Genomic DNA, 41,994 nt, shown 5'->3' with positions numbered 1-41,994 from the left:
GGTTCGGGGAAGACGCGGTTGACGGCGGCGGACATGCCCTGGATGGCGAAAATCAGCACAAACAGAAACGCCAGCACAAACCCCATGCCGAGAAACATCAGGGTGAAGCCTTCACCTAATAGCAGTGCTGCATCAGTCATAAAATAGCCTTCGAGCAGGAGGCACGATAATGATGTTATTTATAACGAAAATAATAAGGGTGGATTTCCCTGAACCGCCCCGGCCAGAGTCCCTGTTTATTATCGCAATAAACGTATCGCCATCATTATCGTGCAATTCATATAACCCAGATTATTTGATAAAGCTTACGTGCTGGCATATTTCATCAGCGACGATCTCTTTACGCTGGTTAAAAATAATTTTGTTCTGTTCGAACAGGTTATTTCCATGGGTATCAATGGAAACGATTAACGGGCCAAACTCTTTTACCCGACATACCCATAGCGTTTCCGGCATTCCCAGATCGCGCCACTGCGCATCTTCGATCTCTTCCACGCACACCGCGGCCACTACCGCGCAGCCGGCCGGGAATACGCAGTGCAGCGCTTTATGCTCCGCGCAGCCCTCTTCGGTGCCTTTCCCCATGCCGCCTTTCCCAACGATTAATTTCACGCCGGTATGCGCAATAAATTCTTTTTCGAATTTTTCCATGCGCATGCTGGTGGTTGGCCCAACGGAGACCATTTCAAATTTATCGTCTTCGCCTTTAATTGGGCGGACAATTGGGCCAGCGTGTAAAATAGCGCCGCCGCGAACATCTACAGGTAATTCGCGCCCACCTTCAATTAATCGACGATGCGCCACATCACGACAGGTAACAATATGACCGTTGAGATAAATAATATCGCCCGCTTTAATATCGGCTAAATCTTCATCTTTAATTGGCGTAGTCAGGATTTTTTTCGTCATCAGAAATTCACTCCGCTGTGAGACGTAATGGTGTAGTTCAGGTCTTTATCAAAAACGATATGTCCTTTCCGGTGCGACCAGCAGCCGACGTTCACCGCCACACCGATGGTGGAGGGATGGCGCGCGGTGTTTTCAATATTCACGCCCATGACGGAGGTATTACCGGACATCCCCTGCGGCCCAAGGCCAATTTTGTTAATGCCGTCCTCCAGCATTTTCTCCAGCGAAGCCGCACGCTCATTCTCATTGTGCGAACCGATCGGACGCATCAGCGCTTTTTTCGATAGCAGCGCCGCCGTTTCAACAGAGGTCGCCACGCCCACGCCAACCAGTAGCGGCGGACAGGCGTTAAGGCCGTAGCTGGTCATCACATCCAGCACAAAGCGGGTTACGCCTTCATAACCTGCGCCCGGCATCAGCACCATCGCTTTCCCCGGCAGAGAACAGCCGCCGCCCGCCATATAGGTGTAAATGCTGCACTGGTCAGAATTGGGAACGATCTCCCAGAATACCGTCGGCGTACCTTTACCCACGTTTTTACCGGTATTGTATTCATCAAAAGTCTCAACGCTGTTGTGGCGCAGCGGGGAATCCACGGTCGCTTTGATCACCGCTTCACGCAGCAGCGCTTCCAGTTCGCCGATCAGCGGGAAGTTGGCCCCGCACTCCACCAGAAACTGAATCACGCCGGTATCCTGGCAGGAAGGGCGATCCAGTTCTTTTGCCAGACGCTGGTTCTCAATCATGGTCGTAAAGATGACGTCGGCCAGTTTACTGGTCTCTTTTTTATGCAAATCTTCCAGTTTTGCGGTGACGTCATCAGGCAAGACTTTGCCGGTGTACCCCACAAATTTGGCCATAATATTGGTCATATGGGATATCTGTTCACTTTTGCTCATAAAGGCTCCTTAGTCAGGACAGCTTCCGTTCATTACGGATGAAAAGGGAAAAGGATTGGCAGCAGAATCAGGCTGACAATGGTGGAAACGATAATCAGTGGGATGCCGGATTTGGCGTAGTCAACAAACTTATAGCCGCCTGCCGACAGCACCATCATGTTGGCAGGCATACCGATTGGCGTGGCGTAGGCGCAAGAGCTGCCGATCACCGTCGCCATCAGCACCGCGCGAGGGTCGGCGCCCATGCCCGCCGCAATCGACAGGCTCACCGGTACCAGCAGCGCGACGGTGGCGGTGTTGGACATGAAGTTAGTCATAACGACGGACAGCGCAAAGACCACCACCAGCAGCATAAAAGGCGAAGAGTTTTGCCCCAGCAGGCCAATCACGTGATCCGCCACCAGTTTTCCCGCCCCGGTCATTTCCAGCGCTTTCGCCAGCGCCAGAGTGCCGCCGAAGATAAAAATAGTTTGTGAATCAATGGCTTTATAAGCCTGCTTTTCTGTAAGCACGCCGGTAACCACCAGCACCAGCGCGCCGATACAGCCCGCTACCGCAAGACTCACACCGGTCTGCTTTTCGAAAATCATGCCGAGGATCGTGGCGATCAGAACAAGCAAAGAGAGGATCTGCTTCCAGCGCGGAACGTGGCTGTAATCGCGCTGTTGGCCGATGCTGCCAACTTCCCCACTATTCGGGTGGTTGGGCAGGAATTTATAGCCGATGGTCAGAAAGTAAATCATGCCACAAACCAGCATCGGTAAACCCACTTTGGCATATTCAAAAAAGCCAAAACCGCTGCCAATGTTCTGCAAGGCTGATTGCGCAATCAGGTTGCCCGGCGCACCAATCAACGACAGGTTACCGCCGAGCGCGGCGGCGAAAACCAGCGGCATCAGCAGTCGGGAACGGGCAAAGCCTGATTTCGCCGCCACGCCGATAACGACCGGGATCAGGACGGCTGCGGTACCGGTATTGGAGAGGAAACCGGACATCACGCCAACCACGACCATAATGGTAAAAATCAGCTGCTTTTCCGTTTTAGCGAAGCGCGTAATCACGCCCCCCACTTTATTCGCCATCCCGGTTTCAAATAGCGCCCCGCCGACGATAAACATGGCGACGAAGAGAATGACGTTGGTGTCGATAAAGCCGGCGAAAGCCTGCTTGAGATTGAGGACGCCGGTGAGAACCAGCGCGACGCAAACCACCATAGACGTGACCGCGAGCGGTATTTTTTCCCACACAAACATGGCGATAGCAAACGCCAGCAAACATAGAGTAATGGTAATCGGTTCCATATTTATAATTATCCCATCAATGATATATGATATTGTATCCAATATTGACGAGAGGGAAATTATTCCCACGCAAAGAGTAAGTCAATGCGTTTTTCACGAAAGCGTCAGGATTGAGATCTTTATCAAAATCTCGCAAAAGCAGTAACTTAGAGGAATTAATTTATGGAGTGAATAGGTAAGACGCCTGCAACGATCGTGCAGGCGGTGAGGTCAGGCCGAGGGCTCGCCGACGTAGCGCGTCAGCATATTCTCCATCGAACGGATGATATGCTCGCGCATTCGCTGACGGGCCAGCGCTTCATTATGCTGCTCCAGGGCCTGTAAAATCCCTTTATGCTCGCGTATGGAAATGATCGCATACTCCTCCTCGGTGACCTTATGCCCCATCGAGAGCCCGTTCCACATATTGCTGAGCAGCAGCTTCATTTTGCCGTTTCCGGCCGCATTCCATATCTCCATATGAAAAGCCTGATTGAGGTCAGAATATTCAGCTGAGTTATTTTCCGCCAGCGCTTTTTCCGCAGCGTAATGGACTTCGGCAATGCGCGAAATGTCCGTCCCAGGGCGAGAAGCTTTAGCGACCGCTTCACTCTCCAGCAGCGCGCGAATCTCGTAATGCTCGCGAATCGTTTGTTCGTTAATCCCCAGCACAACCGCCCCTTTATTGGGGCGGACTTTAATCAGCCCATCCGCAGCCAGTATCTGAAATGCTTCACGCACGGGCATACTGGATACGCCAACCATGCTGGCGATCCCTTCAAGGGTAATTTCTTGCCCTTCAACTAAATCTCGCGACAGTATCGCTTTACGTAATACTGCCGCGACCTGCTCTTTCGCTGAAAGAAGCTTAATTTTCCCTAATCGAGGCTTCTGCACTTTCCCAATCCTTCATGTGTTGACGCATTATTTCTGCCAGAGAGAGGAAATAACGCTGCGTTTCCTGCGCGATCTCGGCGCGATCGCCTTGTTGGATAGCATCCATCAGAGAACTGAGTATTTGCGCCGACTCCTGATTATCCTCTTTCAGATACAGAATGACATAGCCGATATAACCATCTAAAAACTGCTGATAAATCTTTTCCAGATAGCGGTTATCAATATAAGAAATGAGCGCCTGATGAAACGCCAGCTCCCGTATCCTCTCACCGGGATGCCCCAGCTCTCGCGCTCTGGTAGCCAGCGACTCGCCTGCTGCCGCGGGCACCAGTGAAAAAAGCGCTGTTGCCATCGCCGCAATGGCCTGGAAAATGTGGCTGACGTGGTCAGGCTCCAGCCGTGAGACCTGCATATGGCGGTTTGGCAAGCGCACCAGAAACCCTTCCTGCTCCAGGGCCTGTAACGCTTCACGAACCGGCATACGAGAAAGCCCCAGCTGTTCCGCAATACTCTCCTGCGCGAGCTCATCCCCCGGTTTCATACTGCCGGAAAGGATCTCGTAACGGATCATTTGAGTAATGTGGTCCCTGGTCTGCTTTCTTTCAATTTTTTTCACGACGTCCTCGTTTGTTGCCGCTCAAGACGCGGGGAGTTTAGCAGATTTACCAGCAGGTTGAGTCATTCCGGGGCGGGAGAAAGGCATAAAAAAGCCGGAACCCAGGCTCCGGCTTCTCTTTTTATGAAACGTTATTTATTCACAAAATCTTCGCCAAGGGCGATATCTTTCTTCAACGTATCCAGCATCCCCTCCAGCGCCTGCTGCTCAAACGCGCTCAGTTTACCGATAGACTGACGCTGCTCTACGCCATTTTTACCTAACAGCAGCGGCTGCGAGAAGAAGCGGGCATATTGGCCATCACCTTCAACATAGGCGCATTCCACCACGCCTTTCTCTCCCTGCATGGCGCGAACTAAAGAGAGACCGAACCGCGCGGCGGCCTGCCCCATTGATAGCGTTGCTGAGCCGCCACCGGCTTTTGCTTCAACAACTTCAGTACCGGCGTTTTGAATGCGTTTAGTCAAATCCGCCACTTCCTGCTCGCTGAAGCTGACGCCCGGAATTTGTGACAATAAAGGAAGAATAGTCACACCGGAGTGGCCGCCAATCACCGGAACCTCAACGTCTGACGAAGATTTGCCTTTCAGTTCAGCGACAAAGGTATTCGAGCGGATAATATCCAGCGTCGTAACGCCAAACAGCTTGTTCTTATCGTAAACACCGGCTTTTTTCAGCACTTCTGCGGCAATCGCCACGGTGGTGTTCACCGGGTTGGTGATAACCCCGACGCAGGCCTGCGGGCAGGTTTTGGCGATTTGCTGTACCAGATTTTTCACAATACCGGCATTAACGTTGAATAAATCGGAGCGATCCATACCGGGCTTACGCGCTACGCCCGCGGATATCAGCACCACATCAGCTCCTTCCAGCGCAGGGGTGGCGTCTTCGCCGGAAAAACCTTTGATTTTTACATCGGTAGGGATATGGCTAAGATCAACCGCCACGCCCGGCGTTACCGGAGCGATGTCGTACAACGAGAGTTCTGAACCTGAAGGCAGTTGGGTCTTAAGTAGTAGGGCAAGCGCCTGGCCAATTCCACCAGCGGCGCCGAGGACTGCAACTTTCATCCTAAACTCCTTATTATGGTTAAAATAGTCTTTCGTTACTCCGTCGCCTGGACCTTAATTCACAAGATGAACAATTACAATAATTATGGCTGAAGAATGCGTGGTCGTGCGCAGCGATGCAGCAGCTTCGCATTTTCCTCCCTGAGACTGACCATCCAGCAAAGCGTAGTACCGGATCGACTGTTGGTTACAATACACCCAGCGCGGTGAGCAGAACAACATCATTTAATAACATTTCATTTACTTTTGTAGCAATTTGCGCCCCGTGACGAAAGCATGTTCCTTATTAGGGTTTTTTGCTAAAATATGCGCCCTTCATAACATTATTTACGCTTCTCCCCGCGGATTATTTGCATAAAAATGCATGTTTATGCATAATGATGTTGTTTTTACCACCATAATTGGGTGACTTATGCGTAGTTCGGCAAAACAAGAAGAACTGGTTAAGGCGTTTAAAGCGCTGCTTAAAGAAGAAAAATTCAGCTCTCAAGGTGAAATCGTACAGGCCCTGCAAGAGGAAGGCTTCGATAATATCAACCAATCGAAAGTCTCACGTATGCTCACCAAGTTTGGCGCCGTACGCACGCGTAACGCCAAAATGGAAATGGTTTACTGCCTGCCCGCCGAGCTTGGCGTCCCGACGACCTCCAGCCCGCTAAAAAACCTGGTGCTGGATATCGACTATAACGATTCGGTCGTGGTTATTCATACCAGCCCGGGCGCAGCACAGCTGATCGCCCGGCTTCTGGACTCCCTGGGCAAAGCCGAGGGTATTCTCGGCAGCATTGCCGGTGATGATACTATCTTTACCACTCCGGCCAGGGGTTTTACCGTTAAAGAGCTGCATGACGCTATCCTCGTCCTGTTTGAACAGGAACTCTGATGCCCTTCCCTCTGGTTAACGCCAGAGGGTATCTCTTCAAAAAATTATCATTTCTTTAACATTTTGTGTGTTTTTCCGCTTCTATACATTCATTTACGTGATGAAACCGGCTTAAGCGCACAAAAGATCAAACCCATATAAAGTAATGATTTTATTAATCAATATTGCCTATCCTGGCGAAATTGTGACATTTCTAATTCTTATACGTTATAAAAAAGACATTTCTTTGTGATTATTTACATGAAAAACAATTAGCAAGGTATTAATATTTTCAGTGATTAGTGTATACTTGATTTTGTGATGAGGGTCACGAAACAAAGACCCCCAACAAAAAGATTCGACGAGGTGAACATCATGAAAATCAAAACCACTGTAGCAGCATTAAGCATCCTTTCCGTTCTGTCTTTCGGCGCCTTCGCCGCTGACTCCATTAACAGCGAACAGGCTCAAGGCCGTCAGGCAATCGGCACCGTTTCCGTCGGCGCGGTAAGTTCTTCCCCGATGGATATGCACGAAATGCTGAACAAGAAAGCGCAAGAAGAAGGTGCTTCCTCTTATCGCATTATCGAAGCACGTACCGGTGACCACTGGCACGCTACGGCTGAACTGTATAAATAAGATTTAACGATTGTCGGTCATTAACTGAAACAGAATCTCTCCAGCGGCCTCAGGTTCATTAAAACCTTCCGCCGCTGCAAATAATAAGGTTGGAGAAAAAATTATGAAAAGCGCAATTATCATCGCATCCCTGGGTCTGGCTTCCGTTCTCTCTTTCGGCGCAAACGCCGCCGTTAATCAAGTGAACGCTGAACAGGCGCAAAATCTGCAGTCCATGGGCACCGTTTCCGTTTCTCAGGTAGGCAGCGCGCCGATGGATATGCGCCAGGAACTGGCGGCTAAAGCTGAAAAAGAAGGCGCCAGCAGCTACCGTATTATTGAAGCCCGTACCGGCGATAACTGGCACGCTACGGCTGAGCTGTACAAATAAACCCTCGTCGTCTTATCCGACGACTTGCCCCCGCTCTGTCGGGGGCTTTTTTATGGCTGCCGCACATTAAAACGAAGCTCCCCTTCCAGCTCTTCTTCCGCCTCATCAAATAGCAATATTATCGCGCCAAAGCGCCGTCGCTGATTATCGCTTAAATGAATAAACTCAATCTCCAGCGGCAGAGGCAGTAGCCCGGCGGTCACCGCTTCCCACAGCGAATCAAGGTTGTTCACCTTCTCACGCGTTAAGCCAAAGGTACGTGAAAACTCACGATAAAAATCCTGCTGTTCAGCTATTTCATCAAAATCAAAGGTATAGGTAGCCATTGCCCGCATCCTGTCCACACCTGCAACTTTTCATAGCCCGGTCATCCCGGCGTGTAGTTCCACTCTGACGGTGGAATTCATACTCAGACAATTAAGTATAGCGATAAAAAAACCGACGCTTCAGGCGTCGGTTCTGGCGGCTAGCTATTGGTTAATACATGCTGGTACTTATGCAGCATCTCCACCAGCCTTCGCACCGGCTCGGTCACCTGCGGAGAGGCTTCCCAGAGCTGTAATTTTTGCTGGTAGATATCCAGCTCATCAAGCAGGCGGGCAAAATAGTAGCGGCGCTTATCATCGCTGCTGGCGGAAATGACGCGATCCGCCGTACGACGCAGCTGCCGGTGAAATACCGACAGGTCGTCATTTATCGGTACTGGCGCGTCGCGCAGGCGCTGATGGGCAATAATCAGGGTCAGCGCCAAACGAAAGCGCGCGATATCGCCGGGGAATTTATTCAGCAACAAAAAGAGCTGACGATACAGGGCCGGCAAATGGTTTTCTTTGCGTCGCGCCGTATTGGTGGTCAGCGATGATACCGCCGCCGAGACAAACTGGTTGAGCAACACGCGACCGGTGCGAGCCTGAGAGTTATCGCGAACCAGTAAGATCACCATCAGCGCGAGGAAACACCCCACGATCTGGCCTAAGGCGCTATCCAAAAATTGGTTGAATTGAAACTTCATCGGATTATCCAGCACCAGAATATTAATGGTGCTGGCCAGCGCCCCCAGCGAACCCAACCGCCGCTTTTGCACCTCAATACCGATAAAAAATGCCATCACCGCCAGGCTGATGCACAGCAGCAGCATACTTTGCTGAGTGGCGGGCATAATCACGAGGAAAAACAGCGCCCCCAGCGGTAATGCCGCCAGCGTGCCGTAGAGGAAATCGATAGCCACCATTCGCGGATTAGGTAAACGCATCGCTAAGGCCGTAACAACCGCGATCATCACCATCGCCCCGCTCCCTGAAGTCCAGCCGGTCCACAGCCAGAACAGCGTACCGAGGATACAGGAGATAGACGTACGCCAAAAGTTGACCATCGCATGGTGTCGCTCGGCGGATTCCGCCTTCACCACCACTTCGCCTTGCAGCACTTCCGCTTCAATACGGCTGATTTTGGTATTGCCGACCACGCCCCGCTTCAAAAGCAGATAGCGCGTCGCGGCCCCGACCCAGCTGTAGATCGTCACCGGCGTATTGTGCTCTCCCTTCCAGGTCAAAAAGCGGCGCATCCGCTTTAACTGGCGGTGCACGTCCTGCACGGTCTCAACCGGTTCAGCGAACAGCTCGCGGTAGTCATCGGTGACCATCTCAGGCCGGGTATTCTGAATCAAATAGGTTTCACAGGCTTGGGTAATTAAGGTCAGAGAGAGGGTATTGATCGCCTTCAGCCGCTGGTTCACTTTTGCCCAGCGCGAAGACTCCATAATTAAGTTTCCGCGCATCCCTTCCAGTCCGTTGGTGCGGCGAACCAGCGCGCTCCAGGCCTTATCGACTTCATCTTTATCGGCATACGCCACGCAAAGCTGCATCAGGCGGTATTGATCGATCAGCAGGTTATCCAGCTCAAGGTCGATCTCTTTTTTAATCGAACGCGGCGAAAATAGCAGGTCGGCCACGATGGCGCTGACGATACCAACAACAATTTCACTGCACCGTTCGACGGCGAACTGCGGCGCCAGCATCGGCTCTTCGTGGATAGTGATAATAATGATAAGCGCGGTATAGCCCGCCAGGCCCCAGGCATAGGAGTTCTCAACCCGCACCAGCGAGGAGATCCAGGTACAGAACCCTGCCCACAGGCAGCAGACCAGCACCATCAGCAGCGGGGCGCGAATCATCAGGATGATAATCGCCAGCGCGGCGATACAGCCGATAAAGGTACCGACAATACGCAGCATCCCGCGATAGCGGATAGCCCCGGAGTAAGGCTCTCCGCCGGCGGCAAACGCCGGGCCGGCGGCCACGATGGCTGCGGTAAGCACCGCCCAGCGCGGTGTTTCCAGCTGAAAGTGAAAACCGACGAATAACGCCAGCACTACCGCACAGGCTAATTTAACGGCAAAGCGGAGATGCCGGGGTTCGATGGTGAAAATCCCCATGGCGATTAACCGAACTCACGCAGGCGCATCGCCAGTTTCTGGAAGAAACTTGTCCGGCTGGAATCGCGGTCGTCTTTACCGGTGATCACCACCGTCGCGGTCGTCCCCGCCGGCCAGAGGTTGCCCTGCTGCTGGTCAAGGTGAATACGTACCGGCACCCGCTGCGCCAGGCGTACCCATTCAAGATTAGAGTCAATAGAGGCCAGCCCTTTCGTATCGCTGCTGCTGCTGGCATTGGTGACCCCAGCAGCGATGCTGTCGACGGTGCCTTTAAGAGTTTGCACGCTTCCCAGCGGGGTAATTTCGGCGCGGAAGCCGGGGCGCACGCCCTCAAGCTTGGTCTCTTCCAGGTAGGCCATCACATAGAAGGTATTCTGCTTGACCAGCGCAACCGCGGTAGAACCGCGGGTGATAAACTCGCCGCTGTAGACGTTCAGGTTCGTCACCCAGCCGTCAGCCGGGGCGCGAATGACCGTGCGTTCAAGATCAAGCTTCGCCAGATCGCGACTCGCGGTCGCTTTTGCCAACTGATGCTCAACGGTTTGCAGAACGTTATTCGCCTGGTCAATCTCCTCCCGGGACATGGCCTGGACGCCAAGGCGGTTACGACGGCCGGCTTCAACGCGCTTCTCCTGCGCCAGAGTCTGGTAATAGGAGACATCGGCTTCAGCCTCAGCTAAGGCTTTCTGGTAACGCGGCTGGTCAATGACGAACAAAACCTGGTCTTTCTTAACCAGTTGGTTATCCTTGATATTCACCTGCGAAATCAGGCCGGAAACATCGGGAGCGATGGCCACAATATCCGCACTAAAGCGCGCATCGCGCGTCCAGGGCGAGGCGGTGTAATACACCCATGCGCGAAAAATCGCCACAAATGCCAGGATAACCAGTATCACAGTGATTGCGGTACGGAGGATATTTCTTGTTAGTGTTTTCACATCTACCTCAAACGAACAAACGCGATATCAGATAAAACAGGCAGCAATAGAGCGCGGTATTAAACAGTGCCGGATGCCAGACAAAATCATAGATGCCGGTCGGAACCAGCAGGCGGTGCACCAGCCAAAAGATGGCTAGCGACAATAGCAACTCAAAGAAGATCGGCGGAAACGACAAGCCGAAAATCACAATGACAGGAAACAGACTCATGATGACCTTGATAAGAAGCGTACAGGTGATATGCGCGATGCGTTTATTATTAAGCTAACTATATAGTAACGTAACAATTGCGGTCTTATCTATAATGTGTGATCTAAATCACTTTTAAGCCAGAGTGAATAATGGAACGATTAAAACGCATGTCCGTATTTGCCAGAGTGGTGGAATTAGGTTCCTTTACCGCCGCGGCCCGCCAGCTCCAGATGAGCGTTTCTTCCATCAGCCAGACGGTAGCTAAACTGGAAGATGAGCTGCAGGTTAAGCTACTCAACCGCAGTACGCGCAGTCTTGGCTTAACCGAAGCGGGAAAAATATATTATCAAGGCTGTCGGCGGATGCTGTTCGAAGTCCAGGATGTCCATGAACAGCTATACGCGTTTAACAATACGCCCATCGGTACGCTGCGCATCGGCTGTTCTTCAACTATGGCACAGAATGTCCTGGCTCGCATAACGGCCGATATGCTCAAAGAGCACCCGGGGCTCTCCATCAACCTGGTCACCGGCATCCCGGCGCCGGACCTAATCGCGGACGGTCTGGACGTGGTGATTCGCGTGGGAGCGCTGCAGGACTCCAGCCTCTTTTCCCGCCGTCTGGGCTCTATGCCAATGGTGCTCTGCGCGGCGAAAAGCTATCTCCAGCACGCCGGATGTCCGGAAAAGCCGGCGGATCTCGCCAGCCACTCCTGGCTGGAATACAGCGTCCGGCCGGATAACGAATTTGAAATCATCGCCCCGGAAGGCATTTCAACCAAGCTGATCCCTCAGGGCAGATTCGTCACTAACGATCCGATGACGCTGGTGCGCTGGCTAACGGCAGGCGTCGGCGTGGCTTACGTTCCGCTGATGTGGGCGATCGAAGAGATCAACCGCGGCGAACTGGAGATTCTGTTGCCGAGCTACCAGTCCGATCCGCGCCCGGTGTACGCGCTATATACCGAGAAAGATAAGCTGCCCCTGAAGGTACAGGTATGCATTAATTATCTGACTGAGTATTTCGTCGGGGTGGCAAATATTTACCAGGGTATGCGCGGTCGGGGGATAGCCCGCTAGCGGCCAGAGCCTGCGAAAAAGGGTAATAACGTATTATCAGGCCCGGCATCGGAAATGATCTGCGTCACGTCGCGGAGATTGCCGATGCGCACCTCGCCGGAGCGATGAAATTTGCTTTTGTCGATTAACAATAGCGACTGTGCCGCCCGTTTCAGCAGCAGCGATTTGTAAGCGGCATTATTGGCGCTGGAATCCCAGAGCACGCCGTCGTTATCGATCCCCTCGCAGGAAAAAATGAATAGATCGATCTCCAGCGATTTGACCTGCGATAACAGCGCAGGGTTAACGTAATAGCCATATTGACGCTGAAGCTGACCACCGGCGCTGATCAGTTGGATCCGCTCACGGCGGCCCAGCTCTACGCAGACCGGATGGCTGTTGGTAAACACCGTCAGGTTACTATTCGGTAGCTGACGCGCCAGAAACCAGCAGGTTGAGCTGGCATCCAGCGCGATCGTCATGCCTTCATCAATCCACGCCAGCGCGGTACGGGCAATATCAGATTTATGGGCATAATGGCTTTTCACGCGGCGATGAAACGGCTTCTCGCCGTTGTGATTATCGCCCAGGAGAACGCGCGCCTGTCCGTGGCTACGCTGGATACTCCCCTGTTTCTGCAGCTCGCTCAAATCGCGACGAACGGTCTCGATGCTGACCTGCAGAAGCTGAGATAACGCTTCAGTAGTTAGGGTGTGGTGCTGACTGAGTAACTCGACTATCTGCTGCTGACGCGCGGCTTTCATCGCGACCCCGCGGAGGTGATGTGCGCTTTCGCCGCGAGCGAAAGCGCATTGAGAGGTATCAGGCAGTACCGCCGACGGTGAGTTTATCCACTTTGAGCGTTGGCTGACCGACGCCAACCGGTACGCTCTGGCCCTCTTTGCCGCAAACGCCGACGCCGCTGTCCAGCTTCAGATCGTTCCCCACCATCGAAATCTGCTGCATCGCTTCGATACCTGAACCGATAAGCGTCGCCCCCTTCACCGCTTTGGTCACTTTGCCTTTTTCAATCAGGTAGGCTTCAGACGTGGAGAAGACAAATTTGCCGGAGGTGATATCCACCTGACCGCCGCCAAAGTTCGGCGCGTAGATGCCGTAATCGACCGATTCGATAATCTCCTGCGGCGTGGATTTTCCCGCCAGCATGTAGGTGTTGGTCATACGCGGCATAGGCAGATGCGCGTAGGATTCGCGACGACCGTTGCCGGTTGGCGCCACACCCATCAGCCGGGCATTGAGCTTGTCCTGCATATAGCCTTTGAGAATGCCGTTTTCAATCAAAACGTTATACTGACCCGGGGTACCTTCGTCATCAATGGCAACGGAGCCGCGACGGTTGGCAATGGTGCCATCATCCACTACGGTGCACAGCTCTGAGGCCACCAGCTCACCCATATGGCCGCTGAATACCGACGTCCCCCGACGGTTAAAATCGCCTTCCAGTCCGTGACCGACGGCTTCATGAAGCAGCACGCCAGGCCAGCCTGCGCCCAGTACGACCGGCAGCATTCCGGCGGGCGCGGCGACGGCGGTCAGATTGACCAGCGCCATACGCACGGCTTCTCTCGCCCAAACATCCGCGCGCACATCGCCATCCTGGGAGGCCAGGAAATAGTCGTAGCCAAAGCGACCGCCGCCGCCGCTGGCGCCGCGTTCGCGTTTGCCATCCTCTTCCACCAGCACGCTGACGGAAAGACGAACCAGCGGGCGCACGTCCGCCGCCAGCGTGCCGTCGGTGGCGGCCACAAGAATTAACTCATAGACGCCGGTCAGGCTGGCGGAAACTTCCTGCACCCGTTTATCGGCCGCGCGAGCGGTTTTATCTACCCGGCGCAGAATATCCAGCTTCTCTTCCCGACTCATGCTTTGCAGCGGGTCGATGCTGGTATAGAGGGAGCTGTACTCCACTCCGCCGAGGGTATGAACTTTACCATCGCCGTGGTCGCGTACAATGGTACGCGCCGCCTGCGCGCTCTGTTCCAGCGCCAGTCGGCTAATCTGGTCCGCATAGGCAAAGCCGGTTTTTTCCCCGCTCACCGCACGGACGCCGACGCCCTGGTCGATATTGTACGAACCATCTTTAATGATGCTGTCTTCAAGAACCCAGGACTCGTGATAGCTCGACTGAAAATAGAGATCGCCGTAATCCAGACGGCGCTCGGCCAGCTGGCCAAGAATGGTAAACAGATCCTGATGATTCAGGCCGTTTGCCGACAGTAATTGTTCACTTACCAGGTTCAGACTCATCGTTTTGCTACTCGTTTGTTGCCGCCTCTCGGGCGGAAATAAAATAGGCTCTCTATTGAGAGTGCGGTAATTACGCACAATCGTCAAATCATTGCTTTTTGTCGCTCCGCGCCTGGCGCAGCACTTCGTTAATTTGCGGCTGATCGATAGGACCGGTGATGCGATAGCGCAGAATTGAAACCTTATTCCACAGCGGCCCCAGCACCTTACTGGCGGCAAAGACCGCGGCGCCGATTATCGGGTTAACGGCAAAGGCCGCGGCGACGCCCACGGTCGCGGAAATTTCCGGCGCGACCACGGCCTGCATATCCAGCTGACGGCGGACAAGATCCACCGACCCCTTCATGGCGATATCCGCTTCCAGACCATCAACCAGCGTATCGTCGGTATGCAGAACGCCGTCTTTAATCCACGCCGTACTGCGAATGGAATCAAAGTAGAAACCTTCGCTGAAGGTATCGCTAAAGTCGAAACGCAGCTTGCGAAGCAGCGCGTCAACGCTCAACAAACGCAGCAGCTGGCCGGCGTGGCCGGTGCTGAGATCGGTAAACTCGCCTTTCCCAAGACGGCTTTTCAGGATCCCGTTCAGCGAGGCAACATCGGGCTGCCACGGCGGCGCACGCCAGTGAAGGTCATAATCAATATCAAACGAAGAACCTTTTACCGGCGTGGACACGCCGAAGAAGTTGACGAAATCATCGGTTTTATTACCGTGCAGTTTACCTTTTAAAGAGGTTCGTACGCCCGTCGGCGCGCTTACCCATACGCCATCGGTCGTCAGGCGGCCAAACCCGGTATCCACCAGGCCATTTGCCAGCGTCAGGGTATCGCCGCGGATATCAAAATCGCCTTCGATGCGACCATATTTTTGCCCCCACAGCCAGCACTCGGCGCAGCGAAGCTGAAGGTCCGGCCAGCCGTGGAAATCAATTTTGGCGTCAGCCAGAGGGCCGCTGCTTTTTTCCGTCCCGCCGCTTTTCGCTGCAGTGGGGTTGTAGTAGAGATAGCGAATGGCTGCCAGCCACGGCGCGTTTTTGCGCATCGTCAGGGTGGCGTTAACTTCACGCCCCTGGGCTTCAATCTTCGTCCCTCCGGCGCCGGGTTGGGAAACAAGGCTGACGTTATTCCAGCTCTGGCCCGCCATCGTTAACACCGGCGTACGCAGCGTGACCTGCTCGGGGAAAACCATATTGCTGCTGACGTCATTGGCCGCGCCGCCCTGGAACAGCGCAAGCCACTGCGCGCCATCCATCGGCGGCATATTCAGCTCCACGCCAGGCTGCTCGGGAAGCGGCGACACGGCTTTACTGTCAGTGGTTAAAATAGCGCGGTCCAGAGTCAGCTTATGACCCAGCAGCCAGCGGCTATTGATATGATTTTTCGCCCCCACGGAGCCAGCCAGAGTAAAGCTGCTTAGGCCGCCATCAACCTTAATGTTTACCGGCAAAGGCTCACCGGCCTGTTTATCGACCGGCGCAGGTAAGTGACTACTTACATTCTTCAGGTCAGCGTTAACATCCACCTTATAGCTCGCGCTACCGCGATACGGAAGTTCAATCGCGACTTTACCGTCCCAGGGCACGCTGCCGCTCAGGGTGCCTTCCAGGGCTTTCGGCAGTAAACCGGTACGCGCGGGCTGCCAGCTGGCGTTCATCCCGACGTCTACCAGGAATGCTTTCGCGCCTTCGGTGGTCGAGAAATCGATATTCAGCGGCTGATTAAACCAGGTCGCGCTCATCGGTTCGCTTTTCAGGTCGCCGTTTACGAAGCTGAATTTACCGCTCAGGTTCTGCAATGTAGTATCAATAGGCTTGATAAATAAGCTGTTATTGTTCAGCCGGACATCACCCTTAGCGGTGGTCATCTCGCCATCCAGGGGGATATCAAGATGTAAGCGAGCGCTCACACCACCGTCCAACTGAAGCTCACCCAGCGCCGCCCCCAGCGTCTCTTTCAGCGGCGTCTCGTTAAAATAAGGGCCAACTTCTTTACCCGGACCGTTAACATCGGCATCAATTAATAACTTTTCACGCGAATAGTCGGGAATTACCGCGTCGAGATTGCTGGCGGTCACTTTGCCGAGCATCGCCTTATCGGCCTTCATCCATAGTCCGTCATTGATAAAGTTAAGGTCGATATTCAGGCCGGTTAGCGCAGGCCAGTCAGGCTGAAAGGCAAAGGTGGCGTTCTTGAGCGGCACCGTAACCTGGAATTGCCCCTCATTATGCTTATACGGGAAAAGGTGCGGGTTGCCGCCATAAGCCAGCGTGGCATCGGTGGCCTGGCCGCCTTTAATCGCTCCGCTGAGGTAATCCACCAGCGCTTTGCCCATCAGATTTTCCGGGAAGTAGCGCCATGCCTGACCGCCGTCGTTGGTACTGATACCGGCCAGAATACCGAGCCAGGGTTCATCACCCTGCGGCTGTAGATAGCGGAACCCGCCGCGGGCGCGAACGCCGGTTGCCTGTACGTCGATGTCGCGACCATCGAGCATAAAACCTTTGTCATTCTTCACCCAACTGAGGGTCGCATCGCCCCGGGCGATCTCCAGCGGCGCGCGAAAGACCGTTTCATAGGGCATTCTCGCCTGCGTCATGCGGGCATGCAGGGTACCGTTTTCCACGCTACCGGCAATGTTGCCGGAGAAATGCTCAGCTCCTGGCAGCAGCTTCCACTGCTTCCAGGACATGTCGCTCCAGTCCGCCTGAAAGCGCGTTTTTTCCGCCATCTGCAGCGGAATATCCAGCGCCAGAAGGTTAATTTTGCCGTCCGGCTGCGTCGTACGCCAGATTTCGCCCAGCGACGGCGCCAGTTTATCCGCCATCGGCTGCAGCCCGGTCAGGCCGCTAAGGTTAAGATTGCTGGCGCGAATGCGCAGCTCATCGCTGCGTTGACCATTTTTTCCACCCACATCCTGAGCCGGGATCCACGCCATCGACAGCGCGCCGCGCGGCCAGGGTTTATTATCCATCGAAATGCGCGTATCAGGGATGTCAAAGCCCCAGCTTTGATTATCGCGATAGATGTGCGCCGTCAGATTATCAACCGAGAGATGATGCTTATCTTTGTCGCCCTGCCAGCTGGCGCCGCCTTTTTTCAGCCATACATCCCCGCTGGCGACGTCGCCTTTATCGATAGTCATCCAGCCTTCGAGGCTAAACCGCGCGCTTTGCAGGGCGATGTTGTCCTGCATCCAGCGACCAAGCCATGGCTTAACGTCGATATCATCGGCCTGAAGCCAGACGCGCCCCTTATTGAGCAAGCCGTCTTCATCGCGCAGGTCCATGCGCACCTGCATCACGCCATGCTGGCCGGTCAGGCTGCTAAGGCTAAGCTGCCCCTCAGCGCGATGGCGATTTTTACCGTTCAGCCAGGTAAGCTGCGGGATCGAGAGTTCTGCCCGCTGACCCGAGATCGTCAGGAAGCTCAGATGGCTATCGCGAAGGATAAAGTGGTCGAACTGGCGGAGAAAAAGATCGCTGATACGGTCGGTTTTCAGCCCTTCACCGCCGTTATTGGTTTGAATAGGAGTATTGGTATGAATCTGCAGCTGCCAGAAGGTTAGATCGCGAAACTGCCAGCGCATATGCAGCAGGCTTTGCCAGACGTCGAGTGCCAGAGTGACGCGTTTGACGGAAAGCTCACCGCCGTCATTCAGGCCGGCCTTAACATCACGGACATCAAGCGTCGGGCCAAACGTCTGCCAGCTGGCGACAATGTTTGAGGCATCGACCGGCACGCCGGCCATCGCGGAGACTTTTTCCAGCACCTGTGGACGCCAGCTGTTCAACTGCGGCAGAACGAGACGCAGACCGCTCACCAGCAGTGCGACGACAACAATCAATGTTGCCGCGGTGAGCAGTAATATCCCGGGCAGTCGCCTCACGCATCTCTCCTTGTCAGCCTGTTACGCGTCATCCTTTCGCCCGCCTCTTTATCCCGACATCAGCAAGCAAACGGATGATTACATCATTACGACATCAAACTGCTCTTGATTATAGAGCGGTTCAATTTGTACTTTGACCTGCTTACCGACAAAGATCTCGACTTCTGCCAGCGCGTGCGACTCTTCCCCTTTCAGCGTTTCCGCTACCGCAGGAGAAGCATAGACCAGGAATCGGTCGGAATCGTAGGCGTGATGCACGCGCACGATTTCGCGCATGATTTCATAGCACACCGTTTCCACCGTTTTCACCGTACCGCGCCCGTGGCAGGTAGGACACTCATTACACAGCACGTGCTCCACGCTTTCACGAGTGCGCTTGCGGGTCATCTCTACCAGTCCAAGCTGGGAAAAGCCGTTAATGCTGGTTTTAACCCGGTCTTTGCTCAGCGCCTGCTCAAGAGAGTGCAGCACCCGGCGACGGTGATCTTCATTGTTCATATCAATGAAATCAATGATGATAATCCCGCCGAGATTGCGCAGCCGTAGCTGACGAGCAATCGCCTGGGTCGCCTCAATATTGGTATTAAAGATAGTATCGTCAAGATTACGGTGACCGACGAATGCGCCGGTGTTGATATCAACGGTGGTCATCGCTTCCGTTTGATCAATGATCAGATAACCGCCTGATTTCAGCTCAACTTTACGCTCCAGCGCGCGCTGAATTTCGTTTTCCACGTCGAAAAGATCGAAAATCGGCTGGCGGCCGCTGTAATGCTCCAGCTTGCTGGTCATCTCAGGAATATATTCGGCGGTAAACTCAAGCAGCGATTCGTAGGTCAGACGGGAGTCCACGCGAATACGGTCAAGATGCGCATCGGCGAAATCACGCAGCACGCGCTGCGCCAGCGCCAGCTCACCGTACATTTGATAACGCGTCTGCTGGCGCTTTTTGCGCTCCATCACTTTTGTCCAGACGCGCTTGAGATAGGCGGCATCTGCGGCCATCTCCTGCTCATGAACGCCTTCCGCCGCGGTACGGATAATGAATCCGCCCTGTTCGTCACAGTATTCAGAGACCACTTTTTTCAGGCGTTCGCGTTCCGCTTCGCTTTCAATACGCTGAGAGACGCCGACGTGCGAAGCCCCGGGCATAAAGACCAGATAGCGAGAAGGAATGGTGATATCGGTGGTCAGGCGAGCGCCTTTGGTGCCGAGAGGATCTTTCACCACCTGCACCATTAAATCCTGCCCCTGACGCACCAGCTCGGAGATATCGCGGACGGCGAACTGCTTTTGCTCTTCGCCCGCCACGCACTCGGTATGCGGCATAATATCGGAAGCGTGCAGAAACGCGGCCTTATCCAGGCCAATATCTACAAAAGCCGCCTGCATTCCCGGCAGCACCCGACTGACACGACCCTTGTAGATATTGCCTACTATTCCGCGTCGCGCTTCACGCTCAATATGAATTTCCTGAAGAATACCGCCATCAATGTAAGCGACGCGCGTTTCTGATGGCGTTACGTTAACTAATAGTTCAGCAGTCATCTTTATCCCTTTTCTTCACGCAGTGAGTTAAAGTTACTTAGCAACTCATACGTTTCCACTAGCGGTAAGCCAACTACGGCGTGATAGCTGCCATTTATCTTCCTGACGAAACAGCCACCCAACCCCTGAATACCGTATGCACCTGCTTTATCTAACGGTTCGCCGCTGGCGACATAATCGGCGATATCCTGTACTGAGAGCACGCGGAAAGTAACCTCCGTGACCACCAGGCAATCCAGCGTCTGCTGCTTATCGGCCAGCGCCACGGCGGTCATCACCTGATGGGTTTTCCCGGAAAGCATGCGCAACATTTCTGCGGCGTGCCCGGCATCGCGCGGTTTTTCCAGCACTTCACCGTTCAGGATGACAATGGTATCCGCGCCCAAAACGGGCAGATCGCGCGGTGCCAGCGCGACGCCAGCCTGCGCCTTTTCGCGCGCCAGACGGACCACATACTGCTGAGCGCTCTCCTGCGGGCGGCGCAGTTCCTCAATACCGGGAACCACGCGCTCAAAAGCGAGGCCAAGCTGAGTCAGCAGTTCCTGCCGACGCGGAGAACCTGAAGCAAGATACAGAGTCGTCATATCAACCTTATTGCACCGCAAACTGCTGGCGCACTTTACGCATCAGCAGGAAAATCCATGGCCAGAGCACACCGTTTACTACACTACTCCAGAACACTTCCGGACGGAAAGAGACGTTGATCACTAAAAACTCTGCCCAGAAAACAATGATATCCACGGAGAGGGATAACATGACGACTACCAGAGCCTGTTGCCAGAGCGCCAGATTGCGGAACAGCTGATATTTCAGCGCGACCAGATAAGCCACAATACTTAATGATAGTGCGCGAACGCCAAGCGTCGAGCCGCTGATGAGATCGAGGATCGCCCCCATCACAAAGCCTGTGCCGACATTAACCCGGTGGGGCAGCGCGAGGATCCAGTACAACAGGATAAGCAATACCCAGTTTGGCCGGTAAACGCTAATGTCCGCCGGCCAGGGCATTATTTGCAGCAATAGTGCGATAAGAAACGAGAGCCAGATAACCCAGCGTCCCTGGCTACGGTAACTTGCCACTATTGCCCCCCCGCTGGCTGAGACTGCTGTGGCATACCGGTTGCCGGAGCCGGCATCTGCGGCCCCATCGCATCTGGCGCAGGCAGAACCTGCGGCATCATCTGCATCAGGCGTTCATTCGCTACGCGATGAACCTCTTCCGGCGTCATCGGATTCGCGCCGTTGCGATCGGCTCCCCATAGCAGCAGCAGGTAACGCAGGCGCTGCAGACCGGCTGTCGGACGCGCCTGAATCACCGTATACGCGCGCTGCGTATCCAGCTTAACGGACGAAACCACCCCTACCGGATACCCTTCAGGGAAGCGGCCGCCGAGGCCCGAAGTCACCAGGACGTCGCCGACGCGAATATCGGTATTGGCCGGCAGATGTTCCAGCTGCAAATCGTCGGTACAGCCGTTGCCTGCGGCAATCACGCGAATATCGTTACGCAGTACCTGAATCGGTAACGCATGCGTGGCATCGCAAATCAGCAGCACGCGGCTGGTCAGTTTCGCCACCGCCACCACCTGACCCACAACGCCTTTATCGCTGATCACCGGCTGGCCTTCATAAACGCCGTTAACGCTGCCTTTATCGATAACGACCTGATCGCTATAGGGGTCGTTAACCGTTGAGATGACCTGGGTCACCATTTTTTGCTCGTCCTGACGCAGCGGAGAGCCCAGCAGTTCCCGCAGACGCGCGTTCTCCTGCTTGTACTGGCCCAGCATCAACAGATCGCTGTTCTTCAGCAACAGTTCCTGGCGCAACGCGCGGTTTTCCAGTTCGAGCTGGTCGCGGGTGGCCAGCGTTTGCGAAACGCTATCCAGCAATTCCCGTGGACCATTAGAAACAAAGTAGAAAGGGCTGACGGCAGTATCCATGTACGTTCGAATTTGGCTGAACGTACCCAGGCGGCTGTCGGCGATTATCACGCCAAGCGCCACCAAAACCGCCAGAATAAGGCGAATCTGTAGCGACGGGCCACGGCTAAAAATTGGCTTCATAGGCTATGCGTATTCTCGTGTCAGTTAAGATCGGGGCAGCCGTAGGCCAGCTACCCGGATCTCAGGCTGACTACTCTTCGCTGAACAAGTCGCCGCCGTGCATATCGATCATTTCCAGTGCCTTGCCGCCGCCACGAGCGACGCAGGTCAGTGGATCTTCTGCAACTACGACAGGTATTCCTGTCTCTTCCATTAACAGACGGTCAAGGTTGCGCAACAGTGCGCCACCGCCGGTCAGAACCATTCCGCGTTCGGAGATATCGGAAGCCAGTTCCGGCGGGCACTGTTCCAGCGCGACCATCACCGCGCTGACGATGCCGGTCAACGGCTCCTGCAGCGCTTCGAGGATTTCGTTAGAGTTCAGCGTAAAGCCGCGCGGCACGCCTTCAGCAAGGTTACGCCCGCGAACTTCGATTTCGCGAACTTCATCACCCGGATAAGCGGAACCGATCTCGTGCTTAATACGTTCTGCAGTCGCTTCGCCGATCAGGGAACCATAGTTACGACGGACATAATTAATGACGGCTTCGTCAAAACGGTCGCCGCCGATACGGACGGAGGAGGAGTAAACCACACCGTTCAGAGAGATAACCGCCACTTCAGTGGTACCGCCGCCGATATCCACAACCATCGAACCCGTTGCTTCGGAGACCGGCAGACCGGCGCCGATCGCAGCCGCCATCGGCTCTTCAATCAGGAAGACTTCACGGGCGCCAGCGCCCTGTGCGGATTCGCGAATCGCGCGACGCTCAACCTGGGTCGCGCCAACCGGTACGCAGACCAGCACGCGCGGGCTCGGACGCATAAAGCTGTTGCTGTGCACCTGTTTAATAAAGTGCTGGAGCATTTTTTCGGTAACGAAGAAGTCGGCGATAACGCCGTCTTTCATTGGGCGAATAGCTGCAATGTTGCCCGGTGTACGCCCAAGCATCTGCTTCGCTTCATGACCCACAGCGGCGACGCTTTTCGGCGATCCGGCACGATCCTGACGAATGGCCACAACGGAAGGCTCATTCAATACGATGCCTTGTCCTTTTACATAAATCAGGGTATTCGCGGTACCCAGGTCAATGGACAGGTCATTGGAAAACATGCCACGAAATTTTTTTAACATACTAAGGGATAATCCTGAAAGCTGGGGCGGAAAACAAAATCCGCTTACTTTACCAACCACGCGCAGCAGCGACAAGGCGCAAAAATCATCTGCTGCGGTGAAAATTAGTGCAGTTCGTTACCTTTGTTACAAATTTGACTGAGTCCGTCCGACGCAGAAATCTTCAGCAGCGCTCCGCGCTTGAATCTGCAACCTGTCAAAGGTCATTCACTGGCATTTACATTGCGACAATCCGGCAGGTAGACAAGCACACCCCCATCACTATGGCGCGCATTATTCTACGTGAAATCACGCTAAACGGCAGATCAAACAGAGTATCTTTGCGAATATTTTTTCACATTTGTGTCAAGTGGCTGTGAGGCGGCAAAAAATTCCCCCTGACCGCCGGTAACACCGCATTGAGACAGCACCTGCCACTCGCTTCGGCTGAGCACGCCGGTTGCGAAAACCTGAACCGGCATTCCTTTACAGGCCTCAACCAGGCTCTGGACCAGCAGCTGATTTTCACTGCGTTTTTCTATATTGCGCGATAACCCCGAATGCAGCTTAATCACTTCAACGTCGAGCTGCTTGATCCAGCTAGTTCCAACCAGCGTCAGACCGGCCTGAACAACGGCGATCCGAATACCTAAAGCGTTAACCAACCGCATAACCGGCTGCAGGCGGCCGATATATTGACAAACATCCGCCTCTGCAAGTTCAAAAATAATACGTCGACGGTGCGATTTTTCGCATTGCATCAAAGTATCGCGCAGCCAGCGCTGGAATCGGGGGCGGATTAAAGACTCAACCGTCACTTGCAGCGCGAGGTTTTCTTCCGGCCAGAAGCCTAAAAACGGCAGCAGTCGCGTAATTTGCAGGCGGTCATACTCTTCCGCCAGGCCAAACTGCAGCACCATCGGCATATATTCCGCCGCAATCACCTCTTCCTTGCCATCATACAGACGGCACATTAGCTCGCGATGATGTACGCGACCGTCGCGAGTCACCGCCGGTTTCTGGTAAAGTCGCGGCCCGCCTCGGCTGAGCATCTGCTCGATAAGGGTACGCCAGCGCACGTTGCCACGCCCTTTCTCCGGCAGAGAGTCATCATAGACAGCCCAGCTATTGCTGCCCTGCAGCACCGCATTGCGCGTAGCCGCTTCCGCATGTTCCATCACCTGAGCCGCCGTTTGCCCGCTACGGAAAGCACAGATCCCGATATGCATCATATCGTCGCGATCGAGAATGCGCGTCGGCGGCAGAGCGTCCATGGCTTTCAATAGCAACCCGGCAATGCTGTCCGCCTCTTTTAACGTACGATGCGGAAGCAAGACGGCAAAATCACTGCGATGGTAGCGAGCCAGCAGCGCGCCAGGGTAACGCATGATGAAAGTGGAAAGCATGTTGATCAGCGTAAAGTAATGCTCTTCGGTCGCCGCGCGCCCCCAGTTATCGCGAAGCAGGTCGAAATCCGGCAGGCGGATCATCATAACGATGCCGTATGACCCCACCTTCTCCTGATCTTCAAGCAGCGTCGATAGCTGGTTATCAAAAAATAATCGGTTACTCAGCCCGGTTTTTGAATCCTGCGCGACATAGGAACGAATCAGGGTATCCATGCGGCTTCGCTGATCGCTGGCGAACTGAAGTTCGGATAGCAGCATATCCAGCGCGCTACTGGTGTTCGCTGGCCACTCGTGTACCGATCCGCGCACCTGCGGTCCACGTTCGCCATTAAGAATACGCGCAGTGCGAAGCTCCAGTAGCTCCTGGCCCGCCAGTTGGCGACGGATCCAGCGCACGGAGAAAAAGATAATCAGCACCATAAAACCAATGGCGATGGAAAGCGGCGCGGTGACGTGCAGTGAACGGAAGTAATTGGCCATGGGATCCAGGTATACCAGATGGATAGCCATACCTGGGTGTTTGAGCGACGGGACCGTGATAGCGCGAAACTGCTTGCTGCTGCCTAAAGGGCGATAGTTATCGGTGCGAGAATGGCTATAGACCGACTTGCCATTGAGCTGAAAATCAACGCGCACCGCTTCGACCGGCGTCATCAGTTCATCCATCTGCGGTTCAATCTGGTCAAAGGACATAGAGACCAGACGGTTATCCAGCATCGTCGCCACCGCCTGAACGCGGTTAGTCATTTTTAGCTGAATGCCGTTATAAAAACTCAGCGAAGCGCCAATCAGCGTGACAAAGATCGTCAGGCCGGTGAGCAACGTGACAAAAGCTGAGAATTTCGTCGTTAATCGCATCCCTGTGTTAACTCCGCGTGTGAATGACTACCCGATAAACATCCGGGCTCCTGTGCTGGCGCCTAAACTAAAGTAAGCACTAACTTTCTAAAGAGCGACGCATACTATCAAAGCTGGCGCATCTGGCAATTTATTGCGTTACGTCGGTGTAATAATGCCGTTAGCGAGTATAGTCTGCAGAAAAAATTTTCCAATCATCCAACCTATGAGGACCGGCGCATGCAGGCTTTAATCTTAGAACAGCAGGATGGCAAAACTCTCTCTTCGGTGCAAACCATTGACGCCAGCCAGCTGCCACAGGGCGATGTGACAGTGGATGTCCAATGGTCCAGCCTCAACTATAAAGATGCGCTGGCTATCACCGGGAAAGGAAAAATTATCCGCAACTTTCCGATGATTCCTGGCATCGATTTTGCCGGTTTTGTCCACAGCAGCGAAGATCCTCGCTTCCACGCCGGCCAGCAGGTGCTGCTGACCGGATGGGGCGTGGGGGAAAACCACTGGGGCGGTCTGGCGGAGCGCGCTCGCGTTAAAGGCGACTGGCTGGTGGCGATGCCTCAAGGCCTGGATGGACGTAAAGCCATGGTGATTGGTACCGCGGGTTTCACCGCGATGCTGTGCGTGATGGCGCTGGAAGACGCCGGGATCCGTCCTGAAGACGGCGAAGTGGTGGTCACCGGGGCCAGCGGCGGCGTCGGCAGCACCGCGGTCGCTTTGCTGCATCATCTCGGGTACAAGGTGGCGGCGGTTTCCGGGCGCGAAAGCACGCATGAATATCTTAAAAACCTCGGCGCTCAGCGCATTCTTAGCCGCGATGAGTTCGCCGAAACCCGGCCGCTGGAAAAACAGCTGTGGGCCGGTGCCGTTGACACCGTTGGCGATAAAGTGCTGGCAAAAGTACTGGCGCAGATGAACTACGGCGGCTGCGTCGCCGCCTGCGGTCTGGCAGGCGGCTTTGCTCTGCCCACTACCGTGATGCCCTTTATTCTGCGTAACGTGCGCCTGCAGGGCGTTGACTCGGTGATGACCCCTCCCGCGCGCCGGGCCGAGGCCTGGCAGCGGCTGGTTCGCGATCTCCCGGAATCTTTCTACGCGCAAAGCGCAACGGAAATCACCCTCGCGGAAGCCCCTGCGTTTGCCGATAAGATCATGAGCAATAAAATTCAGGGCCGCACGCTGGTCAAAATCGCCTAATCTGCAATTTTTCGTGACATATTCGCAATAACGCTGCGCCTCCGCCATGCTAAGAAAAACGCATGACGGAGGATGCCATGAAACCCAAAAAACTGACGGAAGCCGACGTGACGGCAGAATCCGTTTTTATGTTGCAACGTCGCCAGGTCCTGAAAATGCTGGGGATTAGCGCGACCGCCCTTTCCCTCTCCCCCTCCGCGCAAGCTGACCTGCTGGATTGGTTTAAAGGCAACGACCGCCCGCCGGCACCGGCGGGTAAAGCGCTGACGTTCGATAAACCGGCGCAATGGCAAAACAATCTCACGTTAACGCCGGAAGATAAGGTATCAGGCTACAACAACTTTTATGAGTTCGGCCTGGATAAAGCCGATCCGGCGGCAAATGCCGGAAGCCTGCGCACTGACCCCTGGACGCTAACGATCGGCGGTGAAGTGGCAAAACCCCTCACGCTCGATCATGACGACCTGACCAGCCGCTTCCCGCTGGAGGAGAGAATTTACCGCATGCGCTGCGTCGAAGCCTGGTCGATGGTGATTCCGTGGGTCGGCTTCCCGCTACATAAACTGCTGTCGCTGGTCGAACCCACCAGCAATGCACGCTACGTCGCGTTTAAAACGCTTTATGCGCCTGAACAGATGCCGGGCCAGAAGGATCGTTTTATCGGCGGCGGGCTGGCGTATCCCTATGTCGAAGGGCTGCGGCTCGATGAAGCCATGCATCCTCTGACGCTGCTCAGCGTCGGCGTGTATGGCAAAGCGTTGCCCCCGCAAAACGGCGCGCCGGTTCGACTCACCGTTCCCTGGAAGTACGGTTTCAAAGGGATAAAGTCGATCGTCAGTATCGAACTGACTCGTGAACGTCCCCCCACCACCTGGAACCTCGCCGGGCCTGAGGAATATGGCTTCTACGCCAACGTCAACCCGCATGTCGATCATCCCCGCTGGTCGCAGGCAACCGAGCGCTTTATCGGCGCAGGCGGCGTACTCGACGTCAAACGCCAGCCAACGTTGCTCTTCAACGGCTATGCCGAGGAAGTGGCCTCGCTCTACCGGGGCCTGAACCTGCGGGAGAATTACTAGTGCGCCTGACTGTAAAGCAGATAACCTGGCTGAAAGCGCTTCTCCATCTTGCCGGCTTTTTGCCTTTTGTCTGGCTGTTTTGGGCCGGGCATCAAGGGTATTTCAGCGCCGATCCGGCAAAGGATATCCAGCACTTCACCGGTAGGATGGCTCTTAAATTCCTGCTGGCTACCTTGCTTGTTTCGCCGCTGGCGCGCTACGCTAAACAGCCGTTATTGATACGCACCCGGCGTTTACTCGGTTTATGGTGCTTTGCCTGGGCAACGCTGCATTTGACCAGCTATACGCTGCTCGAACTTGGGATTAACAATCTGACGCTATTGGGTACAGAAGTGTTCACCCGCCCCTACCTGACGCTGGGGTTAATCAGCTGGCTGATTCTGCTGGCGCTGGCGGCGACGTCAACGCAAGCGATGCAGCGAAAATTGGGGCGTCGCTGGCAAACATTGCATAACTTCGTCTATGTTGTCGCGATCCTCGCCCCCATCCACTACCTGTGGTCGGTGAAGATTTTATCCCCGCAACCGATAATTTATGCGCTGCTGGCGGTCCTGCTTCTGGCATGGCGATACAAGAAGTTCCGCCAGTGGTGGCGCTAATTCCGGATATGTGCAGTTTCCCGCAGTTCTTTTATCAACCGCCACTCTTTTCACGATAGCGGTTGATAATCTTCCCTGATAAGACCAGTATTTAGCTGCCAATTGCTACGAAATCGTTATAATGTGCGACTTTGGTTTTCCTGACGGGCTTTTTGAGTCCCGAAAAGGTGACAATCGCGCATCGAAGGTATATTTTGTTTTTTACCCGAGAATGGCAGAAGATAGCCGCATATTGGCCGATAAGTTTCGCTTTTTGCTTTCGAGCATCGGAGGCTTAACCTGTCGGCTTCTGAAGAAGCGCGGCATCTTGCAACAGCAGTAATTCATATGCTTTACAGACGGTGCTAACACGCCTGTCACAATCACACTAAACAAAGAGTACGGAACCCACTCATGGATATTCGTAAGATTAAAAAACTGATCGAGCTGGTTGAAGAATCAGGCATCTCCGAACTGGAAATTTCTGAAGGCGAAGAGTCTGTACGCATCAGCCGTGCCGCGCCAAACGCAGGTTTCCCGGTGATGCAACAGGCTTATGCCGCACCGATGATGCAGCAACAGCCAGCGCTGTCTAACGCAGTCGCCTCTGCGGCAACGCCAGCAATGGAAGCCCCTGCGGCAGCGGAAATCAGTGGCCACATCGTACGTTCCCCAATGGTTGGTACTTTCTACCGCACCCCGAGCCCGGACGCGAAAGCCTTCATCGAAATCGGTCAGAAAGTTAACGCAGGCGATACCCTGTGCATCGTTGAAGCCATGAAAATGATGAACCAGATCGAAGCCGATAAATCCGGCGTGGTGAAAGCCATTCTGGTCGAAAGTGGTCAACCGGTAGAATTTGACGAGCCACTGGTCGTCATCGAATAACGAGGCGAACATGCTGGATAAAATTGTTATCGCCAACCGCGGCGAGATTGCATTGCGTATCCTGCGTGCCTGTAAAGAACTGGGCATCAAGACCGTTGCTGTGCACTCAACGGCGGATCGCGATTTAAAACACGTATTGTTAGCGGATGAGACGGTCTGTATCGGCCCGGCGCCGTCCGTAAAAAGCTACCTTAATATCCCGGCGATTATCAGCGCTGCTGAAATCACCGGCGCGGTGGCTATTCACCCGGGTTACGGATTTTTGTCCGAAAACGCAAACTTCGCTGAGCAGGTTGAGCGTTCCGGCTTTATCTTTATCGGTCCGAAAGCTGACACCATCCGCCTGATGGGCGATAAAGTGTCGGCTATCACCGCGATGAAGAAAGCCGGCGTTCCGACCGTACCGGGTTCTGACGGCCCGCTGGGCGAAGATATGGACGTTAACCGCGCTCATGCAAAACGCATTGGCTACCCGGTGATTATCAAAGCCTCAGGCGGCGGCGGCGGTCGCGGTATGCGCGTCGTGCGCAGCGATGCTGAGCTGGCGCAATCCATCTCCATGACCAAAGCGGAAGCGAAAGCCGCTTTCAACAACGACATGGTGTATATGGAGAAATACCTGGAGAATCCTCGTCACATTGAGATCCAGGTACTGGCTGATGGCCAGGGTAACGCTATCTATCTGGCTGAGCGCGACTGCTCCATGCAGCGTCGTCACCAGAAAGTGGTCGAAGAGGCGCCAGCGCCGGGCATTACGCCGGAACTGCGTCGCTATATCGGCGAGCGTTGCTCCAAAGCGTGCGTCGATATCGGCTATCGCGGCGCGGGTACTTTTGAGTTTCTGTTCGAAAACGGCGAGTTCTATTTCATCGAAATGAACACCCGTATTCAGGTTGAACATCCGGTAACCGAAATGATCACCGGCGTCGACCTGATTAAAGAACAGCTGCGTATCGCTGCAGGGCAGCCGCTGTCCATCAAGCAGGAAGAAGTTGTGGTTAAAGGCCATGCGGTGGAATGCCGTATCAACGCCGAAGACCCGAATACCTTCCTGCCGAGCCCGGGTAAAATTACCCGCTTCCACGCGCCGGGCGGTTTTGGCGTGCGCTGGGAGTCTCATATCTACGCAGGCTACACCGTGCCTCCGTACTATGACTCCATGATCGGGAAGCTGATCTGCTATGGCGAAAACCGTGATGTCGCGATTGCCCGCATGAAGAATGCGCTGCAGGAGCTGATTATCGACGGCATCAAAACCAACGTTGATCTGCAGATTCGCATCATGAACGACGAGCATTTCCAGAATGGTGGCACCAATATCCACTATCTGGAGAAAAAACTCGGATTGCAGGAGAAGTAATTCTGCCATCGTTGCAAAAGGCCGGATAACCCGGCCTTTTTTCTTTTTCTCTCCCCTCCTCTTTGCCATGCGGTACAATCCCCGCTTTCTTCATCCTCAGGGGACAAAAAATGGACAAGCGTTTTGTTCAGGCCCATAAAGAGGCGCGCTGGGCGCTGTGGCTAACCCTTCTCTACCTTGCGGCCTGGCTGGCTGCCGCCTATCTGCCGGGCGTCGGTATTGGTATCACCGGTCTGCCGCACTGGTTTGAAATGGCCTGCCTGCTGGTACCGCTGGTGTTTATTCTGCTGTGCTGGGCGATGGTGCGTTTCATCTTCCGCGATATTTCCCTGGAGGATAACGATGCAGTTTGAAATCATCGTTGTACTGCTCGTTTACCTGTTGGTCGTGTTTGGTCTGTCGATTTACGCGATGCGCAAACGCAGCAGCGGCAGCTTTCTCAGCGAATACTTTCTCGGTAGCCGTTCGATGGGCGGCTTCGTTCTCGCAATGACGCTAACCGCCACCTATATCAGCGCCAGTTCTTTTATCGGCGGGCCGGGAGCCGCCTATAAATATGGGCTTGGCTGGGTGCTGCTGGCGATGATTCAGGTGCCAACAATCTGGCTGTCATTAGGGATACTCGGCAAAAAGTTCGCCATTCTGGCGCGGCGCTATAACGCGATTACCCTTAACGATATGCTACAGGCGCGCTACCAAAGCCGCGCGGTCGTCTGGATAGCGAGCGTAAGCCTACTGGTCGCCTTTGTCGGGGCGATTGCCGTGCAGTTTATCGGCGGCGCCCGCCTGCTGGAAACCGCCGCCGGCATCAAATATGAAACGGGCCTGCTGATCTTCGGCATCACTATCGCGCTGTACACCGCCTTCGGCGGCTTCCGCGCCAGCGTCCTCAACGACACGATGCAAGGTATGGTCATGCTGATCGGCACCATCGTCTTGCTGGTTGGCGTCGTACACGCGGCAGGCGGATTGCATAACGCCGTGGATACGCTGCAGCATATCGACCCGAAGCTGGTATCGCCGCACGGAGCGAACGATATCCTCACTCCGGCATTTATGACCTCCTTCTGGGTTCTGGTGTGCTTCGGGGTTATCGGCCTGCCGCACACCGCCGTGCGCTGCATCTCTTATAAAGATAGTAAAGCGGTGCACCGCGGCATCATCATCGGTACCATCGTTGTCGCGATCCTGATGTTTGGTATGCATCTGGCCGGCGCGCTGGGTAGAGCCGTTTTGCCCCACCTGACCGTCCCGGATCAGGTTATCCCGACCCTGATGGTGCAGGTTCTCCCCCCCTGGGCTGCGGGTCTGTTTCTGGCGGCCCCGATGGCCGCGATCATGTCGAACGTCAATGCCCATTTATTGCAGGCTTCAGCTACGATCATTAAAGATCTTTGGCTCAGCGCTCAGCCGACGAAAAAACATAATGAACAGAAGCTAAAGCGGATCTCAACGATCGCCACGCTGGTGCTGGGGATCCTGATGATGCTGGCCGCCTGGCGTCCGCCTGAGATGATCATCTGGCTCAACCTGCTGGCGTTCGGCGGCCTTGAGGCCGTGTTCTTATGGCCGCTGGTTCTGGGTCTGTACTGGGAACGGGCGAATGCAACAGGCGCATTGAGCGCGATGATCGTCGGCGGCGTACTCTATGCCATACTCGCCACTTTTAATCTTCAGTACCTGGGCTTCCATCCGATAGTGCCCTCGTTGCTGTTAAGCTTATTGGCTTTCCTGGTCGGAAACCGGTTCGGTACCTCCGCCCCGCAAGCCGCCGTATTGACTACTGATAAATAAAGAGTTTTGCCATGCCATGGATCCAACTGAAATTGAATACTACCGGCGCGAACGCGGAAGAGCTGAGTGATGCGCTGATGGAAGCGGGTTCCGTTTCCATTACTTTCCAGGATACTCACGATACGCCGGTATTCGAACCTCTACCGGGTGAAACCCGTCTGTGGGGCGATACGGACGTTATCGGTCTGTTTGACGCCGAAACCGATATGGCAGAGGTGGTCGCCATTCTGCAGCAGCATCCGCTGTTGGGCGTCGGTTTCGTGCATAAAATCGAACAACTGGAAGATAAAGACTGGGAGCGCGAGTGGATGGATAACTTCCACCCTATGTGCTTTGGTCAACGACTGTGGATTTGCCCGAGCTGGCGCGATGTTCCGGATGAAAACGCCGTGAACGTGATGCTCGACCCGGGCCTGGCGTTTGGTACCGGTACGCATCCCACCACCGCGATGTGCCTGCAGTGGCTGGATGGACTCGATCTCGCGGGTAAAACGATTATCGATTTTGGCTGCGGCTCAGGCATTTTGGCTATCGCGGCATTAAAGCTGGGCGCGGCGAAAGCTATCGGTATTGATATCGATCCGCAGGCCATTCAGGCCAGCCGCGATAATGCCGAACGTAACGGGGTCTCTGAACGCCTGGAACTTTATCTGCCCAAGGATCAGCCAGAGGCGATGAAAGCCGATGTGGTGGTCGCCAACATTCTGGCTGGCCCATTACGCGAGCTGGCCCCTCTTATCAGCGTGCTGCCGGTTACAGGCGGTCTGCTGGGGCTTTCCGGTATCCTTGCCAGCCAGGCGGAAAGCGTTTGTGAAGCCTACGCCGAGCTCTTTGAGCTCGATCCCGTCGTGGAAAAAGAGGAGTGGTGCCGAATTACCGGTTATAAAAAGTAATCTCTCCTTGTGGCCTCATCGCAGGCCACAACTTTTCGCGTTTTCTGTACATAATCTTGCGCTCAATAAGAATAAGATGATGAGGTAACGTATTGTAGTTACCAATAAAATCATCATTCTATTCATCGGACGAATTATATGAAAACATCTTTAGGCAAGGCGGCATTGTTGGCGTTAAGCATGATGCCCGTTACGGTTTTCGCTTCCCACTGGAGCTATGAAGGCGAAGGTTCGCCGGAACACTGGGGGGCGCTCAATGAGGAGTATAAAACCTGCCAGAACGGCATGAACCAATCCCCCATCAACATCGATGCCACGTTCAAAACCCACCTTTCACCGCTGGATACGCACTACATCGATGGCCCAATCACGCTCATTAATAATGGCCATACCATCCAGGCGGCGCTAAAGACCACGACAGCGGACACCATTACGATTGACGGTACGCCATTTATCCTCCAGCAGTTCCATTTCCATGCCCCGAGCGAAAACACGGTCCACGGCAAGCACTATGCGATGGAGATGCATCTGGTACATAAGAACGCTAAAGGCGCCGTCGCCGTGGTGGCGGTGATGTTCGAGCAGGGCGCGGAAAATACAGAACTGAACAAGCTGTGGGCCACCATGCCCGAGCAGGCTGAGCAGACGGCTAAAATTGTCACGCAAATGGATCTCAACGCCCTGCTTCCCATAGATAAAACCTACTGGCGCTTTAGCGGCTCTCTGACCACTCCGCCTTGTTCAGAAGGGGTAACCTGGATTGTGCTTAAGCATCCCCTGACCCTTTCTTCAGCGCAGCTGGCAAAATTCAGCCACGCTATGCATCACGATAACAATCGTCCGGTACAGCCGCTGAACGGTCGCGTGGTCATAGAGTAAACATCAGAGATGCTTCACGATCATGTTCTGAAATGAGAGCTAACTCACATAAAGCCAAGGTAATTTGCTGATTTCTTCAGCAGATTATCTTGCCCGCAGCCGGCTCCGGGAAGAAAAAATGAGAAGTTAGACAAAATTATATGTGTAGATAAATTCATCACATATTTTTAATGCAATGATTTATAAAGCTAATTATTCATGGACGCTAATCTTCATGGCGATTCTTTGATCCACCGCAGAGGATTGCTCAAAGTTTGGCCTTTCATCTCGTGCAAAAAATGCGTAATATACGCCGCCTTGCAGTCACAGTATGGTCATTTCTTAACTCATGCGCATCGGACACTACCAGCTCAGGAATCGACTCATCGCAGCGCCTATGGCTGGCATTACTGACAGACCATTCCGGACGTTGTGTTACGAGATGGGAGCAGGATTGACCATATCCGAGATGATGTCCTCCAACCCGCAGGTTTGGGAGAGCGACAAGTCCCGCTTACGGATGGTGCACGTTGATGAGCCCGGTATTCGTACCGTGCAAATCGCCGGCAGCGTGCCGGAAGAGATGGCTGCAGCCGCCCGTATTAACGTGGAAAGCGGCGCCCAGATTATTGATATCAATATGGGGTGTCCGGCTAAAAAGGTGAATCGTAAGCTTGCAGGTTCAGCCCTCTTGCAGTACCCCGACCAGGTGAAGTCCATCCTGACGGCGGTCGTCAAAGCAGTGGACGTTCCCGTAACTCTCAAGATTCGCACCGGTTGGGAACCGGAACACCGTAACTGTGTAGAAATTGCCCAACTGGCTGAAGAATGTGGCATTCAGGCTCTGACTATTCACGGACGCACGCGCGCCTGCTTGTTTAACGGAGATGCTGAGTACGACAGTATTCGGGCAGTTAAGCAGAAAGTTTCCATTCCGGTTATCGCGAATGGCGACATTACTGACCCGCTTAAAGCCAGAGCTGTGCTCGACTATACGGGGGCAGATGCCCTTATGATAGGCCGTGCCGCTCAGGGAAGACCCTGGATCTTTCGGGAAATCCAGCACTATCTGGACACTGGAGAGCTGCTGCCCCCGCTGCCGTTGGCAGAGGTTAAGCGCTTGCTTTGTGCACACGTTCGGGAACTGCATGGCTTTTATGGCCAGGCAAAAGGGTACCGAATCGCACGCAAACACGTATCCTGGTATCTGCAGGAACACGCTCCAGATGACCAGTTTCGGCGCACATTCAACGCCATAGAAGATTCCAGCGAACAGCTGGAGGCGTTGGAGGCATACTTCGAAAATTTTGCGTAATAGAAATAAAGAGCTGACAGAACTATGTTCGAACAACGCGTAAATTCTGACGTACTGACCGTTTCTACCGTTAACTCTCAGGATCAGGTGACTCAAAAGCCCCTGCGTGACTCGGTTAAACAGGCACTGAAGAACTATTTTGCTCAACTGAACGGTCAGGATGTTAATGACCTGTATGAGCTGGTACTGGCTGAAGTAGAACAGCCCCTGTTGGACATGGTGATGCAATACACCCGCGGTAACCAGACCCGTGCTGCCCTGATGATGGGCATCAACCGTGGTACTCTGCGTAAAAAATTGAAAAAATACGGCATGAACTGATACTAATCAGTTAAATGTTTGATATAAAAGGCGCTCTTCGGCATGGGGAAGCGCCTTTTTTATTTCATTGATTGTAATGGCTCACTGTCGCCAGCTGTCGTGTAGTCCCACAAAGGATCGACATAATATTATCAACCAAAGCGGGCGCCTGGCGATACAGATCAAATTGCCCCGGCTCCACCAGCCAGTTTTTAATAATACCGGTAAACGCGCTGTGTAAGACAATTAATGAAATTTCAACATTCGTTTCCGCTGGTAATACTCCGTTACGAATACAGAGCTGCAAAACCCCGCCAATAATCGGGTAACTAAATCCAATTCTCTTACGAATCTCAGCTTCCGGCATCATGTCGCTGGAAAACTCACATTTCTGATACAGAATTTGCATCAACGCACGCTGACGGGGATTATTGGCGATATATTGTAAGCCAATAATAAATTTCTCTCGTAGCGTGCTGAGCGGATCCTTGCTCTCTTTTTGGGGAAATTCATGCTGAAGCAGGTCGCGTAGCGGCAGCTGCTGTTGCCATATTTCATTAAATAGCTCCGCTTTGCTCGCAAAGTGCCAGTACACCGCTCCGCGCGTGACGCCAGCAGCATCAGCAATATCGGCTAAGGTGGTGCTGGTCACGCCGCGTAGGGCAAACTGCTGAATGGCGGATTCAATCAGAAGCTGCCGGGTCTTTAGCGCATCTTCTTTCGTTCTTCTAGGCATACGGTGCTCCACTCAACGCCAGATTGAGAGTGTGGGAAATAGCTGAATAGGTATAAACCTAGCATCTGACAATCAATATTGTTTAGCAAAAATACAGATAAGTTAAATCTCAAACCAAAATAAAATAAATACACACAACAAATAATTAATTCCAATTCATTCATGAATTAAATATCAATGTAAGCAAATTTTAATTTGAGATCATCCTAAAAACATAATCCCTGATATTTTGTTTTTACGTGCCTTGCTGATGGCTAAAAAATAACTATGTCTTACATACATCTTTTTTTATTTGTAGGATAACAAACCGCATTTTAATTCATTATTTCTTGCACAGATTCGTGGCCAAATCAGGCTCATAATCTATAAGGAACAGCAATGACACCTCATGTCAGGGTTACACTTTTATCCAGCCTTATCATCTCGGCTATCTTGCTCAGCGGTTGCGATAATTCAGGCGATGGGCAACCGCATGCACAGATACCCCAGGTTTCCGTTTATGTGGTACACAGCGCGCCGCTATCCGTCACCACGGAGCTACCCGGCCGCACATCAGCCTACCGCGTCGCGGAAGTCCGCCCGCAGGTGAATGGAATAATCCTGCAGCGTAACTTTGTCGAAGGTAGCGATGTCAGCGCAGGACAGTCGCTTTATCAAATCGATCCGGCGACTTATCAGGCAGCTTACAACAGCACAAAGGGCGATGAAGCGAAAGCGGAGGCCGCAGCCGCCATCGCCCATTTAACGGTAAAACGCTACGCGCCTCTTCTCGGCACAAAATATATCAGCCAGCAAGAGTACGATCAGGCGGTGGCGACCGCACGCCAGGCTGATGCCGATGTTATCGCTGCAAAAGCAGCCGTGGAAAGCGCGCGTATTAATCTGGCCTACACCAAAGTGACCTCTCCCATCAGCGGCCGTATCGGCAAATCGAGCGTGACCGAAGGCGCCCTGGTGACGAACGGTCAGGCCGACGCGATGGCGACGGTACAGCAGCTCGACCCCATTTATGTGGACGTTACCGAATCCAGTAATGATTTCATGCGCCTGAAACAGGAAAGTCTGCAGCACGGCAATGACACCAAAAACGTGCAGTTGATTATGGAAAACGGTCAGCCTTATACGCTTCAGGGCGCTTTACAGTTCTCTGATGTCACCGTGGATGAGAGCACCGGCTCAATTACGCTACGCGCGATCTTCCCTAACCCACAGCACGCTTTGCTGCCAGGAATGTTTGTTCGCGCCCGCATTGATGAAGGCGTGTCGCCGAATGCCATTCTCGTTCCCCAGCAGGGAGTCACCCGCACGCCGCGCGGCGAGGCCAGCGTGATGCTCGTTAATGACAAAAACCAGGTGGAAACGCGGGCTGTCACCGCTGCGCAGGCGATTGGCGATAAGTGGTTAGTCACCAGCGGTCTGAAAGCCGGTGAAAAAGTTATCGTCAGCGGTCTGCAGAAAGTACGTCCCGGCGTCACCGTGAAGGCCGAAGAGGATACCGCGACGTCCGTCGCGCAATAAGGTACAAATCCCTATGTCTAAGTTTTTTATTCATCGACCGGTCTTCGCCTGGGTGCTGGCGATCATCATGATGATTGCTGGTGGCCTCGCGATTATGCAGCTACCGATTGCACAATACCCGACTATCGCGCCGCCAGCGGTGGCGATCTCCGCAACCTATCCGGGTGCGGACGCGCAAACCGTTCAGGATACGGTGACTCAGGTTATCGAACAGAACATGAACGGTATCGATAACCTGATGTACATGTCCTCAACCAGCGATTCTGCAGGCGGCGTGACCATCACCCTGACCTTTACGTCGGGTACGGATCCGGATATTGCGCAAGTTCAGGTGCAGAATAAACTCCAGCTGGCGACGCCGCTTCTGCCTCAGGAAGTACAGCAGCAGGGGATTAGCGTCGAGAAATCAAGCAGTAGCTTCTTGATGGTCGCTGGATTCATCTCCGATAACGCCAGCACCACTCAGGATGATATCTCTGACTATGTCGCATCGAACGTCAAAGATACCATCAGCCGCCTTAACGGCGTTGGCGATGTACAGCTCTTCGGGGCGCAGTATGCAATGCGCGTCTGGCTGGACGGCAATCTCCTGAATAAGTACAACCTCACGCCTGTCGACGTCATTAACCAGCTACAGATACAGAACGATCAGATTGCAGCAGGCCAGCTTGGCGGTACGCCGGCCCTTAAAGGCCAGCAGCTAAACGCCTCCATCATTGCTCAGACACGGCTGAAAGACCCGGCAGAGTTTGGCAAAGTGACGCTGCGCGTGAACGCGGATGGCTCAGTGGTGCATCTGAAAGATGTGGCACGTATTGAGCTGGGTGGTGAGAACTACAACGTTGTCGCTAAAATCAATGGAAAACCGGCTTCAGGCCTCGGAATTAAACTCGCTACCGGCGCCAATGCCCTCGATACCGCCGCTGCGATTAAAGCGAAGCTTGCCGAACTGCAGCCGTACTTCCCCCAGGGAATGAAGGTCGTCTATCCTTACGACACCACGCCGTTTGTGAAAATCTCAATTCATGAGGTCGTGAAGACGCTGTTTGAGGCAATTATCCTCGTCTTCCTGGTAATGTACCTGTTTTTACAGAATATCCGGGCCACGCTGATCCCCACTATTGCGGTTCCGGTCGTCCTGCTCGGCACCTTTGCCGTCCTGGCAACGTTCGGTTACTCCATCAATACGCTAACCATGTTTGGCATGGTGCTGGCAATAGGCCTTCTGGTCGACGATGCTATCGTGGTGGTGGAAAACGTCGAACGCGTCATGGTTGAAGAGAAGCTTCCGCCAAAAGAGGCGACGGAAAAATCGATGGCGCAAATACAGGGGGCGCTGGTTGGCATTGCCATGGTGCTCTCGGCGGTGTTTGTTCCGATGGCCTTCTTTGGCGGTTCTACGGGAGCGATTTATCGGCAATTCTCTATCACCATCGTCTCCGCCATGGCGCTGTCCGTACTGGTGGCGCTGATCCTGACCCCCGCGCTTTGCGCTACATTATTGAAACCCGCATCAGCCGATCATCATGAGAAGAAAGGATTTTTTGGTTGGTTTAACGCGAAATTCGATCGTAGCGTGAGCCACTACACTAACAGCGTTAGTGGGATCCTGCGCTGTACCGGACGCTATCTCATCATCTATTTGCTGATCGTTGTGGGTATGGCCGTGCTCTTTGTGCGCCTGCCCACCTCCTTCTTGCCGGATGAGGATCAGGGGGTATTTATGACCATGATCCAACTGCCTTCAGGCGCAACGCAGGAGCGCACGCAAAAAGTGCTTGATACGGTTACCGATTACTACCTGCATAAAGAGAAGGCGAACGTTGAAAGCGTCTTTACCGTTAACGGCTTTAGCTTTAGCGGTCAGGGTCAAAACTCCGGTATGGCGTTTGTCAGCCTGAAGCCATGGGAAGAACGCAGTGGTTCCGAAAATGGCGTTGAGGCCATCATCAAACGAGCAACCGCCGCCTTCAGCCAGATTAAAGATGCCATGGTCTTCCCTTTCAACCTGCCGGCCATTATCGAGCTGGGTACGGCCACGGGTTTTGACTTTGAGCTTATCGATCAGGGCAACCTCGGCCATAGCGCGCTAACCCAGGCCCGTAATCAGCTCCTTGGTATGGTGAGAGAGCATCCGGATCAGCTGGTACGCGTTCGCCCAAATGGGCTCGAAGACACGCCGCAATTCAAGCTGGATGTCGATCAGGAGAAAGCTCAGGCTCTGGGTATTTCGCTATCCGATATCAATGAGACCATTTCCGCGGCGCTGGGGGGATATTACGTCAACGACTTTATTGACCATGGGCGAGTGAAAAAAGTCTACGTTCAGGCCGATGCAAAATTCCGTATGCTGCCGAGCGATATCAATAATATGTACGTCCGCAGCGCGAATGGCGAAATGGTCCCGTTCTCCGCTTTTGTGACTTCGCGCTGGGTTTATGGCTCCCCGCGCCTGGAGCGCTACAATGGTTTGCCCTCTATGGAAATGCTTGGCGAAGCGGCGCCCGGGAAAAGTACCGGTGATGCGATGATTTTAATGGAGCAATTGGCCAGCAAGCTTCCGACTGGGATCGGCTACGACTGGACGGGGATGTCTTATCAAGAACGTTTATCCGGTAATCAGGCGCCAGCTTTATATGCCATTTCACTTATCGTTGTCTTTTTGTGTCTTGCGGCGCTTTATGAAAGCTGGTCTATTCCCTTCTCCGTCATGCTCGTCGTTCCATTAGGGGTGGTTGGAGCACTGCTGGCAGCGTCGTTACGTGGGCTTAATAATGACGTTTATTTCCAGGTGGGTTTATTAACAACTATCGGCCTGTCTGCGAAAAACGCTATTCTTATCGTTGAGTTTGCGAAAGACCTGATGGATAAGGAAGGCAAAGGAATTATCGAAGCCACACTTGAAGCATCTCGTATGCGTTTACGCCCTATCCTGATGACTTCGCTGGCCTTTATCCTGGGAGTTCTGCCTCTGGTAATTAGCCACGGAGCCGGCAGCGGCGCCCAAAACGCGGTCGGTACTGGCGTTATGGGCGGAATGCTGATGGCGACATTGCTGGCTATCTTCTTCGTCCCCGTCTTCTTCGTGGTGGTAAGACGCCGTTTTACGAAACACGCAGAGTAAATACTCTTATCTAAAGGCACCTTTCTGGTGCCTTTTTTTTCGTCTGCGTATCGGTAACTATCCTGATGATATTAAATGTATTTATTAATTTTTAATAATTGCCGCGGTTTCCCATACACATTATTTATCTATCGTCTTCTGACTTTCTTCACGATATTTACGTTACTCATAAATTGAGATTATTTACTCTAGCGGCGCCCTGTATTGCTGATGATAAAATAAACCGTTCCGTAGGTGTATGGGTTCTCCAATACAGCGAAGCGGATTATTTAGAGGTAACATCATGAATAAATTTATTATAGTGGCATTGCTGGCAACGCTGCTCGCCGGCTGTGCGCACGACTCTCCGTGTGTGCCGGTTTATGATTCTGAAGGTAGATTAGTCCACACCAATACCTGTATGAAAGGAACGACCCAGGATAACTGGGAAACTGCTGGCGCGATTGCCGGAGGCGCAGCCGCGATAGCTGGTCTGACGCTCGGTATCGTGGCATTGACGCGTTAATTCCTTTCTCTTCTCTGACATGACAGGTACCGGAGTCATATCCGGTACCGCTTTCCCCGAAGGTAAGCCCCACGATGCTTAAACTGTATTGCCCGCTGCTGAAGCCCGGACAAAGCTCCCTCGGATAACAGCGAGCGGATGAAACGTCATTGCCGGATATGATTTTTTCGTAGACGCAAAAACGCAAAAAGCCCATCCGTCAGGATGGGCTTTTCACTTATTTGATGCCTGGCAATGCCCTACTCTCACATGGGGAGACCCCACACTACCATCGGCGCTACGGCGTTTCACTTCTGAGTTCGGCATGGGGTCAGGTGGGACCACCGCGCTATCGTTGCCAGGCAAATTCTTTTCAAATCGCCGAACTTTAACCTAAAAAACTGGTGCTGATACCCAGAGTCGAACTGGGGACCTCACCCTTACCAAGGGTGCGCTCTACCAACTGAGCCATATCAGCACACTTAATTTGATGCCTGGCAGTTCCCTACTCTCACATGGGGAGACCCCACACTACCATCGGCGCTACGGCGTTTCACTTCTGAGTTCGGCATGGGGTCAG

General features: G+C 53.7%; 38 protein-coding genes, 1 tRNA gene, 2 rRNA genes and 1 pseudogene. 18 read left to right on the top strand and 24 right to left on the bottom strand.

The window, feature by feature from the left end; genetic code table 11:
- From CMQ96_RS27200 to mdh, 7 genes are all read right to left on the bottom strand, one after another.
- Positions 1-140: OadG family transporter subunit (locus tag CMQ96_RS27200; RefSeq protein ID WP_176519005.1), on the bottom strand; the 140-nt coding region annotated here is incomplete at its 3' end.
- 151 nt (positions 141-291) lie between these two features.
- A complete protein-coding gene (gene ttdB / locus CMQ96_RS27195) occupies positions 292-909 on the bottom strand; it encodes a L(+)-tartrate dehydratase subunit beta (protein ID WP_049087090.1) in 618 nt (205 codons plus the stop codon).
- Positions 909-1,808 (bottom strand): L(+)-tartrate dehydratase subunit alpha, encoded by a 900-nt coding sequence (ttdA, locus tag CMQ96_RS27190; protein ID WP_004139744.1) that lies wholly within the window; start codon positions 1,806-1,808, stop codon positions 909-911. Before ttdA ends, ttdB begins: the two co-directional genes overlap by 1 nt.
- A 32-nt stretch (positions 1,809-1,840) precedes the next feature.
- A complete protein-coding gene (locus tag CMQ96_RS27185) occupies positions 1,841-3,109 on the bottom strand; it encodes an SLC13 family permease (protein WP_024360661.1) in 1,269 nt (422 codons plus the stop codon).
- Between the two features lie 210 nt (positions 3,110-3,319).
- On the bottom strand, positions 3,320-3,985 hold the full coding sequence (locus tag CMQ96_RS27180; protein ID WP_004139740.1) for a GntR family transcriptional regulator: 666 nt from the start codon (positions 3,983-3,985) through the stop codon (positions 3,320-3,322).
- A complete protein-coding gene (locus tag CMQ96_RS27175; RefSeq protein ID WP_024360659.1) occupies positions 3,957-4,601 on the bottom strand; it encodes a GntR family transcriptional regulator in 645 nt (214 codons plus the stop codon). Before CMQ96_RS27175 ends, CMQ96_RS27180 begins: the two co-directional genes overlap by 29 nt.
- A 131-nt stretch (positions 4,602-4,732) precedes the next feature.
- Entirely contained in the window at positions 4,733-5,671 is a 939-nt protein-coding gene (mdh, locus tag CMQ96_RS27170) for a malate dehydrogenase (protein ID WP_004139734.1), read from the bottom strand.
- A gap of 412 nt (positions 5,672-6,083) precedes the next feature.
- On the opposite strand from mdh, the gene argR reads away from it, so the two are divergent.
- From argR to yhcN-B, 3 genes are all read left to right on the top strand, one after another.
- Positions 6,084-6,554, top strand: a complete 471-nt coding sequence (gene argR / locus CMQ96_RS27165) for a transcriptional regulator ArgR (protein ID WP_004106225.1) — start codon at positions 6,084-6,086, stop codon at positions 6,552-6,554.
- Positions 6,555-6,908: 354 nt separating this feature from the next.
- On the top strand, positions 6,909-7,172 hold the full coding sequence (yhcN, locus tag CMQ96_RS27160; protein WP_004106226.1) for a peroxide/acid stress response protein YhcN: 264 nt from the start codon (positions 6,909-6,911) through the stop codon (positions 7,170-7,172).
- Positions 7,173-7,275: 103 nt separating this feature from the next.
- The gene (gene yhcN-B / locus CMQ96_RS27155) at positions 7,276-7,542 is read left to right on the top strand and encodes a DUF1471 family stress response protein YhcN-B (RefSeq protein WP_004106229.1); all 267 of its coding nucleotides are present in this window, start codon (positions 7,276-7,278) and stop codon (positions 7,540-7,542) included.
- A gap of 50 nt (positions 7,543-7,592) precedes the next feature.
- Here the strand turns inward: yhcN-B and CMQ96_RS27150 are convergent, their stop codons facing one another.
- From CMQ96_RS27150 to aaeX, 4 genes are all read right to left on the bottom strand, one after another.
- On the bottom strand, positions 7,593-7,868 hold the full coding sequence (locus CMQ96_RS27150) for a barstar family protein (protein ID WP_049087091.1): 276 nt from the start codon (positions 7,866-7,868) through the stop codon (positions 7,593-7,595).
- A 140-nt stretch (positions 7,869-8,008) separates the two neighbouring features.
- Entirely contained in the window at positions 8,009-9,976 is a 1,968-nt protein-coding gene (gene aaeB, locus CMQ96_RS27145) for a p-hydroxybenzoic acid efflux pump subunit AaeB (protein WP_024360657.1), read from the bottom strand.
- Between the two features lie 5 nt (positions 9,977-9,981).
- Positions 9,982-10,914, bottom strand: coding sequence for a p-hydroxybenzoic acid efflux pump subunit AaeA (aaeA, locus tag CMQ96_RS27140; protein WP_004139725.1), 933 nt, complete (start codon positions 10,912-10,914; stop codon positions 9,982-9,984).
- A 7-nt stretch (positions 10,915-10,921) separates the two neighbouring features.
- A complete protein-coding gene (gene aaeX / locus CMQ96_RS27135; RefSeq protein WP_002918640.1) occupies positions 10,922-11,125 on the bottom strand; it encodes a p-hydroxybenzoic acid efflux pump operon protein AaeX in 204 nt (67 codons plus the stop codon).
- A gap of 131 nt (positions 11,126-11,256) precedes the next feature.
- Between aaeX and aaeR the strand changes: the two genes are divergently transcribed.
- Complete coding sequence (gene aaeR, locus CMQ96_RS27130; RefSeq protein WP_004139722.1) at positions 11,257-12,186, top strand: HTH-type transcriptional activator AaeR; 930 nt, start codon at positions 11,257-11,259, stop codon at positions 12,184-12,186.
- Here the strand turns inward: aaeR and fucR are convergent.
- The 9 genes from fucR to csrD all read right to left on the bottom strand — a co-directional run bounded on the left by fucR (position 12,183) and on the right by csrD (position 25,293).
- Positions 12,183-12,929, bottom strand: coding sequence for an L-fucose operon activator (gene fucR / locus CMQ96_RS27125; RefSeq protein WP_098067594.1), 747 nt, complete (start codon positions 12,927-12,929; stop codon positions 12,183-12,185). The two genes, aaeR and fucR, sit on opposite strands and share 4 nt — an antisense overlap.
- A gap of 58 nt (positions 12,930-12,987) precedes the next feature.
- A complete protein-coding gene (gene tldD, locus CMQ96_RS27120) occupies positions 12,988-14,433 on the bottom strand; it encodes a metalloprotease TldD (protein ID WP_024360655.1) in 1,446 nt (481 codons plus the stop codon).
- An 88-nt stretch (positions 14,434-14,521) separates the two neighbouring features.
- Entirely contained in the window at positions 14,522-18,319 is a 3,798-nt protein-coding gene (yhdP, locus tag CMQ96_RS27115) for an AsmA2 domain-containing protein YhdP (protein ID WP_098067593.1), read from the bottom strand.
- A 78-nt stretch (positions 18,320-18,397) separates the two neighbouring features.
- A complete protein-coding gene (rng, locus tag CMQ96_RS27110) occupies positions 18,398-19,867 on the bottom strand; it encodes a ribonuclease G (protein ID WP_004125826.1) in 1,470 nt (489 codons plus the stop codon).
- A 2-nt stretch (positions 19,868-19,869) separates the two neighbouring features.
- Positions 19,870-20,451 (bottom strand): nucleoside triphosphate pyrophosphatase, encoded by a 582-nt coding sequence (locus tag CMQ96_RS27105; RefSeq protein ID WP_064411739.1) that lies wholly within the window; start codon positions 20,449-20,451, stop codon positions 19,870-19,872.
- A 7-nt stretch (positions 20,452-20,458) separates the two neighbouring features.
- Complete coding sequence (gene mreD / locus CMQ96_RS27100; RefSeq protein ID WP_004125830.1) at positions 20,459-20,947, bottom strand: rod shape-determining protein MreD; 489 nt, start codon at positions 20,945-20,947, stop codon at positions 20,459-20,461.
- Positions 20,947-21,933: a rod shape-determining protein MreC gene (mreC, locus tag CMQ96_RS27095; protein WP_004125831.1), complete on the bottom strand. Its 987-nt coding sequence runs from the start codon at positions 21,931-21,933 to the stop codon at positions 20,947-20,949. The genes mreD and mreC overlap by 1 nt, the downstream gene beginning before the upstream one ends.
- A gap of 70 nt (positions 21,934-22,003) precedes the next feature.
- Complete coding sequence (gene mreB, locus CMQ96_RS27090) at positions 22,004-23,047, bottom strand: rod shape-determining protein MreB (protein WP_002918653.1); 1,044 nt, start codon at positions 23,045-23,047, stop codon at positions 22,004-22,006.
- Positions 23,048-23,352: 305 nt separating this feature from the next.
- Positions 23,353-25,293: an RNase E specificity factor CsrD gene (gene csrD / locus CMQ96_RS27085; RefSeq protein WP_004139703.1), complete on the bottom strand. Its 1,941-nt coding sequence runs from the start codon at positions 25,291-25,293 to the stop codon at positions 23,353-23,355.
- Between the two features lie 219 nt (positions 25,294-25,512).
- Between csrD and CMQ96_RS27080 the strand changes: the two genes are divergently transcribed.
- The 11 genes and pseudogenes from CMQ96_RS27080 to fis all read left to right on the top strand — a co-directional run bounded on the left by CMQ96_RS27080 (position 25,513) and on the right by fis (position 35,573).
- The gene (locus tag CMQ96_RS27080; RefSeq protein ID WP_004139700.1) at positions 25,513-26,487 is read left to right on the top strand and encodes an MDR family oxidoreductase; all 975 of its coding nucleotides are present in this window, start codon (positions 25,513-25,515) and stop codon (positions 26,485-26,487) included.
- Positions 26,488-26,564: 77 nt separating this feature from the next.
- A complete protein-coding gene (msrP, locus tag CMQ96_RS27075) occupies positions 26,565-27,566 on the top strand; it encodes a protein-methionine-sulfoxide reductase catalytic subunit MsrP (protein ID WP_049090443.1) in 1,002 nt (333 codons plus the stop codon).
- A complete protein-coding gene (msrQ, locus tag CMQ96_RS27070; protein ID WP_004139694.1) occupies positions 27,566-28,165 on the top strand; it encodes a protein-methionine-sulfoxide reductase heme-binding subunit MsrQ in 600 nt (199 codons plus the stop codon). Before msrP ends, msrQ begins: the two co-directional genes overlap by 1 nt.
- Positions 28,166-28,558: 393 nt before the next feature.
- Positions 28,559-29,032, top strand: coding sequence for an acetyl-CoA carboxylase biotin carboxyl carrier protein (gene accB / locus CMQ96_RS27055; protein ID WP_004125844.1), 474 nt, complete (start codon positions 28,559-28,561; stop codon positions 29,030-29,032).
- Positions 29,033-29,042: 10 nt separating this feature from the next.
- Positions 29,043-30,392, top strand: a complete 1,350-nt coding sequence (gene accC / locus CMQ96_RS27050; RefSeq protein WP_004125846.1) for an acetyl-CoA carboxylase biotin carboxylase subunit — start codon at positions 29,043-29,045, stop codon at positions 30,390-30,392.
- A gap of 110 nt (positions 30,393-30,502) precedes the next feature.
- Positions 30,503-30,745, top strand: coding sequence for a YhdT family protein (locus CMQ96_RS27045; RefSeq protein WP_004139687.1), 243 nt, complete (start codon positions 30,503-30,505; stop codon positions 30,743-30,745).
- Positions 30,735-32,186, top strand: a complete 1,452-nt coding sequence (panF, locus tag CMQ96_RS27040) for a sodium/pantothenate symporter (RefSeq protein WP_004139683.1) — start codon at positions 30,735-30,737, stop codon at positions 32,184-32,186. Before CMQ96_RS27045 ends, panF begins: the two co-directional genes overlap by 11 nt.
- Positions 32,187-32,197: 11 nt before the next feature.
- A complete protein-coding gene (prmA, locus tag CMQ96_RS27035) occupies positions 32,198-33,079 on the top strand; it encodes a 50S ribosomal protein L11 methyltransferase (protein WP_049086303.1) in 882 nt (293 codons plus the stop codon).
- 138 nt (positions 33,080-33,217) lie between these two features.
- Positions 33,218-33,958 carry a carbonic anhydrase gene (locus CMQ96_RS27030; protein ID WP_064371554.1) on the top strand — a complete coding sequence of 247 codons (741 nt, stop codon included), beginning with the start codon at positions 33,218-33,220 and terminating at the stop codon, positions 33,956-33,958.
- Positions 33,959-34,286: 328 nt separating this feature from the next.
- A pseudogene (gene dusB, locus CMQ96_RS27025) lies at positions 34,287-35,295 on the top strand (tRNA dihydrouridine synthase DusB).
- The gene (fis, locus tag CMQ96_RS27020; RefSeq protein WP_000462905.1) at positions 35,277-35,573 is read left to right on the top strand and encodes a DNA-binding transcriptional regulator Fis; all 297 of its coding nucleotides are present in this window, start codon (positions 35,277-35,279) and stop codon (positions 35,571-35,573) included. The pseudogene dusB and the gene fis overlap by 19 nt, the downstream one beginning before the upstream one ends.
- Before the next feature lie 64 nt (positions 35,574-35,637).
- On the opposite strand, the gene envR is transcribed toward fis, so the two are convergent.
- Positions 35,638-36,288: an acrEF/envCD operon transcriptional regulator gene (gene envR, locus CMQ96_RS27015; RefSeq protein WP_004139668.1), complete on the bottom strand. Its 651-nt coding sequence runs from the start codon at positions 36,286-36,288 to the stop codon at positions 35,638-35,640.
- A 378-nt stretch (positions 36,289-36,666) separates the two neighbouring features.
- Between envR and CMQ96_RS27010 the strand changes: the two genes are divergently transcribed.
- From CMQ96_RS27010 to CMQ96_RS27000, 3 genes are all read left to right on the top strand, one after another.
- The gene (locus CMQ96_RS27010; RefSeq protein ID WP_004139667.1) at positions 36,667-37,806 is read left to right on the top strand and encodes an efflux RND transporter periplasmic adaptor subunit; all 1,140 of its coding nucleotides are present in this window, start codon (positions 36,667-36,669) and stop codon (positions 37,804-37,806) included.
- A gap of 13 nt (positions 37,807-37,819) precedes the next feature.
- A complete protein-coding gene (locus CMQ96_RS27005; protein WP_024360646.1) occupies positions 37,820-40,930 on the top strand; it encodes an efflux RND transporter permease subunit in 3,111 nt (1,036 codons plus the stop codon).
- Positions 40,931-41,213: 283 nt separating this feature from the next.
- The gene (locus CMQ96_RS27000) at positions 41,214-41,435 is read left to right on the top strand and encodes a membrane protein (RefSeq protein WP_004125860.1); all 222 of its coding nucleotides are present in this window, start codon (positions 41,214-41,216) and stop codon (positions 41,433-41,435) included.
- Between the two features lie 226 nt (positions 41,436-41,661).
- Here CMQ96_RS27000 and rrf (CMQ96_RS26995) read toward each other — a convergent pair.
- From rrf (CMQ96_RS26995) to rrf (CMQ96_RS26985), 3 genes are all read right to left on the bottom strand, one after another.
- Positions 41,662-41,777, bottom strand: a 5S ribosomal RNA gene (rrf, locus tag CMQ96_RS26995).
- 39 nt (positions 41,778-41,816) lie between these two features.
- A tRNA-Thr gene (locus CMQ96_RS26990) sits at positions 41,817-41,892 on the bottom strand.
- Positions 41,893-41,906: 14 nt separating this feature from the next.
- Positions 41,907-41,994 (bottom strand): 5S ribosomal RNA (gene rrf / locus CMQ96_RS26985); the annotation flags it as partial.

Source organism: Klebsiella sp. MBT K-1, assembly GCF_002556465.1.
Lineage (GTDB): Bacteria > Pseudomonadota > Gammaproteobacteria > Enterobacterales > Enterobacteriaceae > Klebsiella > Klebsiella grimontii.
Note: the sequence above shows the minus strand (reverse complement) of the source record. Positions and strands in the feature narration are given on the sequence as shown.

Coding starts and splice junctions, on each gene's coding strand:
- envR (WP_004139668.1), bottom strand. CDS start 36,288: ATGCCTAGAAGAACGAAAGAAGATGCGCTAAAGACCCGGCAGCTTCTG.
- CMQ96_RS27000 (WP_004125860.1), top strand. CDS start 41,214: ATGAATAAATTTATTATAGTGGCATTGCTGGCAACGCTGCTCGCCGGC.
- CMQ96_RS27080 (WP_004139700.1), top strand. CDS start 25,513: ATGCAGGCTTTAATCTTAGAACAGCAGGATGGCAAAACTCTCTCTTCG.
- rng (WP_004125826.1), bottom strand. CDS start 19,867: ATGACTGCTGAACTATTAGTTAACGTAACGCCATCAGAAACGCGCGTC.
- aaeR (WP_004139722.1), top strand. CDS start 11,257: ATGGAACGATTAAAACGCATGTCCGTATTTGCCAGAGTGGTGGAATTA.
- ttdB (WP_049087090.1), bottom strand. CDS start 909: ATGACGAAAAAAATCCTGACTACGCCAATTAAAGATGAAGATTTAGCC.
- accC (WP_004125846.1), top strand. CDS start 29,043: ATGCTGGATAAAATTGTTATCGCCAACCGCGGCGAGATTGCATTGCGT.
- accB (WP_004125844.1), top strand. CDS start 28,559: ATGGATATTCGTAAGATTAAAAAACTGATCGAGCTGGTTGAAGAATCA.
- aaeB (WP_024360657.1), bottom strand. CDS start 9,976: ATGGGGATTTTCACCATCGAACCCCGGCATCTCCGCTTTGCCGTTAAA.
- CMQ96_RS27185 (WP_024360661.1), bottom strand. CDS start 3,109: ATGGAACCGATTACCATTACTCTATGTTTGCTGGCGTTTGCTATCGCC.
- CMQ96_RS27005 (WP_024360646.1), top strand. CDS start 37,820: ATGTCTAAGTTTTTTATTCATCGACCGGTCTTCGCCTGGGTGCTGGCG.
- CMQ96_RS27150 (WP_049087091.1), bottom strand. CDS start 7,868: ATGGCTACCTATACCTTTGATTTTGATGAAATAGCTGAACAGCAGGAT.
- argR (WP_004106225.1), top strand. CDS start 6,084: ATGCGTAGTTCGGCAAAACAAGAAGAACTGGTTAAGGCGTTTAAAGCG.
- yhcN-B (WP_004106229.1), top strand. CDS start 7,276: ATGAAAAGCGCAATTATCATCGCATCCCTGGGTCTGGCTTCCGTTCTC.
- CMQ96_RS27045 (WP_004139687.1), top strand. CDS start 30,503: ATGGACAAGCGTTTTGTTCAGGCCCATAAAGAGGCGCGCTGGGCGCTG.
- ttdA (WP_004139744.1), bottom strand. CDS start 1,808: ATGAGCAAAAGTGAACAGATATCCCATATGACCAATATTATGGCCAAA.
- CMQ96_RS27030 (WP_064371554.1), top strand. CDS start 33,218: ATGAAAACATCTTTAGGCAAGGCGGCATTGTTGGCGTTAAGCATGATG.
- mreC (WP_004125831.1), bottom strand. CDS start 21,933: ATGAAGCCAATTTTTAGCCGTGGCCCGTCGCTACAGATTCGCCTTATT.
- panF (WP_004139683.1), top strand. CDS start 30,735: ATGCAGTTTGAAATCATCGTTGTACTGCTCGTTTACCTGTTGGTCGTG.
- msrP (WP_049090443.1), top strand. CDS start 26,565: ATGAAACCCAAAAAACTGACGGAAGCCGACGTGACGGCAGAATCCGTT.
- mdh (WP_004139734.1), bottom strand. CDS start 5,671: ATGAAAGTTGCAGTCCTCGGCGCCGCTGGTGGAATTGGCCAGGCGCTT.
- CMQ96_RS27010 (WP_004139667.1), top strand. CDS start 36,667: ATGACACCTCATGTCAGGGTTACACTTTTATCCAGCCTTATCATCTCG.
- prmA (WP_049086303.1), top strand. CDS start 32,198: ATGCCATGGATCCAACTGAAATTGAATACTACCGGCGCGAACGCGGAA.
- fucR (WP_098067594.1), bottom strand. CDS start 12,929: ATGAAAGCCGCGCGTCAGCAGCAGATAGTCGAGTTACTCAGTCAGCAC.
- csrD (WP_004139703.1), bottom strand. CDS start 25,293: ATGCGATTAACGACGAAATTCTCAGCTTTTGTCACGTTGCTCACCGGC.
- mreB (WP_002918653.1), bottom strand. CDS start 23,047: ATGTTAAAAAAATTTCGTGGCATGTTTTCCAATGACCTGTCCATTGAC.
- yhcN (WP_004106226.1), top strand. CDS start 6,909: ATGAAAATCAAAACCACTGTAGCAGCATTAAGCATCCTTTCCGTTCTG.
- tldD (WP_024360655.1), bottom strand. CDS start 14,433: ATGAGTCTGAACCTGGTAAGTGAACAATTACTGTCGGCAAACGGCCTG.
- fis (WP_000462905.1), top strand. CDS start 35,277: ATGTTCGAACAACGCGTAAATTCTGACGTACTGACCGTTTCTACCGTT.
- CMQ96_RS27105 (WP_064411739.1), bottom strand. CDS start 20,451: ATGACGACTCTGTATCTTGCTTCAGGTTCTCCGCGTCGGCAGGAACTG.
- aaeX (WP_002918640.1), bottom strand. CDS start 11,125: ATGAGTCTGTTTCCTGTCATTGTGATTTTCGGCTTGTCGTTTCCGCCG.